Source organism: Nocardioides zhouii (genome assembly GCF_004137345.1).
In the GTDB taxonomy this organism is placed as follows: domain Bacteria; phylum Actinomycetota; class Actinomycetes; order Propionibacteriales; family Nocardioidaceae; genus Nocardioides; species Nocardioides zhouii.
The window spans coordinates 1-56,041 of record NZ_SDWV01000005.1 but is presented as its reverse complement, the minus strand read 5'-3'; the positions used below and the strand labels follow the sequence as shown (position 1 = coordinate 56,041).

The window sequence follows — 56,041 nt, the reverse complement described above, 5'->3', positions numbered from 1 at the left end:
TCAACCTCAAGCCGCGCCGCCTCGAGATCGTGTCGTGCCCGTCGTGCGGGCGCGCCCAGGTCGACGTCTACAAGCTCGCCGAGGAGGTCACTGCCGGCCTCGACGGGCTCGAGGTGCCGCTGCGCGTCGCCGTCATGGGCTGCGTCGTCAACGGCCCCGGCGAGGCCCGCGAGGCCGACCTCGGCGTCGCCTCCGGCAACGGCAAGGGCCAGATCTTCGTCAAGGGCGAGGTCATCAAGACCGTCCCCGAGTCGATGATCGTGGAGACCCTCATCGAGGAGGCCATGCGCCTCGCCGAGGGCATGGAACCGGTCGACGGCTCGGCAGCCTCCGTCTCCGTCAGCTGAGCGCCTGCTGGTGACCCACAGTCCGCGGCCCTAGGCTCCCAGCGTGCTGAGGACCCGCGAGCAGGTGCGCGTACTGGGCCCGGCCGACCGGGACGGCTTCGTGGCGCTCGCGGAGCAGGACCCGGTCGTCAACGTCTTCGCCGACTACCGCGCCCGGCTCACCAACCTCGACGAGCGGTGGCTCGGCGGCCAGGTGTGGGGCCGCTTCGAGGGCGACGAGCTCGTCGCCGGCTGCCACCTCGGCGCCAACCTCGTACCGGTGCAGTGCACCCCCGACGACGTCGGCGCGTTCGCGGACGCCGCCTTGCGCCGCCGCAACAGCGTCGGCACGATCGTCGGCCCGAGCGACGTCGTGGCCTCGCTCTGGGAGCTGATCGAGCCGCGCTGGGCCCGTCCGCGCGAGATCCGCGCGCAGCAGCCGCACCTGCAGATGGACCGGATGCCGACGACGGCTGGCGCCCCCGACGTACGCCTCACCACCCCCGCGGACCTCGCCGTGCTCTACCCGGCGTGCGTCGCGATGTACACCGAGGAGGTCGGCGTGTCGCCGGAGAGCGACGCAGGCGGCGGCGACCTCTACCGCGCGCGGATCCAGCAGCTCATCGGGCGCGGGTGGTCGATGGCCAGCTTCGACGACGCCGGGGTCGTCTTCAAGGCCGAGGTCGCCTGCGCGACGCCGTACGCCGCCCAGGTGCAGGGCGTGTGGGTCCGGCCCGACCGCCGCGGCGAGGGCCTCGCGGTCAGCGGGATGGCTGCGGTCGTGGCCCACGTCATCGGATCCGGCATGGCTCCCGTGGTCTCGCTCTACGTCAACGAGTGGAACGCGCCCGCCCGGGCGGCCTACGCGCGGGTCGGCTTCGAACAGACCGCGACCTTCGCCACGATGATGTTCTGAGGCTCGCGGACGCGCCGGAAAAGAAATCCGGAGGCACGTATCAGGATGGCGGTGCCGCCCACCTGTCATGACATGGGGACAATGGTCACCATGTCGGAGAACCGCAGAGCTGAGGGGCAGCTCGACGAGTCGCCGTGGGACAAGGCCAGTGGGGCGTTCACGGCGTGGCGTGCAGGGGACGCCACGGCCGTGGACGATCTGGTCGCCACGATGACACCGGTGCTCTGGCATGTGGTCAGGGCCTACGGACACGACCGAGAGGCGGCTGGGGATGTCATCCAGGCGACGTGGTTGGGGTTCGTGAGACTGCACCAGACCATCGAGGACCCTCAGGCGGTCGCGTCCTGGCTGATCACGTCGGCCAGGCGCGGCGCTGCCGCCCATGCCAGGACCGCACGCCGTGCGGACCCGGTGGAGGACGAGGTGCTGGCGGCCGTGCTGCCCGACGACGTGTCGGCGGAGACGGTGGCAGTGCTCGATGACGAAGCGGCACGGCTGTGGGGAGCCGTGGCGAAGGTCGACGAACGCTGCCGCAAGCTGCTGCGCGTCATCGCCTTCATGGACCGACCCGACTACCAGAGCTTGAGCCAGGACCTCGACATGCCCGTCGGGAGCATCGGACCCACGCGGGCCCGCTGCCTGGCCAAGGTGCGCACCGCCCTCGCGGAAGGAGGCCAGCGATGACGACCGACGACGACACCCGGCTCCTCGACGACCTCCGGGACATGTGGTGGCGGGCAGACCCGCCGCCTCCCGCGCTGGCCAGCGCCATGGTCGCCACCGTCGCGGCCGCCGACCTCGACGACGAGTGGGAGCTCCTTGTCCTGGTCAGCGACTCCGCCGACGGTCCGGTCGCGCAGGTCCGCGGTCTCAGCAGCTCGCGGGTGCTCTACTTCAACGCCGAGTCGGGCTGGTCGCTCGAGGCCGAGATCGACGGCGACGAGGTCCGCGGCCAGCTGCTCGATCTCGACGGTGACCCGGGGTCCGTCGTGGTGGGCCTGGAGACCCGGGACGGCACGTCCTGGACGACCGAACTCGACGAGGTCGGCTTCTTCTCGATGCGAGCCGCGGCCGCAGGTGGCGTGCGCTTCACCGTCCGCATCGGGCGCAAGGTCGCGACGAGCGGCTGGCTCGACGTCTGAGCGCCGCCGCCCCGATCAGGGGTGGTGGTGCGGGTACGGCTGGCGCAGCTCGAGGTGCGGACCGACGATCGGGTCGGAGTCGTACGCCGCACTGGCGAGGACCGCGTCCCGCGCCTCAGCTGCCGACGAACCGGTCTCGGAGATGTGGCGTGCGATGAGCCCGGCCACGACCGGCGCCGCGAACGACGTACCGCTCCACCGGGCCAGGCCCGTGCTGAACACCCGTACGTCGCCCTTGTCCGGACTCTCGTGGCACACGAAGGTGCCGTCGGGGAACGCGTTGACGTGGTTGCGGCCGAGCGCGTAGACGTCGGCGGAGACGCCGAAGTTGGAGAAGTCCGACACGCGGCCGTCGCGGTCCAGCGACCCGACGCCGACGCACCAGTCGAAGGCCGCGGGCCAGAAGGGCGCCGCCCACGAGTCGTTGCCCGCGGCGGCGACCAGCACGCAGTCGCGCTTGCGCAACCGGGTCCGGTGGAAGACCTCGAGCGCGATCGATGGCAGGTCGAGCCGCGTCCGGCACCCGGCGGACAGGTTGATCACCTGCGGGTCGTGGGTGAGCGCCTCCTCGAGCTGGCTGATCAGGTCAGACTCCAGGATCCCGCCGCCGCCCATGCCGCCGACGGCGAAGCCCTCCACGAAGACGGTGGTCGCGGGGGCCACGCAGCGCACGATCCCGGCGATGAACGTCCCGTGCCCGGCGTACGGTCGCAGGTCCGGGCCGTTGTCCTCGTCGTCGCCCGTGACGCCGTGCAGCCAAGGCGTCCGCGGGTCGTTGCCCGACGGCGGGTTCCAGCCGGTGTCGACGACCACGACACTGACGTCGCAGGATTTCTTCTTCTGCGGTGCCTGCGGCGGCCAGGGTTCGGTCAGGCCGGTCTCCTCCGGCTCGGTCGCCGGGCACGCCGTCCCTCCGCCGCCGCCACCGGGCGCGACGTGGACCCAGTGGTCCGGCGAGGCCGCGCCCAGGGGCAGCCCGGCCGCTTCGAGCAGGTCGAGCAGCTCCGGCACTGATTCTCCGCGCGGGCGCTCCGGCAGCGCGTAGCGGAGCAGCTCGCCGTCGAGGAGCTCGACGTCGATCCGCGGCTCCCCCTTGAGCACCCCGTCGTCGAGCGCACCGACGGCGCGCTCGAAGGCGGCAGCGTCGGCCGAGCGCACCAGCAGCAGGTCGGGATCGAAGAGGTAGGTGAAGTCGGCCGGCGCCTCGGTGTCCCAGGCCACCTGCCCGTCGTTGGCTGCGCGGAAGTCGCGGAGCTGGTCCGTCGTACGCCGTCGCGAGTCGTTGCCGATCTTCCAGTCGCTCATGCTCCGACGCTAGTGCCGCGGAAGGCCTCACGGAGTGGATTCGGCCCATCGGGACAGCTCGATCCGCAAGGATGGCGGCGTGGACCGGGCCGAGGCGGACGAGGTGCTGCGCACCTTGTTCACCGACCCCGGGGCGGCGCGCGCGACGGCCGAGGTCGAGCTCGTGCCCGACCCCGATCCCTACATCGCCTCGATCGGGCACCAGGTGGTCGGCATCGTGCTGCGCGACCTCGGCCACGCAGACCGGGCGTTGGCCGAGCTCAGGACCGCGCTGCGACTCGCGCGCCGCTCCGACGACGCCGAGCGGTGGCCGGACGTGATGGCCACCCTGGGGATGTCGCTGGCCCTCACCCGCCGGGTGAGCGAGGGGCTCCGGCACCTCGACCGCGCCGCCGCCGCCCTCGAAGGCGTGCCCAAGGGACGGGTCCTGGTGCGCCGCGCCGTGGTGACGGGTCACCTGATGGCCCGCTTCGAGGAGAGCGCCGCCGACCTGCGCCAGGCGCGCCGGCTCTTCGCGGGCGCGGGTGACGAGGTGTGGGAGGCACGCGCGCTCAACCTCCAGGGGCTGGCCGACGCGAAGCTCGGCTCGCTCGACTCCGCGGCCGAGGCGTTCGAGCTGTTCGGAGAGCTGTCGGTCCGCGCGGGCAGCAACCGGGACGTCGCGATCGCGCACCACAACAAGGGCTGGGTGTCCTACCTCCGCGGTGACCTGCCGCAGGCGCTCGAGGCGTACGCCGACGCGGGAGCGCAGTTCGACGCGCTGGGCATCACCGACGTCGACCTGGTCCTCGACCAGGCCACGTCCTACCTGGCGGGCGGCCTCGCCGACGACGCCCTCGCCGTCGCCGAGCAGGCCCTGGTTGCCCGGCCCTTGCTCGCCCGCGAACGCGCCGACCTCCTGGTCTCGGTGGCGGAGTCGGCGCTGGCAGCCCGGGACTGGCCTCGTGCCGCTTCGGCGGCCGACGAGGGCTCGGCGCTGATGCGCGCCCAGTCGCGGCACGCCCCCAGTCTGGAGGCCGATCTCTTTGCGATCGCCGCGCGGACCGAGCAGGGACAGCCCTCCGGGCCGCTGCTGCGCCGTGCCGAGCGGCTGGTCCTCCGGATGCGCGAGGCCTCGATGCCGCAGCTCGCCCAGGCCCTGCTGCTGGGGGCGCGGCTGGCGAGGGACGTGCATTCAGCCCGTGCAGCTGCCCTCGCCGACGAGTGGCTCGAGGAGGCGTCGGCCAGCCGCCGTGCCCGCACCCACGCCGTCCGCGCGGTGGGCTGGCTCGCGCTGGCGCAGCGCCGCGACGCCGCCGGGGACGCCGGCGGGGTGCTGCGGGCGTGCGGCCGCGGCCTCCGCGCGCTCGACGAGCACCGGGCGACCCTCGGCAGCCAGGAGCTCCGCGCGGTGATGTCGGGCCACGGAGCGGCACTCGCCGAGCTCGGCACCCGAACGGCACTGGCGTCCGGCAACAGCCGCCGCCTGCTCCAATGGTCCGAGCGCTGGCGCGCCAACGCGCTCGTCGTGCCGTCGACCGCTGTCGCGCTCGACCCGGAGACGACCGCCGACCTCGCCGCCCTGCGCGCCCAGCACCACGTCCTCGCCGGCGCACGCGCCCAGGGAGAGAGTCCCGATCAGCTGCAGGCGCGCGTCACCCGCCTCGAACAGTTGGTCCGCCGACGCCTGCTGCACGCCCGCGGCTCCGGCGAGAGCGCGTCGGCGCTCGACGTGGGTGAGCTGCTCGAGGGCCTGGCGCAGGACGACACGGTGCTGGTCGAGCTCACCGAGATCGACGGCGCCCTCCACGCGCTCGTCGTGGGCCGGGGCCGGGTCCGCCACCTGCACGTGGGAGAGGCATCGGCGGCGGCCGCGGCAGTGGACTTCGCGCTGTTCTCCCTGCGGCAGGCGGCGCGCGGGCGGCGTACGCAGCTGGACGTCGCCGGCGCGCGCCTCCAGCGGTCCCTGATGGGTGCCTCCCTCGACGGCGTGGGGGAGGCGCGTGTCGTGGTGTCCGGCACCACCGCCCTCCAGGGGGTGCCGTGGGGGTTGTTGCCTGCGCTGGCGGACCGCCCCGTGACCAGTACGCCGTCCGCGCGACTGTGGCTGCGCTCGCGGGCCGCGACGGCCGAGGGCGACCGGCGCGTCCTGCTCGTCGGCCCGGGGCTCGGCAGCGGCGGCGCCGAGGTGCCCGCGGTGGCCGCCCAGGACCCGGCCGCGCAGGTCATCGCCGGGGAGGACGCCACGGTCGCGGCCGCGCTGGCCGCGCTCGACGGCGCCACCCTGGCCCATGTCGCTGCCCACGGTCACTTCCGCGACGACAGCCCGCTCTTCTCCTCGCTCACCCTCGCTGACGGCCCGCTGCTGGTGCACGACCTCCAGCGCCTCCGGCGACCGCCGCACCGGGTCGTGCTGTCCGCCTGCGAGTCGGGTGTGATGGCGCCGGTCGGCGACCAGGAGCTGCTCGGCCTGGCCGCGGCGCTGCTGTCGATGGGCACCGCTGGGGTGGTCTCGAGCCTCGCCGAGGTGGACGACGCCGCGACCGTCGAGGTGATGGTCGCGCTGCACGCGAGCCTGCGCGCGGGCGCTGGCCTCGGCGAGGCGCTGCTCGCCGCGCGTCAGGTGGCCGCCGGCGACCCGGTGCTGGCCGCCACGGCGGCGTCGTTCACCGTGCTGGGCAGCTAGGGCGCCTGGACCTTTACGGGGTCGGTCGCGTCCTCGCACTGCGCGAGCACGCAGCGTACGGTCGCAGACCTCCGCTCCCCGTTGACGTCGAGCAGCACCGTGCCGGGCGACTCCCACTCCCACCCGCTGAACCAGTTGGTCGTCCAAGTCGCCAGCTTCGTGCCGTCGACCTCGCGCAGGTGGATCTCGCCGGGGCCGACGCCGTCGGTGAGGATGTGGAAGGTCAGCAGCTGCGTCCCGTCGGGGGAGAAGGCCGCGATCCGGTCCCGGCAGGACTTCCACACCGTCTGGCCCGGGTCACTGAGCCGCACCAGCTTCGTGCAGCCGCCGGCGTACGGATCCCTGGTGTAGATGCTGAGCAGGTCGTGCTCGATGCTGACCGATCCGGCCGCCTTCTTCACGAGGGTCCGCTGCCTGCCCGTGCTCGGCCGCCACTGCAGCACGCGCTGCCCGGCGCCGAGGACCACCCGGTCGGCCGCGACGTCGAGCAGGGTGACGTAGGGACCGGGTCCCTTCTCGCCGGTCACGGTCGCTGTGGCGACGTCGTAGGCGTAGGTGATCGTCTTGCGCCCGCCGCTGACGTACTGCTGCCAGGCGAGCGTGCTGCCGTCGGCCGACAGCACCACGGTCGACGTGTCGAGGTTGCGCAGGACGTCGGTGACGGAGCCGTCCGCTGCCACCCGTACGACGCGCCGGTTGCGGTTGCGGTCCACGTTGTTCGTGCCGACCAGCCACCCGTCGGCGACCTCCCCGATGACGCTCGCCACCGTTCCCGGGAGCTCGACGCGGCGCTCGCCGTCGACGAAGTCGCCTTCCTCGATGTGGGGGACGGCGATGTCCGCCCCGCGGGTGAGCCGGTCCGGCTGGAGCTCCACGGTCGGCGCGGCTGCCTGGGCGGGCACGGCGAGCGCGGCGGCTGCCGCGAGGGCCGTGAAGAGGGCGGTGGTGGTCGAGCGATGCATGGTGGGTGCTCCCGAGGTGGCCGGTGCGGTGCCTGTCGTGGAGGAGACGTCGTACGTCGCCACGAGGTTGCCTCCGGCTGGCGATCAACCCGTTCGCGGCGCCCGACGGCCCGCACCTATCCTTGCGCCCATGGCCCGAGTCCTCCGCATGTCGACCCTGTTCGTGCGCACCCTGCGCGACGACCCCAACGACGCCGAGGTCCCGAGCCACCGCTTGCTGGTCCGTGCCGGCTACATCCGCCGTGCCGCGCCCGGCATCTACAGCTGGCTGCCGCTCGGGCTGCGGGTGCTGCGCAAGATCGAGGCCATCATCCGCGAGGAGATGGACGACATGGGCGCCCAGGAGCTGTCGTTCCCCGCGCTGCTGCCCAAGGAGCCCTACGACGCGACGAACCGGTGGACCGACTACGGACCCAACATCTTCCGGCTCCAGGACCGCAAGGGTGGCGACTACCTCCTCGGCCCCACGCATGAGGAGATGTTCACCCTCGTGGTGAAGGACCTCTACTCCTCCTACAAGGACCTGCCGCTCTCGATCTACCAGATCCAGAACAAGTACCGCGACGAGGCCCGCCCGCGCGCCGGGCTGCTGCGCGGGCGTGAGTTCGTGATGAAGGACTCCTACTCCTTCGACATCGACGACGCCGGCCTGGCCGCGTCGTACCAGCTGCACCGCGACGCGTACATCCGGATCTTCGACCGGCTCGGCTTCGAGTACGTCATCGTCAAGGCGACGTCCGGTGCGATGGGCGGCTCGGCCAGCGAGGAGTTCCTCGCCAAGGCAGAGGTCGGCGAGGACACCTACGTCCGCTGCACCCACTGCGACTACGCCGCCAACGTCGAGGCAGTGACCGTGCGCGCGCCCGAGGCGATCGCGTACGACGACGCGCCCGCCGCGCACGCGGAGGACACGCCCGGCACCCCGACCATCGACACCCTGGTCGACCACCTCAACGCGACCTACCCGCGCGACGACCGCCCCTGGGCGGCCGGCGACACCCTCAAGAACGTGCTGGTCGTGCTCAAGCATCCCGACGGCACCCGCGAGCCGCTCGCCATCGGCGTGCCCGGCGACCGCGAGGTCGACCAGAAGCGCCTCGAGGGCCAGCTCGAGCCCATCGAGGTCGAGGCGATGGACGAGGCCGAGTTCGCGAAGCACCCCGCGCTGGTCAAGGGCTACATCGGCCCCGGGGCGCTGGGGGAGGAGTCGACGTCGGGCATCCGCTTCCTCGTCGACCCGCGCATCGTCGAGGGCACCCGCTGGGTCACCGGTGCCAACGTCCACGGCTCCCACGTCATCGACATGGTCGTGGGGCGCGACTTCACGCCCGACGGCACCATCGAGGCCGCCGACGTCCGCGACGGCGACACCTGCCCCAACTGCCTCGAGGGCTCGCTCGAGTCCGCCCGCGGCATCGAGATGGGCCACATCTTCCAGCTCGGCCGCAGCTACGCCCAGGCCCTCGGGCTCCAGGTGCTCGACGAGAACGGCAAGCTCGTGACCGTCACGATGGGCTCGTACGGCATCGGCCCGTCGCGTGCGGTCGCCGCCATCGCCGAGGGCACCCTCGACGACATCGGGCTCTGCTGGCCGCGCAACGTCGCGCCCGCCGACGTCCACGTCGTCGCGGCCGGCAAGGACGACGCGATCTTCGAGTTCGCCGAGTCGCTCGTTGCCGACCTGTCCGAGCAGGGCATCGAGGTCCTCTACGACGACCGCCGCGGCAAGGTCAGCCCCGGCGTGAAGTTCAAGGACGCCGAGCTCATCGGCGTCCCCACGATCGTCACGGTCGGCCGCGGCCTCGCCGACGGCACGATCGAGGTCCGCGACCGCCGCACCGACGAGCGCCAGGAGGTCGCCGTCGGCGACGCCGCCGCACACATCGTGTCGGCTGTCCGCGGCTGATCTTGCCTCCAGAGCCCGCCCACCCGACACCATGCAGGCAGTTCGAGGCTGAGCGCGCTCTCGTGAGCGTGGCGGGACCGGGTCGGACCTCGAACTGCCTACGTTGGTGTCGCCGTCCGCGGATAGATTCGCCCGTATGAGTGCGATCGAGGCGGTCATCTTCGACTGGGGCGGCACCCTCACGCGGTGGCACGACGTGGACTTCCACGCCGAGTCGGTGGCGCTCGCGCAGGCCGTACGCACCACGCCGTCGCCCGACGACGACCACCACGCGCACGCCGAGCGGCTCCACCGCGCCGGCGACATCGTGTGGGGGCGCAGCCGGGACCACCAGCAGAGCTCGACCATCGCGGACCTCTTCACCGAGGCCGGGCTCGACCACGACCCCGACCTGCTCCGCGCCTACTACGAGTTCTGGGAGCCGCACACGCTCACCGATCCCGAGGTCCGGCCGATGTGGGAGGAGCTGAGGTCGAGGGGGATCAAGGTCGGCGTGCTCTCGAACACCATCTGGCCGCGTGAGTGGCACGTCGGCTTCTTCGAGCGCGACGGCGTCTACGACCTCGTCGATGGCGACGTGTACTCGAGCGAGATCCCGTGGACCAAGCCCTCGCCGCGCGCTTTCGGCGCCGCGATGGACGCCGTCGGCGTGAGCGACCCCGCTGCGTGCGTCTACGTGGGGGACCGGCTCTTCGACGACGTCTGGGGTGCCCACAACGCCGGCCTCCGGGCGATCCACGTCCCGCTGAGCAGCATCCCGGCAGAGCAGGTCGGCCACACCGAGGGCGATCCCGACGCCAGCGTCACGTCCCTCGCCCGGATCCCGGACGTCGTCCGGTCCTGGGACGACGGCGCGTCGGCCGGCTGAACCGGGGTCACGCGGGAGCGGTCCTGCATCTTTGTGCGTTGCATGAACATGCAAGTCCGATGTACTTACGAATTCTCCGGATCGAATGCATGATTGTGCATGTGGTTCCGCCACCCCCACAGGAGGGGCCACACAGGGTGATGCTGACCAACCCCATCAAGACGGTCCGCGTCCTCGGCCTTTGGGAGAGATCTCGGGACTTTCCCAAAGGCTGAGGCCGCGGGCCGTTTCTCATGTACGGGGCTGACGCGGGAGAACCGGTCGAGATCCCGTCAAGGATCAGTCGAGCTCGGGGGCGCCAGGCCAGGTCTGCGCGGAGCCGCCCAGCTCGAGTTGCCACGTGGCCGACCAGGTCGCCTCCACGAGCGCCCACTCGCGTACGGCTCCGACCGACTGGGCGACCAGGGCGGTCAGCACCTCGACGCTCGACTCCTCGGTGGCCAGCGCAGCCGCCTGCACCTGGGGCGCACGCAGCAGCGGGCCGTCCACCTCGTACGCCGCCGCTGCGGCCACCGGCTCACCGCCGGCCTCCTCCACGAGCACCCGCAGCTGGTCGCGGCGCGAACGGTGGCGTCGGTAGGCGGACGCGATCGCGGCGTAGAGCTCCGGCGTCGCGGACTGCGACGTGCGGGCACCCAGCACGCCGTACGTGTAGAGGGCCGCGTGCTCGTCACCGAGGGTGACCTGCAGGGCATCCAGGACCGTCATCGGGGGGCTCCGGTCGCGAGAGACGCGGCGTGCTGCGACGTCGAGGCGGCGACGCTCGCCAGTACGCGGGCCAGGTCGCCGCTCGCGGCCCCGAGACAGCCGGCGCGCACCTCGCGGAGCAGCCGCTGCTCGGACCGCCCGACCGCCGCCAGGGCGGCCTCGGGGCGGGCAGCGATGCGCGGGGGATCGGCGATGGGCACGTCGGCCTCCGGCACCGCCCCGACCAGCACGTCGAGGTGCGCTGCGTGCGCGGTCGCGACCGGGTCCAGCCGTGGGCCGAGGGCGGGCACCGCGGCCGAGGCCGCGTCGAGCACCGCGAGCGCGCGGACCAGCGAACCCACGACCGTGGCCACCAGCTCGAAATCCTCCGGCGGTTCGGGTGTCGCCGACGAGGTACCCGACGCACGCGGCGGCGGGTCGATGTCGCAGCCGGCCAGCACGATGGGTGCGGCGAGCGCCGAGCCCAGCGTCGTACGACGTGAGAGGCGGCGTCCGGGCACGCCCGAACCATAAGCCAGCGGGGACCTGACCGGACCAGTCGGCGGCGGATGACCGGCCCGTGGCCACGGCCGCTATCGTGACCCTTTCGACAACTTCACAGGAGGTCGCAGCCCCATGAGCACCCCCCGCCAGGACGCCACCCGGGACCGCATCGAAGCGGAGCTGATCGACCCCTTGAGTGTCATGGGCTTTGACGTCGAGGCCGTCGAGGTCACCCCCGCCGGCAAGCGCCGGGTGCTGCGCGTCGCGGTCGACAAGGACGGCGGCGTGACGCTCGACGACGTCGCCGACGCGACCCGCGAGGTGTCCCGGGTGCTCGACGACTCCGACGTGATGGGCGAGATGCCCTACACGCTCGAGGTGACCTCCCGCGGCGTCGACCGACCGCTGACCCTGGCCCGCCACTGGCGCCGCAACGAGGACCGCCTCGTCAAGGCGACCCTCGCCGACGGCAGCGAGCTGACCGGGCGCATCGTCGGCTCGTCCGACGACTCGGCCACGCTCGACGTGGACGGCAGCCGGCACGAGGTGGCGTACGCCGACGTCGCCAAGGCCCTGGTGCAGGTCGAGTTCAACCGCAGGAGCACCACGAGCGACCCCAGCACGAGCGACACGACCGACGAGAAGGACGACTGATGGACATCGACCTGAGCATCCTGAGGATGCTGGAGCGCGAGAAGGAGATCTCCTTCGAGGTCCTGGCCGAGGCCATCGAGCAGGCGCTGCTCACGGCCTACCAGCGGGCCACCGAGTCGCAGCACCCCGCGCGCGTCGAGCTCGACCGCCAGAGCGGCCACGTGACGGTGTGGGCGCGCGAGGTCGACGAGGAGGGCACGGCCGGGCCGGAGTACGACGACACTCCCGCGGGCTTCGGCCGGATCGCCGCGACCACCGCCAAGCAGGTGATGCTCCAGCGGCTGCGTGACGCGGAGGACGAGATCCGCTTCGGCGAGTTCTCCGGCAAGGAGGGCGACATCATCTCCGGGGTGATCCAGCAGGGTCGCAACCCCGACGACGTGATGGTCGACCTCGGCAAGCTCGAGGCGATCCTTCCTGTCAGCGAGCGCGTGCCGGGGGAGAAGTACGTCCACGGCGAGCGGATCAAGTGCCTGGTCACCTCGGTGCGCAAGGGCATGCGCGGTCCCCAGATCACCCTGTCGCGCTCGCACCCGACGCTCGTGAAGAAGCTCTTCGCGCTCGAGGTGCCCGAGATCGCCGACGGCACCGTGGAGATCGCGGGCATCGCCCGCGAGGCCGGACACCGCACCAAGATCGCCGTCTGGACCCAGGTCGCCGGCGTCAACGCGAAGGGCGCGTGCATCGGCCCGATGGGCCAGCGGGTCCGCAACGTGATGAGCGAGCTTCACGGCGAGAAGATCGACATCGTCGACTGGGCCGAGGACCCGGCGGAGCTCGTCGCCCACGCCCTGTCGCCGGCGCGGGTGACCTCGGTGGAGATCGTCGACCTGGCCGCGCGCTCGGCCCGCGTCGTCGTACCCGACTTCCAGCTCTCCCTCGCCATCGGCAAGGAGGGCCAGAACGCCCGGCTCGCGGCGCGGCTCACCGGGTGGCGGATCGACATCCGCTCCGATGAGGCCCCTGATCCCGAATGACCCGCTGACGCTCGCGCCCGCGTGGGTGGCTCGGCTACCAGTTCGTCATGCACCGGCCCGACGCAGTAGAGTGACGAGCAGTGGCCACCACGTCTGACACCCCTGCGCCCGGACCCGTCCGGACCTGTGTGGGTTGCCGGGCCAGGGCCGCTGCGAGCGAGCTGCTGCGGGTGGTCGCAGGCTCGGACGCCGAGGGCCGACCGGCCCTGGTGCCCGATCCGGCCCACCGGGCGCCCGGTCGCGGGGCGCACCTCCACCCCACGCCGCAGTGTTGGGAGCTCGCGGTGCGACGCCGAGCTTTTCCCCGGGCACTCCGCTCGGGCGTGACGCTCGCCGACGCACCGGTGGCCGACTACCTCGCCACCCTCCGGCACGACCAGCAGGACCAGCACGACCCGTCCACATCACCTCAGCACCGACCAGAAACTGGAGCACGCAGCTCATGAGCACTCGATGAGTAACTCGCAATGAGTCTGTTCACCCACTAGCTGTTCCGTTTCCCCTCTCCTTGTGGGGTCACGGATCACAAGGAGAAGTAACGCACCGTGGCCAAGACCCGAGTCCACGAACTCGCCAAGGAGTTCGGAGTCGAGAGCAAGTTCGTTCTCGAGAAGCTCAAGGAGATGGGTGAGTTCGTCAAGTCGGCATCGTCGACCGTCGAGCCCCCCGTCGAGATGCGCTTCAAGAAGCAGTACGGCGACGAGCTGAAGGCCGCTGCGGCCTCCGCTCCCGCCGCCGACAGCGCGACCGAGGCGCCCGCCGCCAAGAAGTCCGCCCCGAAGCCCGGCCCCAAGCCGGCCGCCGTCGAGGCCGAGGCACCCGCCGAGGCCCCCGCCCCGGCCGTCGTGGAGGAGTCCGCTCCTGCCGCCCGGCCCGGCCCCCGGCCCGGCCCGAAGGCCCCCGTCGCCGAGCCCGAGGCTCCGCCGGCAGAGCCCGAGGCACCCGAGGCCCCGGCCGCCAAGGCGCCGTCCGCGCCGCGCCCGGCCGCACGCCCCGGCGCCCCGCGTCCCGGCAACAACCCGTTCGCGCCGAGCCAGGGCATGGGCTCGCGCCCGGCCCCGCGCACCGGTGGCGACGACGCCCGTCCGCCGCGCCCGCCGGGTGCTGGTGGCGGCGAAGCCCGTCCCGGCATGCCGCGCCCCAACCCGGCGATGATGCCCAAGTCCCCGGCCGCCTTCGGTGGCGGTCCCGGTGGCCGTCCCGCCCGCGGTGGCCCCGGTGGCGGCCCCGGCGGTCCCGGCCGTCCCGGGGCTCCCGCCCGCGGTGGCGCTCCGGGTCGCTCCGGTGCTCCGGGTGGCGCTCCTGGTGGTGCTCCCGGTCGTCCCGGCGGCTTCGGCCCCTCCGGTGGCGGTCGCCCCGGTGGCGGTCGTCCCGGCCAGCGTGGCCAGACCCAGGGTGCCTTCGGGCGCGCTGGCGGCCCGTCGCGTCGAGGACGCAAGTCCAAGCGCGCGCGTCGTATGGAGTTCGAGGCCATGGAGGCCCCGACGATCGGTGGCGTGCGCGTCCGCAAGGGCAACGGCGAGACCGTACGTCTCCCGCGTGGCGCTTCGCTGACCGACTTCGCCGAGCGGATCAACGTCGACGCGGCAGCTCTCGTACAGATGCTGTTCTCGCTCGGCGAGATGGTGACCTCGACCCAGTCGGTCGGTGACGAGACGTTCGAGCTGCTCGCAGAGGAGCTCAACTACGTCGTCGTGATCGTCTCGCCCGAGGACGAGGACCGCGAGCTGCTCGAGACCTTCGACCTCGAGTTCGGTGCCGATGAGGGCGACGAGTCCGACCTGGTCATCCGTCCCCCGGTCGTCACCGTCATGGGTCACGTCGACCACGGAAAGACCAAGCTGCTCGACGCGCTCCGTGACGCCAACGTCGTGGACAAGGAGGCCGGTGGCATCACCCAGCACATCGGTGCCTACCAGGTCCACACCGAGGTCGACGGCACCGACCGTCGCATCACCCTCATCGACACCCCGGGCCACGAGGCGTTCACCGCCATGCGTGCTCGTGGTGCCCAGGCCACCGACATCGCGATCCTGGTCGTCGCGGCCGACGACGGCGTCATGCCGCAGACGGTCGAGGCGCTCAACCACGCCCGGGCAGCCAACGTGCCGATCGTGGTCGCGGTCAACAAGATCGACAAGCCGGATGCCGACTCGACCAAGGTCCGCGGCCAGCTCACCGAGTACGGCCTGATCCCCGAGGAGTACGGCGGCGACGCGATGTTCGTCGACGTCTCGGCCAAGGCGGGGCTCAACCTCGACAAGCTGCTCGAGGCCGTCGTCCTCACCGCCGATGCCTCGCTCGACCTGCGGGCCAACCCGACGCAGGACGCCCAGGGCCTCGTGGTCGAGGCGCACCTCGACCGCGGTCGCGGTCCGATCGCCACGGTGCTCGTCCAGCGCGGAACGCTCCGCGTCGGCGACTCGATCGTGGCCGGTCCGGCCCACGGCCGCGTCCGCGCCATGCTCGACGAGCACGGCAAGGAGATCACCGAGGCCGACCCGTCGCGTCCCGCGATGGTGCTGGGTCTCTCGGCGGTGCCGGGTGCGGGCCAGAACTTCATCGTCGTCGAAGACGACCGGATGGCTCGCCAGATCGCCGAGAAGCGGGAGGCGCGCGAGCGCGCGGCCATGCAGGCCAAGCGTCGCGTGCGCCGCAGCCTCGAGGACTTCATGGCCTCCATGGAGAAGGGCGAGAGCCAGGAGCTCAACCTCATCCTCAAGGGCGACGTGTCCGGTTCGGTCGAGGCGCTCGAGGACGCTCTGGCCAACATCGATGTCGGCGACGAGGTCTCGCTGCGCGTCATCGACCGCGGTGTCGGTGCGATCACCGAGACCAACGTCGACCTCGCCGCCGCCTCCGACGCCATCATCATCGGCTTCAACGTCCGCCCGCAGGGCAAGGCGAGCCAGATGGCTGACAAGGAGGGTGTCGAGATCCGGCACTACTCGGTCATCTACCAGGCGATCGAGGAGATCGAGGCAGCGCTCAAGGGCATGCTCAAGCCCATCTACGAGGAGTCGACCCTCGGCCAGGCGGAGATCCGCGAGATCTTCCGCTCGTCCAAGGCCGGCAACATTGCGGGCTGCATGGTCACGTCCGGTCTCATCCGCCGCAACGCCAAGGTGCGCATCCTGCGCGACAGCGCCGTGGTGGCCGACAACCTGGACCTGTCCTCGCTCCGCCGCGAGAAGGACGACGCCTCCGAGGTCCGCGAGGGCTTCGAGTGTGGTCTGGTGCTCCGCAACTTCCAGGACATCAAGATCGGCGATGTCGTGGAGTCGTTCGAGATGCGCGAGATCCCGCGGGCCTGATCGACCGGGCACTTCGTGCCCGTCCGCGTCATCGACCGGGCGCTTCGTTCCCACTGACGGGAACGAAGCGCCCGGTCACCGTCTGTGACGGGCACGAAGTGCCCGGTCACCGGTTCTGAGAGAGTGAGCACCATGACCAACCCCCGTGTCCGCAAGATCGCCGACCGGATCCAGGTGATCGTCGCCGAGATGCTCGAGCGGCGCATCAAGGACCCGCGCCTCGGGTTCGTCACCATCACCGACGTCCGGGTCACGGGTGACTCGCAGCAGGCCTCGGTCTTCTACACGGTGCTCGGCGCCGACGAGGAGCTCGCGAACACGGCGGCAGCGCTCGAGTCGGCCAAGGGCGTGATCCGCTCCGAGGTCGCCAAGCAGCTCGGGATGCGCATCGTGCCGACCCTGACCTTCATCCCCGACGCCCTCCCCGAGAGCGCCCGCGCCCTCGACGAGGTGCTCGAGCGGGCCAGGCAGCTGGACGAGGAGGTCGCCGCACGTCGCGTGGAGGCGTACGCCGGCGAGGCCGACCCGTACAAGAAGCCCCGCGTGATCGAGGACGACGACGAGGCCGCCGACGTGCTCGACGACGGGTCCGACCTGGGCTTCGACGAGGAGCTCGACGAGACGCCCGACGAGGACGACCGCCCCTGATGGTCGACCCCGGTCTCGTGGTCGTCGACAAGTCGCCGGGCATGACGTCGCACGACGTCGTCGCCCGCGTACGTCGGCTGGCCGGCACCCGCAAGGTCGGCCACGCCGGCACCCTCGACCCGATGGCCACCGGCGTGCTCGTGCTCGGTGTCGACCGGGCCACCCGGCTGCTGGGCCACCTGATGCTCACCGAGAAGGCCTACGACGCGACCATCCGGCTCGGTGCCGTCACGACCACCGATGACGCCGAGGGCGAGGTCGTCTCGACCCACGACGTGGGTGGCGTGCGCGAGGACGACGTACGCACGGAGCTGGCGCGGTTCGTCGGCGACATCGAACAGGTGCCGACCGCCGTGTCCGCGATCAAGGTCGACGGACAGCGTGCCTATGCCCGGGTGCGGGCCGGTGAGCAGGTCGAGCTGAAGGCGCGGCCGGTGACGATCCACGAGCTGGTGGTCCACGAGGTCGACCTGCCGGAGGTCAGGATCTCCGTACGCTGCTCGTCGGGCACCTACATCCGCGCCATCGCGCGCGACCTCGGCGCCGCGCTCGGCGTGGGCGGCCACCTCAGCGCACTGCGGCGCACGGCCGTCGGCTCCTTCGACCTGTCCGTCGCGCGGACTCTCGACGAGCTCGCCGACGACTTCGCGGTGGTGCCGATCGCAGACGCTGCGCGATCGACGTTCCCGTTCATCGACCTGGCCGACGAGCAGGCCGCGGACGTGCGGTTCGGCCGCCCCCTCGACCTCGAGCTTCCGGGCGCTGGTCCGCACGCGGTGTTCGCACCCGACGGGGAATTCCTCGCCCTCTACGAGCAGAGCGGTGCGAAGGCGAAGCCGGTGGCGGTCTTCGTCTGACACGACGCGGTCTGGTCCACCCACATTTCTCGGTAGCGCCGCCGCACCCGCAGGAGGATGTTGGGGTGCGGACCGGGGGGCCGCACCCGGCGGCTGTGGTCCGAGGAGGCATCAGTGTTCGTCCCACGCATCTCAGCCCTCGCCGGCGGCCTGGTCCTGCTGGCCGGCGGGCTCACCGGAGGGACGGCGCACGCCGCCCTCGACTCCACCAGCAGCGGCATGGTGGCCGTCAGCATCACCGCGGCCCACAACGTCGTCATGCCGACGACGATCCAGCCCGGCGTGAACCAGTTCCGAGTGACGACGGAGGCCAAGAGCTCCGGCTTCCAGCTCGTGCAGCTGGCCACCGGCTACACCCTCGACGCGGCCATCGCCGACATCGACGCCGGCCTCGAGAAGGGCAAGATCCCCGCGCTCAAGCGCTTCGAGGCCAACACGACCCTCCTGGGTGGCGTCAACGTCGCGATGGGCAAGGTCGGCAAGCTGACCGTCAGCCTGCCGCCCGGCAGCTACTACGCGGCCGACATCGAACGCAACAGGCCCTCGGCGTTCACGGCCTTCACCGTCGCCGGCGCCGACACGGGCGCGACGATGCCGGACGGCCCGACCCTCCGGGCGGTCAAGAGCGCGAGCTGGGCGAAGAACCCGAAGTCCATCCCGCGGAAGGGCACGCTGACCTTTGAGAACTTCAGCAGCCAGAACCACTTCGTCGGACTGATCAAGCTCAAGCCCGGCAAGACCGTCGAGGACTTCGGCGCCTGGACCGAGGCCCAGATGAACGGCCAGAACGGCCCGCCGCCGGTCAACTTCGGCGAGTCCTTCGACGGCAACGTGGTCGGCCCCGGCCACACGGCAGCGATGAACTACCGGCTCTCGCGCGGCAACTACGTCCTGCTGTGCTTCTGGCCGGACGCGAACATGGGCGGCATGCCGCACGCGTTCATGGGCATGTATCGCGGCATCACGCTGAAGTAGCGCACGACTGCAGACCCGGCCACGCGGGGCGCGAGCCCCGCGTGGCCAGTGGTGCGTGCACGACGTCGCTGCACGGTGGGCGCACTCCGGGCACGCACCTCGCTGCGTTGTCGGACCTCGACGGGCCTAGCGGCCCGCCTTCGCTCCTCCGCCTTGCGATGCACGCACCCGGAGCACGCCCACCACCACAGGACGTCGCACACCCACCACTAGGCTGCCTCCGTGCAGATCTGGCGTGGAGTCGACGACGTGCCGGCCGACCTCGGCCGCACCGTGGTCAGCATCGGCAACTTCGACGGCGTACACCTCGGGCACGCGCACGTCCTCCGGGAGGCCCGGCAGACTGCTGACCGCCTCGGCATCGAGACGGTCGTGGCGGTGACCTTCGACCCCCACCCGATGGCGGTGCTGCGGCCCGAGCACGCGCCGCCGACCCTCACCTCGATCCAGACCCGTGCCGAGCTGCTCGAGGGTGCCGGCGTCGACTCGATCCTGGTGCTGGGCTTCGACTGGGAGATCGCCCGCTGGTCGCCCGAGGAGTTCATCGACCGGATCATCGTCAAGGCGTTGCACGCGGACGCGGTGGTCGTCGGGGCCAACTTCCGCTTCGGCGCCAAGGCCGCCGGTGAGGTGGCCACCCTCGTCGAGGCCGGCGCCACGCGGGGTTTCGAGACCGTGGGCGTGGCACTCGACGGCGGTCCGCAGGTCTGGAGCTCGACGTACGTCCGCCAGTGCCTGGCAACCGGCGACGTCGCGGGCGCGGCCGAGGCCCTCGGCCGTGCGTTCGTCGTGCGCGGCACGGTTGTCGAGGGCGACAAGCGCGGTCGCGAGCTCGGTTACCCGACGGCCAACGTCCCCATCCCGCCGGTGGACGCCGCTCCCGCCGACGGCGTGTACGCCGGCTGGCTGACCCGGCTCGACACGGGGGAGCGCTACCCCGCGGCGATCTCCGTGGGCACCAACCCGACCTTCGACGGCGAGCGCGAGCGCCGCGTCGAGTCCTACGTCCTCGACCGTGACGACCTCGAGCTCTACGGCGTACGGGTCGAGGTGGCCTTCGTCGACCGGTTGCGCGGCATGGTGAAGTTCGACGGGATCGAGGCCCTGGTCGAGACCATGCACGACGACGTACGCCGCGCGCGCGAGATCCTGGCGTGACGCACCCCGAGCCGACCAACCGCGCGGAGGCCGAGGCCTGGTTCCTCGCACACGGCCTGCCCTACTTCGTCGACCCGATCCGGGAGCAGGTGCGGCGACGCCTGGCTCGCGGTCGGTTGCTGCTCGTCCTCGGATGCGGACTGCTGCTCGCCGTCCCGAGCGGGATCGGCTCCTGGTGGCTGGTCGACCGGGCCGAGGAGTCCGGCGCCGTCTCCACGGGCATCTCCACGGCAGTCACCGTGCTGCTGGTCGTGGCGGCGGTCTATGCCGGTCGCGCGCTGCGAGTCCACCTGATCGGCGTGTGGGCGATGCGGCAGACCTTGTCCAGCCTGGGCCTGCTGTTCCCGCTCGCCACCCGGGCCCTGCCGATGCTGCTGCTCTTCGTCACGTTCCTCTTCATCAACACCGAGGTGTGGATGATCGCCTCCGCGCTCGACGGCGGGATCCTCTGGGGTGCGGTGCTGCTCTTCGCGGCGCTGGCGGCCGGCTTCCTCGTCGTCCGGCTCACCGAGGAGGTGGACCGGCTCGACGACGAGGTCGGCCGCGACGAGCTCGGTGACGACGCCGACGTCGTGGGCCTGCAGCGGACCAACCTCGTGCTGGTGCTGCTCATCACCCAGGCCTTCCAGGTGCTGCTGCTCGCCCTGGCGGTCTTCGCGTTCTTCATCGTCTTCGGCGTGGTGGCGATGGACGAGACGGTGCTGGAGACGTGGATCGAGACCGACCTCACCTATGCGGGGAAGATCCCGGTCAGCCGGGAGCTGCTCCAGGTCTCGACGTTCCTCGCGGCCTTCAGCGGCCTCTACTTCGCGGTGTACGCCGTCACCGACGAGAACTACCGCCGCGAGTTCTTCACCGAGGTGCTGGGCGAGCTCGAGCAGGCGCTGCGGGTGCGGGTCCGCTACCTCCGCGGTTCGTGACCCTGGTCCCTTCGCCGTACGACGCACGCGTGGGCGGTGAGTGAAGGGGATCCGGGCAGCTCGGATTCCCCCTCACCCACCGCCCACGCGGCGGACTCGGGACCTGGGCGCTCAGGCGTCGAGGTCCTGCTCGACGAGCGCGGCGATGGTGTCGACGGCGGCCTGGTCGTCGCCGGCCACCTCCACCGTGTCGCCGTTGCCGGCACCGAGGGTCATGATCATCAGCGACGAGCTGGCGTCGACGCCGTTGATGGTGACGTCGGAGCCGAGCTCACCGGCCTTCTCGGCGATGATCGCTGCGGGGCGGGCGTGCAGGCCGACGGCGGAGCCGACGACGACGGACTTGCTGGGCATGGTGCTCCTTCGAGTTGGTCGTGCGTGGTGTGAGGTGTGGATCAGACGGTGGCGACGTCGGCGTCGGCCTTGCTGGTGCTCTTGAGGAGCACGACCAGCGCGGTGGCGACGAGGACGCCGGCGACCAGGGCGATGAGGAAGCCGAACTTCCCGTCCACGGCGAACAGGACGAAGATCCCACCGTGCGGTGCCCGGAGGCCGACGTCGAGGCCCATCGAGAGGGCTCCCGTGACGGCGCTGCCGGCCATGATCGAGGGGATCACGCGCAGCGGGTCGGCCGCGGCGAACGGGATGGCACCCTCGGTGATGAACGAGGCGCCCATGGCCCAGGCCGCCTTGCCGTTCTCCCGCTCGGGCACCGTGAACAGGCCGGGTCGCACGACCGTGGCCAGGGCGAGCGCGAGGGGCGGCACCATGCCGGCGAGCATGACAGCCGCCATCACCTTGAGCTCCGGTGCGTCCGTCGCGGTCGCGGCGGCGCCGAGGCCGGTGGTGGCGAAGGCGTACGCGGTCTTGTTGAGCGGGCCACCCATGTCGAAGGCCATCATCAGGCCGAGGATGACGCCCAGGATGATCGCCGAGCCGCCCTGCAGGCTGTTGAGGCCGTCGCTGAGCGCCTCCATGAGGCGTCCCAGCGGCTTGCCGAGCACGACGACCATGATGAAGCCGGAGATCAGCGTCGCCAGCAGCGGGATCACCAGCACGGGCATCAGGCCGCGCATCCAGGTGGGCACCTTCCAGCGGGTGATCCAGAGGGCCACGATGCCGGCGAGGACACCGCCGACGATGCCGCCGAGGAATCCCGAGTTGAGGGTGCCGGCGATGGCGCCCATCACGAAGCCCGGCGCGATGCCGGGGCGGTCGGCGATGGCGTACGCGATGTAGCCGGCGAGTGCAGGCACCAGGAACCCGAATGCCGCGGCCCCGAGCGTGAACAGCAGCGCGCCGAGGTAGGCGAAGAAGGCGCTGCCGCCGAGGGCGTGGTCGAGGCCGAACTCGTTGACGTCGGGGAGGTTGAAGAACGTGTTGTTCACGGCGATCGCCTGGCCGTCGGTGACGATCTCGTAGCCACCGAAGAGGAAGCCGAGGGCGATCAGCAGGCCGCCGGCGGCGACGAACGGGATCATGTACGAGACGCCGGTCATCAGGACCCGGCGGGCCGTGGCACCGAAGGACTGCGAGCCGCCCGCGGACTGCGAGGCCTCGCTGGCGGTGCCCTCCACGCGCGGGGCGCTGGCCGGGTCGGCGGCGTAGCGCAGCGCCTCGGCGATCATCGCGTCGGCGTCGTCGATCGGTCGCTTCACGCCCGAGCTCACCATCGGCTTGCCGGCGAAGCGGGACCGGTCGCGCACGCCCACGTCGACGGCGAAGATCACCGCACCGGCGGCGGCGATCGTGTCGGGGGAGAGCGGTGTCGAGCCGGCCGAGCCCTGGGTCTCGACGTGGAGCTCGACGCCGGCGCGCGCGGCCGCGGCCTCGAGGGCCTCGGCGGCCATGTAGGTGTGCGCGATGCCCGTGGGGCAGGCGGTGACCGCGACGAGCGAGGCCTGGCCGCCAGCGGCGGCTGCAGGAGCCGCGGCGGCTGCTGCTGCCGCGGGTGCTGCCGGGGTGGCGGCGGTTGCGGTGCCGGGCGCGGGCTCGCCGAGCTCGTGGCTGACGATGTCGACGACCTCCTCGACCGAGCTCGCCGAGCGGAGCGCGTCGGTGAAGGCGGGCTTCACCAGCGCGCGGGCCAGCTTGGTCAGGATGGTGAGGTGGTCGGCGTCGCCGCCTGCCGGTGCAGCGATGAGGAACGCGAGGTCGGCGGGGCCGTCCTTGGCGCCGAAGTCGACCGGAGGGTCGAGGCGGGCGAAGGCGAGGGTCGGGGTCTCGACACCCGCGGTGCGGCAGTGCGGGATGGCGATGCCGCCGGGCAGGCCGGTCGACGAGGTGGACTCGCGGGCGAACGCGTCCTCGACGAGCTGGTCCCTGTTGGTCGCGCGCCCGGCGTCGTCGACGACGCCCGCGAGCGCACGGATGACGTCGTGCTTGTCCTGGCCCCAGGATGCGCCGAGGCGCACCAGGTCCGTGGTGATGAGGTCGGTCATGAGGTGTCTCCGAGTGCGGTGACGCCGACCAGCTCCGTACGGAGCTGTGAGGGCTGGGGGATGGTGGTGCCGGGCAGGCCTGCGGCGGCGCTGCCGTAGGCAACAGCCAACGCCAGGCGGTCGGGAGCCGCAAGACCCCTGATGTCACCCAGCAGGTAGCCGAAGAGGGAGGAGTCGCCCGCACCCACGGTGCTGACGACGGTGGTGGGGGGCGGCGTGGCGTGCCAGGCGCCCTCGGCGGTGACCAGCACGGCCCCGTTGCCGCCCAGGGTGGCGAGCACAGCGCCCACGCCCCGGTCGATGAGCTGACGCGCGGCTGCAGCGGTCGCGACCGGGTCGGACTCGAGCGTCTCGGGGTCGCCGCCGGTGAAGGACGCGAGCTCCTCGCCGTTGGGCTTCATCAGGTCGGGAGCCGACCCGGGGAGGCCGTCGACGAGGGCCTGGAGCGGTGCCTCGCTGGTGTCGACCGCGACCCGGCCGCCCACCTCGCGCAGCCGACGTACGAGCTCGGCGTAGAACCCGGCGGGCGCGCCCGCCGGGAGCGAGCCCGCCAGCACGGTCCAGCTCGCGGTGGAGGCGCGGACCAGCACGGCCTGGGCCATCAGCTCGAGGTGCAGCGGGAGGACCTCTGCGCCGGGCGAGTTGAGCTTGGTGGTGGTGCCGTCGGGCTCGGTGATCGTGAGGTTGACGCGTACGTCGCCGGCCGGGCGCACGGGACGGCAGTCGATGCCGGCGGTGAGCAGCTCGAGGACGAACGGGTCGTCCTTCTGGGCGGGTACGACGGCGATGCTGGGGATGCCCGCACCCACGGCCGCGCGCGAGATGTTGACCCCCTTGCCGCCACCCTGCGACGTCACCGAGGCCACCCGGTGGACCTGCCCGCGCGACAGCTCGCCGTCGAGGGCGACCGTACGGTCGATGCTGGGGTTGGGCGTCAGCGTGAGGATCATGCGATCACCACCTCGATTCCGGCTTGTTCCAGGGCGCGTCGGTCCTTGGGGTCGATTCCGCTGTCGGTCACCAGCACGTCGATGCTGTCGAGGGTGGCGAACCGGACCGCGGTCTCGACCCCGAGCTTCGTGGAGTCGGCGAGCACCACGGTCTTGCGGGCGCAGGCGATGATCGACCGCTTGCTCGCGGCCTCGTCGCTGTCGGGGGTGGTGAGGCCGTGGCCGACGGTGAGGCCGTTGGTCGCGACGAACGCGACGTCGGCGCGCAGCTCCGCGAGCGCGGCCACGGTCTCGGCGCCGACGGCTGCGTGGGTGGCCGGGCGCACCCGTCCGGGCAGCAGGTAGAGCTGGATCTGGGGCAGGCCCGCGAGGCGGGTGGCCACCGGGACCGCGTGGGTGATGACGGTGAGGCGGTGGTCGCGGGGGAGGGCCGCGGCGAAGCGCGCCGTCGTGCTGCCCGCATCGATGACGACCACCGAGTCGGGCGGCGGCAGCAGGGCGACCGCGGCGTTGGCGATCGCCTCCTTGGCCTGCGTGTTGGACTGGTCACGCTCGACGATCCCTGATTCGATGACCGTCAGGGAGCCAGCGGGCACGGCGCCACCGTGGACCCGTCGCACCACGCCCATCCGGTCGAGGGTGGACAGGTCGCGGCGGACGGTCTCGGTCGTGACCTCGAACTCCCCGGCGAGCTGGACCACCGACAGTCGCCCGCGACGGCTGATCAGCTGGGCCATCGCCTGCTGCCGCTCCTCGGCGTACATGGGTCCTCCTCTCGGCGCGATCTGTGTATGTGTTGTTTTAGTCCCGAATGTGTTGCTTGTCAACCACGCCGTGTTCTACGGTGTGTCCATGACCACACCCGCGAACCCCGCCACCGGAAGCCTCAGCGGGACCCCGGTCGTACCGGGTGTTGCCGCCGGTCCTGTCCTCCACGTCCGCGGCGAGATCTCGCCCGCCGCGATCGCCCGGTTCGGCGACGGCGGCTTCGCCGATGCCGAGTCCGCGCTGGCCGCGTACGACGACGCGGCGGCCGCGGTCGCCGAGACGTTCACCACCAAGGCCGCCTCCGCCCAGGGCGCGGCGGCCGAGGTGCTCACCGCGAGCGCCGGGCTCGCCCGTGACAAGGGACTGCGCGGCGCGGTGAACAAGAACCTGCAGGCCGGCCATGGGCCCGTCGCCGCGGTCCAGGGCGCCGTCGACCAGTTCGTCACGATCTTCACCACCATGGGCGGGCTGATGGCCGAGCGGGTCACCGACCTGCGCGACATCGAGCGGCGCGTGGTCGCCCACCTCGTCGGCGAGCCCGCGCCCGGCGTGCCGACGCCGACCGAGCCGTCGATCCTCGTGGCCGAGGACCTCGCGCCGAGCGACACCTCGGGGCTCGACCCCGCGCTGGTGACGGCGCTGGTGACCGAGCGCGGTGGCGCGACCAGCCACACCGCGATCATCGCCCGCCAGCTGGGCATCCCCTGCATCGTCGGCGCGGCCGGCATCATGGAGCTGCCCACCGGCACCTTCGTCGTCGTCGACGGCGAGACCGGCACGATCGAGCAGGGCGCCGATCCCGACGAGGCGCGCGAGCGGGTCGAGGCCAGCCGTCGCCTCCGCGAGGAGCTCGCGTCCTGGACCGGGCCTGCGGCGACCCTCGACGGCCTGCCGCTCAAGTTGCTCGCCAACGTCGCCGACGGCGCGTCCGCGGAGTCCGCGGGCGTCGAGCCGGTGCAGGGGGTCGGGCTGTTCCGCACCGAGCTGTGCTTCCTCGACCAGAAGGAGGAGCCGACGGTCGACGAGCAGGCCGACATCTACAGCGCCGTCCTCGCGCCGTACGCCGACGGCCGCTACGTCGTCGTGCGCACCCTCGACGCCGGGTCGGACAAGCCGATCGCGTTCGCGACCCACGCCGGTGAGGAGAACCCGGCGCTCGGCGTCCGCGGCCTGCGCCTCAGCTTCGACAACCCCGGCCTGATGGACCGCCAGCTCGACGGCATCGCCGCGGCTGCGGAGCGCACCGGCACCGAGACGTGGGTGATGGCGCCGATGGTGGCCACGGTCGCCGAGGCAGCCGACTTCGCCGAGAAGGTCCGCGCCCGCGGGCTCAAGCCCGGCGTGATGGTCGAGATCCCGAGCGCCGCGCTGCTCGCGCACCGGATGCTCGAGGTCGTCGACTTCCTGTCCATCGGCACCAACGACCTGACCCAGTACACGATGGCTGCCGACCGCATGGCCACCGATCTGGCCCACCTCACCGACCCCTGGCAGCCGGCCGTGCTCCAGCTGATCGCGATCACCGCCCACGCGGGCAGGGAGGCGGGCAAGCCCGTCGGGGTCTGCGGCGAGGCCGCGGCCGACCCGCTGCTGGCGACGGCGCTGATCGGGATGGGCATCTCGTCGCTCTCGATGGCCGCGCGCGCCGTACGCCCCGTCGGTGCCCAGCTCTCGCGCGTCTCGCTCGAGACCTGCGAGGCGGCCGCCGAGGCCGCCCTCGGCGCCCCCGACCCGATGGCCGCCCGTGCTGCGGTGCGCGAGGTGCTCGGCCACTGAGGCCCGCACCACCACATCCGTCCAACGTCACACCGGAGGAACCATGACATCAGCGTACGACCGCTACCGCGCGGCAGATTCCGAGCTTCCGGAGGGCGCCTGGACCTGGTACCTGCACGGCGCCGGCGAGGACAACATGGGCAAGGACGGCGCTCCCGAGCTGACCCCCGTCCCCAGACCGGATGCCGACCACATGCTGGTGCGCATCGACAGCGTGGGCCTCTGCTTCTCCGACGTGAAGATCATGCGTCAGGGCGGCAGCCACCCGAAGCTCTACGACCGCGACCTGTCGAAGGAGCCCACCCGACTGGGGCACGAGGTCAGCCTCACCGTCATCGAGGTCGGCGACCACCTCAAGGACCGCTACCACGCCGGCCAGCGGCTGGCCGTGCAGCCGGACATCTACCAGGACGGCAAGAGCACGGCGTACGGCTACACCATCCCCGGCGGGCTGATCCAGTACCACCTGATGGGCGCGGAGATGCTCGAGACGGACGACGGTGCGTGCCTGCTGCCCCTCCCCGACACCATGGGCTACGCCGAGGGCTCGACGCTGGAGCCCTGGGGGTGCGTGATGGCCGCCTACACCCAGCGTCGCCGCCTCGAGCCCAAGGCCGGCGGCACCATGTGGATCGTCGGCCGCCCCGGGGACGAGCGGGAGTACGTCTTCTCCTCCGGGCTGGACGCTCCGGCCACCATCGTGCTGACCGACGTGCCCGCCTCGGTGGCTCAGCTGGTGGAGGGCACCACGGCCGCTCGCGTCGCGATACGCGACGGCATCGGCACGGACGACTACCAGGCGCTGGTGGACGAGCTGACCGACGGTGCCGGCTTCGACGACATCGTCATGCTCGATCCGCGCTCCGCGGCGACGGCCGGTGCCGTGGCCACGCACATCGCCCGGCGAGGGACCCTCAACCTGGTGGGGGAGACTGCCCTCGACGGCCTGGTGGACACCGACGTGGGCCGGTTGCACTACGACTACACCGCCTACCTCGGCGGCCGGGGTCCGGACATCGCCGCGTCCTACGGCGAGGCGCGCAACCGCTGCGACCTGCGGTCGCAGGGAACCACCGTCTTCGTGGGTGCCGGCGGCCCGATGGGGTTGATGCACGTCCAGAGGGCCATCCAGCAGCCCGACGGCCCCCGCACGATCATTGCCACGGAGGTGAGCGACGAACGACTCACGAGCCTCGAGGACCGGCTGGCCCACCTGGCGGAGAGCAACGACTGCGAGCTGATCACCTTCAACTCCCAGACCGCTGAGGAGTCCCTCCACGACTTCGTCATGGGCACCACCGACGGCCGCGGGGCCGACGATGTGGTCGTCAGCGTCCCCATCTCGGCCGTGATGGCCGAGGCCGACACCCTGATGAACCCCGACGGCATGCTGGTCTTCTTCGCCGGTGTTCCCAACGGGACGCTGGCGCCGCTGAACCTGAGCGCGGTCTACCTCGACAACGCCCAGTACACCGGGACGTCGGGCCTGACCATCCACGACCAGCAGCAGGTCGTGGACCTGGCCAACCAGGGTGCGCTCTCCCCGGGATCCATCGTGGGTGCCGTCGGCGGCATGCGGGCGGCCAAGGACGGCCTCCAGGCCCTTGTCGACGGGAGCTACTCCGGCAAGGTCCTGATCTTCCCCCAGATCCACGACCTTCCCCTGATGGGGCTCGACGAGCTCAAGGAGACGCTGCCGGAGGTCGCCGCGAAGCTGGGACCCGGCGACACGTGGAACGACGAGGCGGAGAAGGCGTTCTTCAACAGCCAGCTGGGCGGGTAGAGGGGCCCGTGGGGGGCAAAGCCACAGATTCGGGCATGAATCGTGCCCGAATGCTTGGCAACAGGCCCGTTCGCGTGGTTTGATCCAGACATCATGTGATCGGGGTCACCTCACCCCACGCTCAACTGGAGGACACAGCATGGCGACCACAACCTCAACACCCGCGGCCAGTTCCGGTGCCCGGGTACGCGTGCAGAAGTTCGGCACGTTCCTCTCCAACATGGTCCTGCCCAACATCGCCGCGTTCATCGCGTGGGGCCTGATCACCGCGCTGTTCATCGAGAACGGCTGGCTCAACCTGGGTGGCGGGGACAACGCATGGCTCAGCCCCGACAGCTGGGTCGCCGAGTTCGGCGGCTGGGGCAACTCGGAGAGCGGCGGCATCGTCGGTGTGATGATCACCTACCTGCTGCCGCTGCTGATCGGCTACACGGGTGGCCGGATGACGTACGACAACACCATCCGCGGTGGCGTCGTCGGCGCCATCGCCACCATGGGTGCCATCGCGAGCGCCGGGGTGCCGATGTTCCTGGGCGCCATGGTCATGGGCCCGCTCGGCGGCTGGTCGATGAAGAAGCTCGACGCGCTGTGGTCGCACAAGATCCGGCCGGGGTTCGAGATGCTGGTCAACAACTACTCGGCCGGCATCTGGGGCATGGTCCTCGCCGTCGTCGGCTTCGTGGTGGCGGGTCCGTTCGTGGAGTGGTTCAGTGCCCGCGCGGGCGAGGTCATCGACTTCCTCGTCGAGAACTCCCTGCTCCCGCTGACCTCGCTGTTCATCGAGCCGGCCAAGGTCCTCTTCCTCAACAACGCGATCAACCAGGGCGTCCTGACCCCGCTGGGCCTGACCGAGGCCAGCGAGAACGGGAAGTCCGTCCTGTTCCTGCTCGAGGCCAACCCGGCCGCGGGCGCCGGCCTGCTGCTGGCGTTCATGATGTTCGGCAAGGGTGCGGCCAAGGCCTCGGCCCCGGGCGCGCTGCTCATCCACTTCGTCGGCGGGATCCACGAGATCTACTTCCCCTACGTGCTGATGAAGCCCAAGCTCATCCTCGCGATGATCGCGGGCGGCATGACGCAGATCTCGATCAACCTCCTCTTCGACTCGGGCCTCCAGGCACCGGCGGCACCGGGCTCGATCATCGCGGTGCTGATCAACACACCCGGAGGCAGCTTCGTCGGCGTCATCCTGTCGGTCATCGGCGGTGCGGCAGCGTCCTTCGCCGTCGCGGCCGTGCTCCTCAAGACCGACAAGGCGGACGACGAGGGTGACCTGGCCGGGGCCACTGCGAGCATGGAGTCGATGAAGGGCAAGAAGTCCTCGGTCGCCGGCACCCTGGCAGGCGTCGGCACGGCCACCGCGACGGCGACCCGCGAGATCCGCAACATCGTGTTCGCCTGCGATGCCGGCATGGGTTCGTCGGCCATGGGCGCCTCGGTGCTGCGCAAGAAGATCCAGGCCGCCGGTCACCCGGAGGTCACGGTGGTCAACAAGGCCATCTCCGACCTGCGCGACGACGTCGACCTGGTGGTCACCCACCAGGACCTCACCGACCGTGCCCGTGAGAAGACCCCGTCCGCCGTCCACGTGTCGGTCGACAACTTCATGGGCAGCCCCCGGTACGACGAGATCGTGGAGATGGTCGAGCAGAACAACGGTTCGACCACCACCTGACGTACGACCAGTCACCCCCCGAGAGCCCGGCCCTCCGCGGTGCGGAGGGCCGGGCCTGGTCATTTCGACCAGCGTGGGCCCATGGACCCTGTGGTCTGATGAGCCCGACCCCACCGACAGATCAGTGAGAGAAGAGGCTGCAGATGAACGACGTACTGAGCCGGGAGTCCATCGTCCTCGGCGGCCAGGCCACCGACCGTGACTCCGCCATCACCGAGGCCGGCCGCCTGCTGGTCGCCAGCGGTGCCGTCGATGAGGCGTACATCGCGGCGATGCACGAGCGCGAGACCTCGGTCTCGACCTTCATGGGCAACGGCCTGGCCATCCCGCACGGCACCAACGAGGCCAAGGCGCTGATCCGTCAGACGGCGATCTCCTTCATCCGCTACGACGAGCCCATCGACTGGAAGGGCAGCCCGGCGAAGTACGTCGTCGGGATCGCCGGCGCCGGCGACGACCACCTCACGGTGCTGCAGGCACTGGCGGGTGCCTTCACCGACGACGACAGCATCGCGGCGCTCGACGCCGCCCAGACCCCGGACGACGTGCTCGCCGTCCTCGGCGACGTCAGCACCTGAGCCACCCCGCTCCACGCACAGAGCCCCGCCGGACACCGGCGGGGGCTCTGTCGCACCTCAGCTGATCAGCGCGTCGATGTCGGCGAAGCCGGACGCGTCGCCGACGAGCACCTCGCTGCGCCGCCCGTCCACCGACAGCGGGACGTCGCCGGCGACCGTGATCCGGCGCACTTCGCGCGGCTCCTCGCCGAAGTCGGCGACGGCGTAGTGCTGGGTGGCCCGGTTGTCCCAGATCGCCACGTCGCCCTGCTGCCACGTCCAGCGGATCGTGTTCTCGAGCCGGGTCACCCGGTTCTGCAGGAGGTTGAAGAGCGTGCTCGACTCCAGCTGGTTGAGGCCGACGAACTGCTTCACGAAGTGGCCGAGCAGCAGCGCCCGCTCACCGGTCTCGGGGTGCACGCGCACCACCGGGTGGGCGGTCTCGTAGGTGGTCCGGCGGAACTCCTGGCGCCGGGCGACGGCCACCTCGTCGTCGTCGTGCGCGCCCTGCTCCCGGTCGGCGTAGTCGTAGGCGTTGGTGTGGACCGCCCACAGGTTCTCGACCAGCGCCTTGAGGGAGTCGGGCAGCCGGTCGTACGCGTCGACCGTGTTGGCCCACACCGTGTTGCCGCCGTAGGGCGGGATCGTCACGCCGCGCAGGATGCTGAAGGCCGGCACCCGGTCGACGAACGTGACGTCGGTGTGCCAGCTGTTGGCGGCCATCCCCTTGTTGGCCGTGAGCGTGTAGATCCGCTCGCTGCCCGTGTTGACCGTCGGGTGCGCGGTCGTGAGGGTGCCCAGGCGCTCGGCGAACGCGATGTGGGCCTCGTCGTCGAGGTGGCCCTGGCCGCGGAAGACCACCACCTTGTTCCGCAGGATCGCCTTGCGGATGCGCGCCACCACGGCGTCGTCGAGGTCGCCGGAGAGGCGTACGCCGTCCACGCGCGCACCGATGCGCCCGCCGATCCGGTGCACCCCGACCCCGTCGGGCGAGTCGGGGGAGTGGTCGATCGCGTGGTCCTGCTCGAGCTGGAGCGTCATGGCGTTCCCTTCGTCGTCAAATTGTCTATTGAAACGCTAGACAATGATCGCGGGGCGCCCAAGGGTCGCCACGCGCGGTTCGGGAGACCACGGCGCGAGGCACCGCCTACCGGGCGGGACACGCCGACGCGCATGTTCGTGACGCGCACTACTGCGGACTGCGTAGTAGTGTGCGGTCCATGGATCAGACCCAGCTCCTCAAGGGAGTGCTCGACCTCGCGGTGCTCGCCGTGGTCCGGGGCGAGGACGGCTACGGCTACGACATCGTGCGGCGGCTGCGCGACGGCGGGTTGGCCGATGTGGGTGACGCGTCGGTCTACGGCACGCTGCGCCGGCTGTACGCCGCCGGCGCGCTCACGTCGTACGTCGTGCCTTCCGAGAGCGGCCCGCACCGCAAGTACTACGGCATCACGCCCATCGGCCGTGACCAGCTCGCGCGGCAGCGCGACGACTGGCACGCCTTCTCCTCCATCCTCGACGGGCTCCTCGACGGTCCCGCCGCCCACACCGCCCAGGGGGCCAGCGCATGAACACCACTGCACTTCCGGTCCGGCCCGACGTCGCGGCCTTCGTGGCCCGCGTCCGCGAGTCCCTCGCCGACCTGTCCGACGACGACCGGCTCGAGCTGACCGAGGGGCTGGAGGCCGACCTCACCGACCAGGTCGCCGAGCACGGCGGGGCGGTGCTCGGCGACCCGGCCGCGTACGCCCGCGAGCTCCGGGCGGCAGCCGGGTTCGACCCGGTCGCGCGACGCCGGCTCCACGTCCCGACGGGCCGGTCCCTGGGCGAGCAGCTCGACATCGTGCGCCACCTCTGGGACGGCGCCGTCGCCCGGCCGAGGATCGCACCGCTGTGGTCGGTGCTGGTGGCGCTGCGCCCGGCCTGGTGGGTGATCCGCGGCTACGTCGCGGCGGTGCTGGCCGCGAGGCTCGTGCCGGGCTGGTACGACTATGGGCTGATCTGGCTGCCGGGCGTCCACCCGGTGCTGGCGCTGCCGATCCTCGTGGTCTGCGTCGCCGGCAGCGCCCTCGTCGGGCTCGGCCGGGTGTGGCCCGGTCCCGGGTCCCCGGGCTCGTCGTCGGTGAGCCGGGTCGTGCTCATGCTGCTCAACGTCGTGGCGATCGTCGCGCTGCCCGTCATCAACGGCCAGTTCGACCAGCAGTCGTGGAGCCGCTACAGCCAGGGCTACAACGAGGCCCAGCTGGGCAGCGACGACGAGGGGCTGGTCAGTCGTGGGGAGCAGGTCTGCAACATCGCGGCGTACGACGCCTCCGGCCAGCCGCTGGTCGGCGTGCAGCTCTTCGACCAGCGCGGCCGCCCGCTCGACGTGCAGTGCTACGGCCAGGCCGGGCGGACCGTGCCGTGGGTGCTCGGCGACGTCACGCGCTGGAACGTCTTCCCGCTGGGAGTGCGCGACCAACCGGCGCGGACCCCGGTGCGCCGCGCCGACCTCAGCGGTGCGGCCTTCCCGACCCCTGACCGCGCGACGACGCCCGAGGTGACCAACCCGCTCCTCCCGGAGCCGGTCGAGGTCGAGCCGGAGGAGGAGCCCGCGGGGACGAAGGACGATCAGAAGGACGGTCGGAAGGGCGACGTCAGCAAGCGGTGACCGCGACGGGCACGCCGTTGAGCGCCGCGTTGCCCGACACGTCGAGCCGTTCGGGGTCGGTGAGGTCGTTGATCGAGACGCCCGGGACCTCGCGGCTGCGGGTCATGAGGACGCCGTCCTTGGCGTGGCCGTAGCCGTGGGGGAGCGAGACGACGCCGGGCATCAGGTCGTCGGAGGCCACCACCTCGACCTCGACCGACCCGACACGTGAGGTCACCCTCACCAGCGTGCCGTCGGTGATCTCGCGGTCGGCGAGGTCGGCAGGGTGCATCAGGAGCTGGTGGCGCGGCCGACCCCGGGTGAGCCGCTCGGAGTTGTGCATCCACGAGTTGCAGTCCTGCTTGTGGCGCCGCCCGATGAGCAGCAGCTCGTCGCCTTCGGGAGCCGCGACCGCCGCCAGCCGGGCGACGTCCTGCACGACGAGCGCGGGAGCGAGGTCGATCCGCTTGCTCGTGGCGGGCAGGCGCTCCGGAAGCTGGCCGCCGCGGAGCGGGCCGAGGTCGATCCCGGACGGCCGGGCCCGCAGCTTCTTCATCGTGACGCCGCTCGAGCCGCGCCGCAGCAACTGGGTGATGAGGAAGGTGGGGCTCGCGGTGAGCCGCGCGCGCTGGACCAGCCGCTTCTTCAGCGGGGCCTTGCGCTCGAGCCGGGCGGTGGTGCGCAGGGTGATCTCGCGGAAGATCTGCCAGTCGTGGCGCTGGTCGGCGTCCTTCTCGAAGACGGCGGGCGTGAAGCGGGCGGTGTCGCGTACGGCGAGCAGGTGGAAGACCAGGTCGTAGTGGTCCCGCTCGAGCGCCGTCGTGGGCGGCAGGATCACGTCGGCGTGGCGCGTGGTCTCGTTGACGTAGATGTCGACGGCGGCCATGAAGTCGAGCCCGCGCAGCGCCTCGTCGAGCCGCGGTCCGTCCGGTGTCGAGAGGACGGGGTTGCCGGCGACGGTGAGCACGGCCCGGACCTGGCCCTCGCCCGGTGTCTCGATCTCCTCGCGGAGCGCCGACACAGGGAGCTCGCCCGCCGTCTCCGGCAGGCCCCGCACCCGCGAGCGCCACGCGTCGTGGTGCCCGCGCCCGATGAGGCCGGTGCCGACCGCGTCGATGGCGGGGGAGGTGAACATCGCCCCGCCGGCGCGGTCGAGGTTGCCGCTGAGGATGTTGAGGCAGTTGACCGCCCACTGGCACACCGTGCCCCACGGGCCGGCCGACACCCCGATGCGGCTGTAGACCACGCCCGCGTCGGCAGCCACCAGTTCGCGGGCCAGGCGGCGGACCTCGTCGGCGGGCAGCCCGCTCATCGCCTCGGCCCGTTCGGGGGTGAAGTCGGCCACGAGGTCGACCACCGTCGCGAGCCCGTCGACGTACGACGCCACCGCCGGGCCACCATCCGGCCGAGCCTCGGTCGTCAGGACGTGCAGCATCGCGAGCAGCACCCACGCGTCGGTGCCTGGGCGGACGAAGTGGTGCTCGTCGGCGATCTTCGCGGTCTCGGTGCGCCGCGGGTCGAGGACGACCATCCGACCGCCGCGGGCCTTCAGCTCGCGGGCGCGGTTCGGGAAGTCGGGCACCGTCATGAGCGAGCCGTTGGACGCCATCGGGTTGGCGCCGATCACCAGGAACCACGACGTGCGGTCGATGTCGGGGATCGGCAGGAAGAGCTGGTGGCCGAACATCAGGTGCGCGACGAGCTGGTGGGGGAGCTGGTCGACCGACGTGGCGGAGTAGCGGTTCCTCGTCCGGAACGACTTGAACATCGCGGTGCCGTGCGTCATCGAGCCGAGGCTGTGCGCGTTGGGGTTGCCGAGGTAGACGCCGAGCGCGTCGTCGCCGTGCTCGTTGACCGCCCGCGCGAGGTTGTCGGCCACCAGGTCGAAGGCCTCGTCCCAGCCGATCTCCTCCCAGCGCGCGTCCGCGCCGTCGCCGACACGACGTACGGGTCGCCGCAGCCGGTCCGGGTCGGCGTACACGTCGGCGATCGCCACGCCCTTGGGGCAGATGTGGCCGCGGGAGAGCGGGTCGGCCGGGTTGCCCCGCACCCCGACGACGTCGCGGCCATCGATGGTGAGCTCCAGCCCGCAGATCGCCTCGCAGAGGTTGCAGACCCCGATCCGTCGCTCGCTCATCACCAGATCGTCGCATGCCTGCCCCCTGAGGGGGGTGACAGCGCAGGGCGCAGCAGGACAGACTCTGCCCCGCCCGGTCCAGACCGAACGAGATCGAGGCAGCATCCCCCACAGAATGGAGATCGTCATGGGTTTCGGAGGGCCGATCGGCCTCATTGTCGTAGGACTGATCCTCGCGTTCGCGTTGAACGACCAAGAAGTGGGGCCTCTCAACATGTGGACGCTGGGCATCATCCTTGCCCTCGCCGGAGCACTGTGGCTGGTGCTCACGATCGTCCAGCAGAACACCAAGCGTCGGGCAACCACGACCGCCGTCACGACCGACGCCGAGGGGCGCCAGGCCAGCACGCAGCGCACCACCGAGTCGGACCCGCCGGCCCCGCCGGCCATCTGAGGCTGCACGCTCGGCTGAGCCTCGTTGCGCGGCGCGGATTGGGTTCGGAGTCCAGCGCCTCGATATGCTTCTGCGGTTGCCCGCGAGGGCGACACGCCGTGACAACGGCCGCGGATCCAGAGTGCCCCGGTGAACAGGCCCGGGCGCGCCGCGCAACGAGAACCGAAGGAGCCCCCATGTCGATTGGTACCGACGCGGAGACCAAGAAGAAGATCATCGCCGAGTACGCCGTTGTCGAGGGTGACACCGGTTCCCCCGAGGTCCAGATCGCGCTGCTCAGCCACCGCATCTCGCACCTCACGGAGCACCTCAAGACGCACAAGCACGACCACCACAGCCGTCGTGGCCTGCTGCTGCTCGTCGGCCAGCGCCGCCGGCTGCTCAACTACCTGAACAAGACCGAGATCGAGCGTTACCGCTCCATTGTCGAGCGCCTCGGCCTCCGACGCTGACTCGCTTGGGAGCGGTTCCCCTCTGGGGGAGCCGCTCCTCTCGCATCACGGCCTCGCCGCGCTAGTGTCGAGCCGGCACCACCACAACTGAACACACAACCAACAGGAGCGACCCGCACGTCCGGCTCGGTCCTCGGTAGTGGCCTTCAGATCAACGGATCTGCGGGCCTCGATCGAAGACCGGCCCCCGCGGGGCTTCGAAGCCCCTCACCATCTCGGGAGAGTGTGGCGCCGCGGATCGCTCCGCGAAGAGAAAGCAGGATCCTGCTTCCATGAGTGAACCCATCATCTCCGCCGTCGAGACCGTTCTCGACAACGGCAAGTTCGGCAAGCGCACGATCAAGTTCGAGACCGGCCTCCTGGCCCGTCAGGCCGCCGGCTCGGTCACGGCGTACCTCGACGACGAGACCATGCTGCTCTCGGCGACGACCGCGGGCAAGACGCCCAAGGACCACTTCGACTTCTTCCCCCTGACGATCGACGTCGAGGAGCGGATGTACGCAGTGGGCCAGATCCCCGGCTCCTTCTTCCGCTCCGAGGGTCGCCCGGGCGAGGACGCGATCCTCACCTGCCGCCTCATCGACCGGCCGCTGCGCCCGACCTTCAAGAAGGGTCTGCGCAACGAGGTCCAGGTCGTCATCACCGTCATGGCGCTCGACCCCGACCAGCCGTACGACGTGCTCGCGATCAACGCCGCGTCGCTGTCCACCCAGCTCTCCGGCCTGCCGTTCTCCGGCCCCGTCGGTGGCGTCCGCGTGGCCCTCATCGAGGGCCAGTGGGTCGCGTTCCCGAGCCACTCGCAGCTCGAGTCGGCCGTGTTCGACATGGTCGTCGCCGGCCGCGTCACCGAGTCCGGTGACGTCGCCATCATGATGGTCGAGGCCGAGGCCCCCGAGGACACCATCGCGCTCGTGCAGAACGGTGCCCAGGCGCCCACCGAGGAGGTCGTGGCCAGTGGCCTCGACGCCGCGAAGCCCTTCATCAAGCAGCTCGTCGAGGCGCAGGCCCAGCTCGCTGCCGAGTCCGCCAAGCCGGTCCAGGACTTCCCGGTCTTCCTCGACTACGAGGACGACGTGTACGCCGCCGTCGAGTCGGCCGCCAAGGACGACACCGCCGCCGCGCTGACGATCGCCGACAAGCAGGAGCGCGAGCTCAAGGTCGACGAGATCAAGGCCGCGCTGCTCGAGAAGCTGTCGGGTCAGTTCGAGGGTCGCGAGAAGGAGATCGGCGCTGCGTTCCGCTCGCTGAACAAGTCCGTGATGCGCCAGCGCGTGCTGCGCGACAAGATCCGCATGGACGGCCGCGGCCTGGCCGACATCCGCCCGCTGCACGCCGAGGTCAACGTGATCCCGCGCGTCCACGGCTCGGCGCTGTTCGAGCGTGGCGAGACCCAGATCCTGGGCGTCACCACCCTCAACATGCTCAAGCTGGAGCAGCAGCTCGACACGCTGTCGCCGGAGAAGCACCGCCGCTACATGCACAAGTACGTCTTCCCGCCGTTCTCCACCGGTGAGACCGGCCGCGTGGGCTCGCCCAAGCGTCGCGAGGTCGGCCACGGTGCGCTCGCGCGCCGCGCCCTCCTGCCGGTGCTGCCGTCGCGTGAGGAGTTCCCCTACGCGATCCGCCAGCTCTCCGAGGCCATGGGCTCCAACGGCTCCACCTCGATGGGCTCGGTCTGCGCCTCGACCCTGTCGCTGCTGCAGGCCGGTGTGCCCCTCAAGGCCTCCGTCGCCGGCATCGCGATGGGACTCATCTCCGACGAGGTCGACGGCGAGACGCAGTACGTCGCGCTGACCGACATCCTCGGCGCCGAGGACGCGTTCGGCGACATGGACTTCAAGGTCGCCGGCACGCGCGAGTTCGTCACCGCCCTCCAGCTCGACACCAAGCTCGACGGCATCCCCGCCGAGGTGCTGGCCGCCGCGCTGACCCAGGCCCGCGACGCGCGCCTGGCGATCCTCGACGTGATGGCCGAGGCGATCGATGCTCCTGAGGAGATGTCGATCCACGCGCCGCGCATCATCACCGTCCGCGTGCCGGTCGACAAGATCGGCGAGGTGATCGGGCCCAAGGGCAAGGTCATCAACCAGATCCAGGACGACACGGGCGCGACGCTGTCCATCGAGGACGACGGCACGGTCTACATCGGTGCGACCAACGGCGAGGCGGCCGAGGCTGCCAAGGCCGCGGTCAACGCGATCGCCAACCCGACGATGCCCGAGGTCGGCGAGCGCTACCTCGGCACCGTCGTGAAGACCACCAACTTCGGTGCCTTCGTCTCGCTCATGCCCGGCAAGGACGGCCTGCTGCACATCAGCAAGCTGCGTGCCCTCGCCGGCGGCAAGCGCGTCGAGGCCGTCGAGGACGTGCTGTCGGTGGGCCAGAAGGTCCAGGTCTCGATCGCCGAGATCGACGACCGCGGCAAGCTCTCGCTGGTCCCCGTCGTCGACGAGGCGGAGGGTGACTCCGACGAGTCGGCCGACGCCGAGGTCGCCGAGTCCGAGTGACCTGACCCGTTCCACCACCACGACCGGCCGGCGGCCTCCGCCGGCCGGTCGTGGCGTTCCACCCCTTGTTCCACCCCCTTTGCATCACCTGGAAGGACCCCCGTGCAGAAGAACGGCACCACCCGCACCCTCCACACCGTCAAGGACGTCGACGGGTCGGTGACCTCGCGCGTCCGGCGTACGGTCCTGCCCAGCGGCCTGCGGGTCGTCACCGAGCAGATGGTGGGCACCCGCTCGGCCAGCATCGGTGTGTGGGTCAACGTCGGGTCCCGCGACGAGACCCCGGCGCTGCACGGCTGCTCGCACTTCCTCGAGCACCTGCTCTTCAAGGGCACCCCCGAGCGCACCGCGATGGAGATCTCGGTCGCGCTCGACGCGGTGGGTGGCGAGTTCAACGCCTTCACCACCAAGGAGTACACGGTCTTCCACGCCCGGGTCCTCGACGAGGACCTCGGAACGGCCGTCGACGTGCTCGGTGACATGGTGACCGCCTCCACCATCACCGCGGCCGACGTCGAGGCCGAGCGTGACGTGATCCTCGACGAGATCGCGATGCACGACGACGACCCCGACGACGTCGTGCACAACCTCTTCGCCCACCAGGCGTGGGGTGACAGCCCGCTCGGCCGCCCGATCGCGGGCACCGACGCCTCCATCACTGCGATGACGCGCGCCCAGGTCCACCGCTTCTACCGCCGCCACTACACGCCCGGCAACATGGTCGTCTCCGTGGCCGGCAACATCGACCACGCCGACGTCGTGCGCCAGGTCAAGCAGGCCTTCGGCCGCCAGGGCTTCCTCGCGGGTGAGGCGACGCCGACCGCGCCCGCGCAGTCCGAGCGTGCCCGCAAGGTGCACCCCGGTGAGGCGCGCACGGTGCGCCCGCAGGAGCAGGTCAACCTCGTGCTCGGCGTCAAGGGCATGACCCGCACCGACCCCCGCCGCTACGCCCTCGGCGTGCTCAACACCGCCCTCGGCGGCGGCACCTCGTCGCGGATGTTCCAGGAGGTGCGCGAGCACCGCGGCCTGGCCTACTCCGTGTACTCCTTCGCCAGCCACCACGCCGACGCCGGCGTGGTCGGGGTGTCGGTGGGCTGCCTGCCCGGCAAGTACGACGCCGTGCTGGAGACGGTGCGCGGCGAGCTCGCCAAGGTGGCCGCGGAGGGCATCACAGAGGAAGAGCTCCAGCGGGGCAAGGGCCAGCTCAAGGGCGGCCTGCTCCTCGGGCTCGAGGACTCCGCCTCACGCATGTCGCGCCTCGGCAAGGCGGAGCTGGTCTACGACGAGCTCCTCACCATCGACGAGGTGGTCGGCCGGATCGAGGCGGTCACCCTCGACGACGTCGCCACCCTCGCGCGCGACCTCTTCACCCAGCCCGAGATGCTCGCGGTCGTCGGCCCCGCCAAGTAGCTAGCGCTTGGCGATGATCCCGATGACCGGGGGAGCCTTCTGCTCCACGACGCTGACCCGGAAGCCGCCGCGCAGGAGGTTCTCGGAGGCCTTCTTCACGATGTTGGGCACCAGCTCGGGGCGGGCGGCGTCGTAGAAGAGGTAGACCGCGCCACCGGGCACCACCCGCTCGTGGAGCAGGGCGATCTCGTCCTCGCAGGGACGCACCCAGAAGAGGTTCACGTTGAACGCGAAGACCTTGTTGAGCCGCTTGACCGGCACCCGCAGCGTGGCGAGGTCGATCTGGCGTACGACGAGCCGGCCGGCGTCCACGTACTTCTGGTTGCGCCGCTTGGTGCGGTCCACACCCGACTCGGACCGGTCGATCGCGAACAGCTTCCCGGTCTCCAGGTAGCCGCAGATCGCCTCGGCTCCGGCGCCCGGGCCACAGCCGATCTCGAGGACCTGGTCGGAGGGCTGGACCTCCATGAGGTCGACGGCCCACTTGATGCGCGGCGGGATGGTCGAGGACGGCATGGTCCACAGCCTGCCAGACACGCGTGCGCGAGTCAGCCACCGCCACCCGTCGGTCGTCCGCACCACTAGATTGGCCGCGTGAGCACGCCTGAGTCGACACCCCCGGAGACCGCCGACCACGCACCGATCAGGGTCGGGGTGCTGGGCGCCCGCGGCAAGGTCGGGGTCGAGGTCTGCCGTGCCGTCGAGGCGGCACCCGACACCGAGCTGGTCGCATCGGTCGACGCGGGCGACGACATCGAGGAGCTGGCCCGGGCCGGTGCCCAGGTCGTCGTCGACTTCACCCATCCCGACGTGGTGATGGACAACCTGCGCTTCTGCATCGAGCACGGCATCCACGCGGTGGTCGGCACGACGGGCTTCGACCAGGCCCGGCTCGACCAGCTCGACGAGTGGCTCACCGGTGCGCCCGGCGTCGGTGTGCTCATCGCCCCCAACTTCTCCATCGGCGCGATCCTGATGATGCGGTTCGCGGCGCAGGCAGCACCGTTCTTCGAGTCGGTCGAGGTCATCGAGCTGCACCACCCCGACAAGGCCGACGCCCCCTCCGGCACGGCCCGCCGTACGGCCGAGCTGATCGCCGCCGCGCGCCGCGAGGCCGGCAGCGCACCCATGCCCGACGCCACCTCGTCGGGCCTCGACGGTGCGCGCGGCGCCGACGTCGACGGCGTACGCGTCCACGGCCTGCGGGTGCGCGGACTGGTGGCCCACCAGGAGGTCATCCTGGGCGCGGCGGGGGAGACCCTGACCATCCGGCACGACTCGCTGGACCGCGTGTCCTTCACCCCCGGCGTGCTCGTCGGGGTCCGCACAATCTTTACTCGGCCAGGCGTCACCGTGGGGCTAGAGTCGCTGCTCGACCTCGACTGACGCTCGGGAACCATGACTTCCGGCCGGGGGAGCATCGCTCGGGTCACTCCAGCCGCGCGCCACTCGGGGGCGCGGTGCACCTCTCTCCGGAAGGCACCACCATGCGCAGAACAGCAGGACTCGCCGTGCTCGCAGTCGCAGCCGCCACCGCGGCCGCACTGCCGCTGACCACGGCCACGAGCGCCCAAGGTGCGTCGTCATCCGACGTCACCGGCAGCGCTCTTGTGGCGCTGCGGCGCCACCCGGGAGCGGCCCGCTCGACCGAGGGCCAGTCCTTCGTGCCCGGCACGACGGTCGTCGACCCCGACGGCAGCAGCCACGTGCGCTTCGAGCGCACCCTCGACGGCCTCCGGGTGCTCGGCGGCGACCTCGTCGTCCACCAGGACGGAGGCGACGGCTGGGCCGGCGTCAGCCATACCCTCGATGCCCCGCTGACGCTCGGCACCGACGCGGCCGTCGCGAGGACCGCGGCGCAGCGCACCGTCCTGGCGCGCAACGCCCGCTCGCAAGCCGTACGCGGCGACGACCGCGCCTCCGCGAGCGAGCTCGTCGTGGACGCGACCGGCGCCACGCCGCGCCTGGCGTGGGAGGTCGTCACGGAGGGCACCCAGGCTGACGGCACGCCGTCGCGGCTGGCGACGTACGTCGACGCCCGCACCGGCATGGTGATCCGCAGCGAGCAGCAGATCGTCAACGTCGACGGCACCGGCCAGACCCTCTACAGCGGCACCGTGCCGCTCAGCGTGACGAAGTCGGGCACGACCTACCAGCTGCGCAACGACGGGATCCGCGGCAACACCTACACCTCCGACATGAAGAACAAGTCCGGCGGCAACGCCACTCTCATCACCAGCGCGACCACCGTGTTCGGCAGCGGTCTCAACAGCAACCGGGCCACGGCCGGCGCCGACGCGCAGTACGGCTCGAACGCGACGTGGGACTACTTCCAGATCACGCATGGCCGCAACGGGATCTTCAACACCGGTGCGGGTTCGTACAACCGGGTCCACTACGGCAAGAACTACGTCAACGCGTTCTGGGACGGCTCGAAGATGACCTACGGCGACGGTGACGGGGTGAACTTCGGCCCGCTCGTGTCGCTCGACGTGGCCGGTCACGAGATGTCGCACGGTGTCACCGAGAACTCCGCCGGCCTGACGTACTCGGGTGAGTCCGGTGGCCTCAACGAGGCCACGAGCGACATCTTCGGCACGATGGTCGAGTTCTACGCGGCGAACGCCAACGACCCGGCCGACTACCTGATCGGCGAGGAGTTCGACATCAAGAACCACGTCGGGTTCCGTCGCATGGACAACCCGATCGCGGACGGCAGCTCGCCGAACTGCTACAGCACCAACACCAAGAACCTCGACGTGCACTACTCCTCGGGTGTGGGCAACCACTTCTTCTACCTGCTCGCCGAGGGCTCGGGTGCGAAGACGATCGGCGGGGTGGCCCACAACTCGCCGACCTGCAACGCCTCGACGGTCACCGGCATCGGCCGCGACGCCGCGGGCAAGATCTGGTACCGCGCGCTGACCGTCTACATGACGTCCAGCACGAACTACGCCGGTGCTCGTACTGCCACCCTCAACGCCGCGCGTGACCTCTACGGTGCCGGCTCGGTGCAGCAGAACACCGTCGCCGCCGCCTGGAGCGCGGTCTCGGTCAACTGACCCCGCCAGATCGTCGTACGCCGTCATCCCGCCTGCTGCACGGCAGGGGTGGCGGCGTACGACTTCGCCCGCGTCAGACGAGACGGGCGAGGGCCGCCACGACCGCCGCCCCCACGACCACGACCAGGAACGGTGCCCGCAGGAGCAGCGCGACCACGGCGAAGCCCAGCCCGAGGACGCGCGCGTCCACGGTGAGCGCTGCGCCGTTGGAGAACACCTGCACCGCGACCAGTGCCGCGAGCAGCGCCACGGGGATCAGGTCGGCCACGCGCTCGACCGTCGGGTGGCTGAGGACCCGCTCAGGCAGGGAGAGACCGGCCAGCTTGAGCACGTAGCAGCCGGCGCACGCCAGCAGGATCGCGGTCCACATCAGGCGTGACCGCCTGCCACGTCGTCGACGCCGGGGATCTCGGTCGGGTCGTCCCGCTTCGAGAGCACCCCGACCAGGACGGCGACGCCGCCGGCGGCGAGCACGGGTACGCCGGGTGCGGTGACGGGCACCATCGAGAGCGCCACCGCCGCCCCGAGCACGCCGACGAGGATGTTGCGGCGGTCCCGGAGCCGCGGCCACAGCAGCGCCAGGAAGGCCGCGCCCACGGCCGCATCGAGGCCGTACGTCCGCGGGTCGCCGACGGCCTCGCCGGCGAACGCTCCGATGGCGGTCGCCGCGTTCCACAGCACGAAGACGGCGATCCCGGTCGTGGCGAAGCCGAGGCGGGCGGCCTCGGTGGAGCCGCGCGTGACTCCCATGGCAGTGGACTCGTCGATGAGGATGTGGGCCGCACCGGCCCGCCGCCAGCCGCGCCACTGCAGCAGGGGTGCCATCCGCAGCCCGTAGAGGGCGTTGCGCGTGCCGAGCAGCAACGCGGTGGCTGCGCCCGACAGCGGCGCTCCGCCGGCGGCCACCACACCGACCAGCGCGAACTGGCTGGCGCCGGTGAACATCAGTAGCGACAGCACGCACGTCTGGGCGACGGTGAGGCCCGACGCGACCGAGACGGCGCCGAACCCGATGCCGTACGCCCCCGTGGCCACGCCGACGGCGATGCCGTCGCGGATGATCCCGGAGCGCTCAGCAGGGCTGAGAACACCGTCGGTCACGAGCCGAGGCTAGAGGATGCGCCTCCGCGCCCGGGAGGGGCGGGTCTGCCGCTGGTGGAAGTCGTGGACGAGGACGAACGCCGCGGCCACACCGGCCGCGGTGCCGGCCAGCAGTCCCACGCGGAGGTTGAGCGGGATCTCCGGCATGACGCCGAACCAGAACCCGATCCCGACGCAGACGACGAGTGCTGCGAGGACGAGGACGAAGCGGTGGAGCGTGGGAAGCGGACCGAGCATGACGAACCCCCGTGCGTTGCCGGCGAGGTAGCCGGAACATCCATAGTGACGCGCGTCACAGGAAATACAAGCCACCCAGGGGTGGACTGGCGCGTCGCGGCCGGCGGGGTGCGGGCGCGGTCAGCCGATGGCCGTGTGGAGCCGGACCTGGCGCACCGTCGTCGCGCCGGTGCCGTCGAGGTCGAGCTCGCGGTGCGCGGTGTCGGGCGCCCACCCGGCGTCGGTGAGGAATGTACGCAGGGCGTCGTCGCCGGCGTTGACCCACGTCACCGCGCGCGTGAACCGATCGGCGGCGAGGGTGTCGACCGCCGCCTGCAGGAGCCGGGAGCCGTGGCCCTTGGCCCGCTCGTCGGGGTCGAGGGTGACCTCGGCGAGCTCGCCGTCGGCGACGGGATCGCAGTCGGGGTCGACTGCCGGTGAGGTCAGGGCGAAGCCCACGACGCGGTTGCGCTCGAGGGCGACGAGCACCCGGTGCCGGGCGTCGGCGGGCTTGACGAGCGCCTGGCGCCACTGGGCCGCGACACCGTCGACGTCAGTGGGCAGCAGCTCGGCCGGCAGCAGCCCGGCGTAGAGCGCGGGCCAGGCGCGGACCTGGACTCCGGCGATCGAGGCAGCGTCGTCGGCCCAGGCGATGCGGACCGAGACGTCGGCGGTCGGGCCACCGTGGCTGTGGCTCATCGATAGGTCTCGGGCAGCTTCTCGCCGATCTTGACCTGGGGCTTGGGCAGTCGGAGGAACTTCATCTGCAGCGAGCGGAGGGCGGCGTAGAAGGTGATGCCCTTGGTGGACTCGCCCGGGAAGCGGCGTGCCACCTCGCGACGCAGCCGGAACCGGAGCATCAGGATGTCGACCGCGATCACCAGGATCGTGCTGAAGAGCACCGTGTTGCCCAGCCGGATCAGGCGATCGCTGCCCGAGTAGCCCAGGACCATCGAGAGCACCAGCAGCGGGACCATCAGCTCGATGAACGAGAACCGCGAGTCGACGTAGTCGCGGATGAAGCGGCGGACCGGGCCACGGTCGCGGGCCGGCAGGTAGCGCTCGTCGCCGGTCTTCATGGCCTGCCGCATCTTCTGCGAGGTCTCGCCGCGTGCGGCGCGCTGGGCGGCCGCCTGCTCCTTGCGCGTGCGGGGCACCTTGGCGCGCGCCCGGGCGGCCGCCTCGGCCTCCTTGCGGCTGGGCGTGGGTCGACCCTTGCCGCCGACCTTCTCGGGGGCGGTCGGGGTGGTTGGCTCGGAGCTGGAACGACGGAACACGCGTGCTGCCTTCAGGTGGATCGACATGGGGGCCGGATGCTGCGGCCCAGCCTATCGTCGCCGCCCCCGGGTCCCGCCGTCGGCGGATGCCCTACCTCCGGCTTGGGTTTGGATCTAGGGTGAGAGTGACGACCGAGCCATGACCGAGAGAGGGTTTCCACCCCGATGAGTCTCATGAAGCGCATCAGCCTGATCTTCCGCTCCAAGGCCAACAAGGCCCTGGACAAGGCGGAGGATCCCCGCGAGACGCTGGACTACAGCTACCAGCGACAGCTCGAGCTGCTCTCGAAGGTACGCCGAGGAGTGGCCGACGTGGCCACCAGCCGCAAGCGCGTCGAGCTCCAGGTCAACCAGATCGAGCAGCAGGCGGCCAAGCTCCAGGGCCAGGCCGAGAAGGCGATCGCCGCCGGCCGCGAGGACCTGGCGCGCGAGGCCCTGACCCGCAAGTCCGGGCTCGGCTCGCAGATCACCAGCCTCAAGGAGCAGCAGGCGACCCTCCAGGGCGAGGAGGAGAAGCTGGTCCTCGCCCAGCAGCGCCTGCAGGCGAAGGTCGAGGCCTTCCGCACCCGCAAGGAGACCATCAAGGCGACGTACACCGCCGCCGAGGCGCAGACGCGCATCGGAGAGGCAATGTCGGGCATCGGCGAGGAGATGGGCGACGTCGGTCTCGCGATCCAGCGCGCCGAGGACAAGACGGCGCAGATGCAGGCCCGCGGGCAGGCCATCGACGAGCTGATCGCCTCGGGCGCCCTCGACGACGCCTCGCAGATGAACGCCGGCGACGACATCACGCGCGAGCTCGACGCCCTCAGCTCCGGCTCCGACGTCGAGGCCGAGCTGGCCAGGCTCAAGGCCGGCAACGCCCCGCCGGCGGCCATCGAGGCCTCGGACGGCGACATCCTGCAGGAGACCCCCGAGGAGCAGGCGGTCCGGCGCGAGACCAGCGAGGGCGGCCCGGCATGATCGTCCGGATCCTCGGCGAGGGGCAGTACGACCTCGACGACCACGCCCTCGACGCCCTCAACGGCCTGGACAACCAGATCGAGAGCGCCATCGAGTCCGGTGACGAGGCGATGTTCCGCACCGCGCTCCAGGGCCTGCTGGCCGCGGTCCGCACCAGCGGCACGCACCACGACCTCGACTCCCTCGACGAGTCCGACCTGATCCTCCCGCCGCCCGACGCGACGATCGACGAGGTCCGCGAGCTCCTGGGCGACGACGGTCTGATCCCGGGTTGAGGCCGACCGGCTCCTGATGGCCACCTCCCGCTTCATCAAGGACACCGGGCTCACCGCCCGGATGACCCTCACCATGTTCCTGCTCGGCGCGCTCTTCGTCGGCCTGGTCGTCGTCGTGATCGGCTTCGTCGGCAGGAGCGCCGCCCCGGTCGTGGCGATCATCGCGATCGGCATCGCGTTCTGGCAGTGGTGGAGCTCGGACAAGGTCGCCATGCGGGCGATGCGCGCCCGCGAGGTGACGCCGGAGGAGGCGCCCGAGCTGCACGGCATGATCGACCGGCTGTGCGCGCTGGCCGACATGCCCAAGCCCCGGGTGGGCATCGCCGACATGTCCCTCCCCAACGCCTTTGCGACGGGGCGCTCGCCGGACCGGGCCGTGGTGTGCGTGACGACCGGCATCCTGCAGACCCTCGATGCCGAGGAGCTGGAGGCCGTCCTGGCCCACGAGCTGAGCCACGTCGCCCACCGCGACGTGCTGGTGATGACGGTCGCCTCGTCGGCCGGCATCGCCGCGGGCCTGCTCATGAGGTTCGCCCAGTTCGGCGGGATGGGGCGCTCACGCAACAACAGCGCCCTGCCGGCCGTGCTCGTCGCCCTCGTCGCCAGCCTCGTCGTGTACGCCGTCAGCTTCCTGCTGCTGCGCCTGCTCTCGCGCTACCGCGAGCTCAGCGCCGACCGGGCCGGGGCGTACCTGACGCTCAAGCCGGCTGCCCTGGCCTCCGCGCTGCAGAAGATCAGCGGTGAGGCCGCGGCGATCCCCCAGCGCGACCTGCGCTCCGCCAGCGCCGCCAGCGCGCTCTGCATCGTCCCCGCCCTGAGCGGAGGCGTGAGCGGACTGATGGCGACCCACCCGCCCCTGCAGCAGCGCCTCGAGCAGCTGGCCCGGATCCAGGCCGAGCTCAGCCGGCCGACCGGCTGAGGGCGAGGGCACATGGGACTGTGGGAGACGATGCGCGCGCGGACGACACCGAAGCGCAACGACCTCGACGCCCTGTTCCTCGTGCCGAGCGCCGCGATCACGCTGCAGACGGCCCAGGGGTTCCTGCCGACCGGGTCCGGCTCGGTCTGCTACCGCTCGGCGACCGGGGCGGCGTTCGCCCAGACCCAGGCCGACGTGCTCGCCCTGCTCGACGGTGATGCCGACTCGCCGTACGTGACCGTCACGACGGACGACTTCGGCTTCACCTGGCTCGTGGTCGCGGGCGATCCCGCCGACCCGTCAGGTCTCTGCACCGACCTGCACGCCGTCAACACGACGCTCGAGGTCAACGGCTTCGCAGGCGGGTTGCTCTGCTCGATGGTGCCGTTCGTCAACGCCGCCGGCCAGCGCTTCGGCCTGACCTACCTCTACAAGCAGGGCACCTTCTACGCGTTCGCGCCCACCGGCGAGCAGTCCCGCGACAACCTGCTGGAGCTGTCGGTGCGCGACCTCCTCGCGCCCGAGCTGCCGATGGAGCCCGATCTCCAGCGCTGGCTGGCGATCTGGAAGGCGCCGGGACTGTGAACGCCACCGACCGGGACGACCGGCAGCGCGAGCTCGTCCTGGCGACGTACGGCGTCCTCTCCGGGCCGCCGCGCCGCGAGCTGGGGGCACTGGTCGACCTCGCTGCGCAGGTGGCCGGCGTGCCCTTCGCGGCGGTCAACCTGTTCAGCTCGCGGTTCCAGCACCAGGTCGCGACGTTCGGCTTCGACGGCGAGGACTCCCCGCTGGAGGACTCGATGTGCCGGCTGGTGGTCGACTCCGAGCGGGCGATCATGGTCGAGGACGCCGCCCGCGACGACCGGTTCGCCGACAATCCCTGGACGACCGGGCAGATCGCCAAGGTCAAGTACTACGGCTCGCACCCGCTGCGCACACCCGCCGGACTCGTCATCGGCACGCTCTGCGTCTTCGACAACGACACCCACCGGGTGACCCCCGAGGCGGCGAGGGGCCTGTCCCTGCTGGCCGACCGGGTGGTCGACGTGCTCGAGCTGGAGCTGGCCTCGCGCCGCCTCGGCGAGGCCAACGTCCGGCTGACCACTGCCAACGACCGGCTCGAGCACTTCGCGGGCCAGGTCAGCCACGACCTCAAGAATCCCCTCACGTCGGTGTCGCTCTCCCTCGAGGCGCTCGAGCTCGACGTCACCGACCCCTACCACCTCGACACGGTGGCCCGGGCCCGTCGCGGGGTGGACCGGATGAACGGCATGATCAGCGACCTGCTGGCCTTCGCGTCGCAGGGGGTCGCTCCCGGCGACGACCCGGTCGACCTCGCCGTCGAGCTCGGTTCCGCGCTCGACGACCTGGCGGGGCGCCTCGCGACCCGGTCGGTGGCCGTCGGTGACCTGCCCGTCGTCCGCGGCGACGCCGCCCAGCTGCGCTCGGTGCTGATGAACCTCGTCGACAACGCGGTGAAGTTCACCGACGACGGAGCGGACCCCGAGATCGAGGTGGGCTCGCGGGTCGTGGCCGGACGGCAGCGGATCGAGGTGCGCGACCGTGGTCGCGGCGTCCCGGCCGACCGGCGCGAGCGGATCTTCGCGCCACTGGCCCGCCTCGACAAGACGGTCGAGGGCGTGGGCATCGGGCTCGCCACGTGCCGGAGGATCGTCGAGGCGCACGGCGGGACGATGGGCGTCGAGGAGCGAGACGGAGGCGGCTCGGTCTTCTGGTTCGAGCTGCCGGTCGCCGACGACGTGCTGGGATAGCCGGCTACGGCAGCCGGGCCTGCTTCATCTGGCGCGAGGCGTAGACGTTGCCGATCACGGTGCCGCCGAGCCATGCGGTGAGCCGCGCTGCCTCGGCGTCGAGCGACTCCTGCCCGGCACGACCGACGTCCTCGAGCAGCGAGAGGCGTACGACGCCCTCGTTGTCCTGCACCCAGCAGCCCACGACGCGACCGCCCCACCACGCCGTCGTGCCCGCGTTGCCGTTGGTGTCGAACAGGCAGGGGACGTGGGCGGGGTCGAGGTAGAAGTCGCGGCCCTTCCAGCCCATGACCGTGGTGTCGAGCGTCGGGAGCAGCGCGGCCCAGGGCTCGACGGGTGCGGTCTCCTCGGTGTCCTGCGGGTGGAGCCAGGCAGTGGCTCCGTCGTCGAGCTCCACCTCGACGGCCTCGACGTCCACGAGGGCGCGGGTGACGGCCGTCTTGGTCGATCCGAGCCACCACTGCAGGTCGGCGGCGGTGCCGGGGCCGAAGGTGAGCAGCCAGCGGCGTACGAGCTCGGCATAGCCTGCAGCCTCGTCGAGAGGCTCCTCGACGACGCCCAACCAGTCCTCGGCCGTGGTCCAGGTGGGCTTGTTCAGTCGCCAGTGTCCAGAGTTGCGGCCGCGCACCGCGGCGCCCTCGAGCCCGAGGTGGGTCAGCACCCACGGTGCCACTGGCGTCGGCCGGTCGTAGGCCTTGTCCGTGGTGCCGCCGATCATCCCGGCCAGCTCCGGCACCTCGGCCCGGAGCTGGGCGGTCGTCGCCGGCCCGGCGGCGAGACGGGCGAGCGTCGCCTGTCGAGCCGCGTCGAGCCAGGCCTCGCCGTCGGAGGCGATGCCGGCGCCCTCGATGGCCTTGGCGATCCGCTTGCGCTCCGCCGTCGCGACCCGCGCGGACGCGCTGCCCCAGGCAGCAGGCAGCAGGTCGCGAGGGAAGACGAACAGCGTGCGCCGCATGGCGAGCTGCTTGACCACCTCGCGTGAGTCGTAGAGCGCGGTGTCGACGTCGCCGGGCGTGAGTCCCTCGGCGCGCGCGGCGACGGCGAGGTGCACGGTGGCCGCCTCGGTGGCGTGCAGGACGGTCATCGCCCGCGTCACCGACTCGACGGCACCGAGCCGGTGGGCGGGCGCCAGCGCATGGCGTACGCCGATCCGTCGACGGCGCTCGGCGTCGCTGACCCTGCGCAGTGCCGTCATCGCCGCGGGTCAGTCGCGGTGGGACTTGCCGGGCAGGTCGAGCATCCGCTGCAGCGCGACGAGTGCGTCGGCCTCGGTCTCCGGGTCGACGGTGATCTGGTTGACCACCTGCCCAGCGACGAGGTTCTCCAGCGCCCACACCAGGTGCGGAAGGTCGATCCGGTTCATCGTCGAGCAGTAGCAGACGTTGCGGTTGAGGAAGACGATCGTCTTGTCGGGGTGGTTGTCGGCGAGCCTCTTGACCAGGTTGAGCTCGGTGCCGATGGCCCAGACGGTGCCGGGCTCGGCGGCCTCGATCGTCTTGATGATGAACTCGGTCGAGCCGACCAGGTCGGCCTTGAGCACGACCTCGTGCGGGCACTCGGGGTGGACGAGGATGTTGATGCCGGGGTGCTTCGCCCGGAGCTCGTCGACGACGTCCTCGGTGAAGCGGCCGTGCACCGAGCAGTGCCCCTTCCACAGGATCATCCGCGCGTGCGCGAGCTCGTCGGCCGTGAGGCCGCCGCTCGGGAGGTGGGGGTCCCACACGACGCACTCGTCGAGGCCGATGCCCATCTGCAGGACTGCGGTGTTGCGCCCCAGGTGCTGGTCGGGGAGGAAGAGGATCTTGGCCTCGCCGGCGGGCTTCTGGGCGAACGCCCAGTCGAGCGCGACGTCGGCGTTGGAGGACGTACACACGACGCCGCCGTTGCGTCCGCAGAACGCCTTGATGTCGGCGCTGGAGTTCATGTACGTCACCGGCACGACGCTGTCCTGGATGCCGGCGTCGCCCATCGCGTCCCAGGCGTCCTCGACCTGGCGCAACCGGGCCATGTCGGCCATCGAGCAGCCGGCCGCGAGGTCGGGCAGCACGACCTGCTGGGACGGCGCGGTGAGGATGTCGGCGGACTCGGCCATGAAGTGCACGCCGCAGAAGACGATGAACTCGGCGTCCGGGCGGCCAGCTGCGTCGCGGGCGAGCTTGAAGGAGTCGCCGGTGACGTCGGCGAACTGGATGACCTCGTCGCGCTGGTAGTGGTGGCCCAGCACGAACAGCCGGTCGCCGAGGGCGGCCTTCGCCGCACGGGCGCGCTCGACCAGGTCGGGGTCGGACGCCGCCGGCAGGTCGCCCGGGCACTCGACGCCACGTTCGGCGTCGAGGTCGCGGCCCTTGCCGAGGGGGAGGAGCGGCAGGTCGACGAGGCTCATACCTCTCATCCTAGGAGGGGGCGCCGACTCGGAGCGCCGCGTGGGAGTGTGTGGCCATGTCACGACGTGGTGAGGTGCTCGCCCTGGTCCAGGCGGGCGGCCAGGGCTCCCGCATGGACGTCCTCACCCGCGAGCAGGCGAAGCCCGCGCTGCCCTACGGCGGGGTGCACCGCCTGATCGACTTCGCGCTCTCCGGACTGGTGCACGCCGATCTCGCGGATGTGTGGGTGTCGCTGGAGTACCAGGTGACGTCCCTGGACGACTACCTCTCCGGCGGCCGCCCGTGGAGCCTGGACCGCAACCGAGGCGGCTTCCGCCGGATCGTGCCGCAGACCGGGACCGGTCCTGCGACCGAGAGCGGGTTCGCGTTCGGCAACGGCGACCTGCTGCTGCGGATGTCGGCCGACATCGAGGCGTTCGGCGCGCCCACGCTCGTGGTCTGCAGCGCCGACCACGTCTTCAACATGGACCTCGGCCCCGTCGTCGAGGAGCACGTCACCTCCGGGCGTGCGGCGACCGTGCTCACCAGCGAGGTGAGCAAGAAGGACGCCTCCGACAACGTCGTGGTGGTCGCGGGCAAGGGCGGCACGGTCACCGCCATCGAGCACAAGCCGTCGCGGCCGTCCGTCGGCACGGTGGCGACCGAGATCTTCGTCTACGACACGGAGGTCCTGCTCGCGGCGCTGCACGACCTGCGGCGCGAGCTGGCCGGGGAGCAGGATGACCCGGACGACGCGGCCGACGGCGACAGCGGCATCGGCGACTTCGGCGAGCACCTCCTGCCGCGCCTGGTCGAGGGCGGCAAGGTCGCCGCCGTGCCGCTCACCGGCTACTGGCGCGACGTCGGCCAGCCCGGCCTCTACCTGCAGTCGCACCGCGACCTCCTGGTCGGCAAGGTGGACGTCTTCGACCACCCCGGCCGCCCCGTCATCTCGCACTGGCCGGACCGACCCGCCGCCCGCGTACGCGCTGCTGGAGAGTGCCGCGACTCGATGCTGTCCCCGGGGGCCGACGTCTCCGGGCTCGTGGTCGGCAGCGTGCTCGGCCCGGGCGTCGTCGTCGAGAAGGGCGCTGAGGTGCACGACAGCGTCGTGATGGAGGACTGCGTCATCCGGGCGGGTGCCGTGGTGCGGACGTCCGTGCTGGACGAGCGCTGCGAGGTCGCGTCCCGTGCCCGGGTGGGCGCGGAGCCGACGCGGCGGCTGGCGCACGACGACGACCTCGTGCTGGTCGGCCGCGACTCGCGGGTCGCCGGTCTGGTCGCGGCGGGCGCGCGCCTGGAGCCGGGGTCCAGTCTCTAGTTCGTGCTCCTAGAGGAACGTGCTGTGCGGGATGTACGGCGCCGGGGGCTTGAGGTGCCGCGTGGCGAGGAAGTTGCGCGAGTGGATCTCGAGCCGGGCGGCGGTCGCGACGTCCAGCGCCCACTGGTTCGCCGTGCTCACACGAGGGATCTCGACCGGGGTGTCCGGGTCGGTGGCGGCCAGCGACTCCCACAGCAGCGAGGCCGCCGTACGCCTGCTCTCGGCCGCGAGGCACTGCACGCCGCCGGTCCGCGAGACGTACGCGTATCCCTGGCCGGCCGGGTGGTCGATGACGATGAGCCGGAACTGCTCGGCGAGGAGCGCGTGGTCGGGTCCGTGGGCGGCGCCGCGCGTACGCCGGTCGAGGCTGTCGCAGAGGTCGCGGTCGGCCGCGGTGCCCTCGCGGACGTACGGCACGGCCGGGAGCACGGCCCGGGAGACCGATCCCCACAGCACCATCTGCGGGTGCAGGTCGAAGCCGGCCCTGCGATAGCGGTGCAGCGCCCCCTGGTCCTGGCTGGCGATGAACATGCCGCGGAGGCAGCCGTCGCCGTAGCGGGTCGCCGCGTCGAGGAGCAGGGTCCCGAGCCCGCGGCCCTGCGCCTCCGGCGCTACGGCGAACGAGCAGAGGATCCACATCAGCTCACGCCGCAGCGAGGTGGCGAGGCCGACGACGACACCGTCCTCCTCCGCGACCCAGCACCCGCCGGGATCGGTGGTGAGCTTGTGGCGCGACTTGGCCAGCCAGTCGGCGCGGCCGGCCTCGGACCGCGGCGCCGGATCGGGCCAGGACCGCTGGAAGGTGGCGCGATCGACCTCGTAGTACGCGGCGCGCGTGATGGCCTCGCACGCCGCGAGGTCCTCGACCCGCATCGGCCGGACGAGCAGGGTCACGACACGTGGACGGCGTACCGGCGGAGCAGGTCGGCCCAGTGGGTGTACTTCTCGCGGACCTCCTCGGTGCCCGGCACCCAGTTGCTGTGCACCAGCCGGACGAGTGTGCCGCCGGCCTCGGCCTCGGTGAAGCGGACGTCGAGGACGGTCGCCTCGTCCTCGGGGTGTCCGAGCCAGAACTCCTGGGTGTAGCGGCCGATCGGGTCCCACTCCATCACGCGGCCCCAGACGTACTGCTCGTCCTCGTGCACCATCGCCACCGGCCCGTTGGGATCGATCGCGATGCCGCTGAAGGTGGCGGCGTCCGGGGTGAGCATGGGGTCCCACCACTCGCCCATCTGGGCGGTGAAGCCGACGAAGGCCTCGGTGACGGTCACGGGCACCGTGACCTCGGCGACGATGGGGTCAAGGCTCATGCAGTCAGCATGCCCGACGGTGTCACTGCAAGGATGCCAACATGCGCGTTCTCATCGCTCCGGACAAGTTCGCGGGAACCCTCACGGCCGTCGAGGCGGCCGAGGCCATCGCGGCTGGCTGGCGGCGCCGGTCGCCCGACGACGAGCTCGACCTCGCGCCCATGGCCGACGGCGGCCCCGGCTTCGTCGACGTGCTCCACGCCGCGCTCGGTGGCGACCTCGCGGCGGTGACGGTGTCGGGTCCGCACGGTGCGCCGGTGCCCGCCGTGGTGCTGCGCGTGGGCGAGACGGCGTACGTCGAGAGCGCGCAGGCCGCCGGCCTGCACCTGGTCGACGGGGACCCGGAGACCGCATCGAGCCGTGGCGTCGGTGAGCTGCTGCTCGCGGCCGTGGACGGTGGCGCGCGGACCGTGGTGGTGGGGCTCGGCGGGACGGGCACCAACGACGGTGGCGCCGGCGTCCTGGCCGCGCTGGGGGCGCTCTCCGACGGCGTGCTCGACGGCGGCCCGTCCGCCCTGGCGTCCGTGACCACGGTCGACCTCGGACCGGCGCGCGAGCGCCTGGCCGGCATCACCCTGGTCGCGGCGAGCGACGTCGACAGCCCGCTGACCGGCCTCTTCGGCGCCACCAAGACCTTCGGGCCGCAGAAGGGGATCGGCGAGGAGCGGATCGCCGAGGTCGACGGCTGGCTCGAGGCCTTCGCCGTCGCCACCGACCGGCGTACGTCGCTGGAGAAGGGCGCCGGCGCCGCGGGCGGCATCGGCTACGCACTCCTCGTCCTCGGGGCCACCCGCGAGCCGGGCATCGACCTGGTCACCTCGGCGGTCTCGCTCGCGGAGCGGGCCCGGCGCGCTGACCTCGTGGTGACGGGCGAGGGCTCCTTCGACTTCTCCAGCCGCGCCGGCAAGGTGCCCTACGGCGTCGCGGCCGTCGCGTCGGAGGCGCTGCGACCGTGCATCGCCCTGGCCGGGCGCGTGCTGGTCGGCTCGCGGGAGATGCGGGCCCTCGGGATCGAGTCGGCGTACTCCCTCGTGGACATGGTGGGGGAGGAGCGGGCGCTCGGCGCGCCCGCAGAGGCCCTCGCCGACCTCGCCCAGCGTGTCGCCCGGACGTGGTCGCGCTGAGGTGGTCGCGCTGAGGTGGTCGCGCTGAGGTGGTCGCGCTGAGGTGGTCGCGCTGAGGTGGTCGCGCTGAGGTGGTCG

55 protein-coding genes (1 of these 55 cut by a window edge) are annotated in these 56,041 nt (G+C 71.5%); 35 read left to right on the top strand and 20 right to left on the bottom strand.

From position 1 onward, the window contains the following. The 4 genes from ispG to EUA94_RS06275 form a co-directional block, all read left to right on the top strand. Window positions 1-347: the 3' portion of a flavodoxin-dependent (E)-4-hydroxy-3-methylbut-2-enyl-diphosphate synthase gene (gene ispG / locus EUA94_RS06290; protein WP_129425817.1), read on the top strand. Its footprint begins 805 nt before the window's first position; 347 of the gene's 1,152 nt are visible here — the last part of the coding sequence; its start codon lies off the left edge, out of view; its stop codon occupies window positions 345-347. A 43-nt stretch (window positions 348-390) separates the two neighbouring features. Next, window positions 391-1,242: a GNAT family N-acetyltransferase gene (locus EUA94_RS06285; RefSeq protein ID WP_129425815.1), complete on the top strand. Its 852-nt coding sequence runs from the start codon at window positions 391-393 to the stop codon at window positions 1,240-1,242. A 90-nt stretch (window positions 1,243-1,332) separates the two neighbouring features. Next, entirely contained in the window at window positions 1,333-1,926 is a 594-nt protein-coding gene (locus tag EUA94_RS06280; RefSeq protein ID WP_207210431.1) for an RNA polymerase sigma factor, read from the top strand. After that, the gene (locus tag EUA94_RS06275) at window positions 1,923-2,384 is read left to right on the top strand and encodes a hypothetical protein (protein WP_129425811.1); all 462 of its coding nucleotides are present in this window, start codon (window positions 1,923-1,925) and stop codon (window positions 2,382-2,384) included. The genes EUA94_RS06280 and EUA94_RS06275 overlap by 4 nt, the downstream gene beginning before the upstream one ends. Window positions 2,385-2,399: 15 nt before the next feature. On the opposite strand, the gene EUA94_RS06270 is transcribed toward EUA94_RS06275, so the two are convergent. Continuing rightward, window positions 2,400-3,689, bottom strand: coding sequence for a S8 family peptidase (locus EUA94_RS06270; protein WP_129425809.1), 1,290 nt, complete (start codon window positions 3,687-3,689; stop codon window positions 2,400-2,402). A 79-nt stretch (window positions 3,690-3,768) separates the two neighbouring features. Between EUA94_RS06270 and EUA94_RS06265 the strand changes: the two genes are divergently transcribed. Continuing rightward, a complete protein-coding gene (locus EUA94_RS06265) occupies window positions 3,769-6,354 on the top strand; it encodes a CHAT domain-containing protein (protein ID WP_129425807.1) in 2,586 nt (861 codons plus the stop codon). Here the strand turns inward: EUA94_RS06265 and EUA94_RS06260 are convergent. Further along, window positions 6,351-7,316 carry a hypothetical protein gene (locus tag EUA94_RS06260; RefSeq protein WP_165356819.1) on the bottom strand — a complete coding sequence of 322 codons (966 nt, stop codon included), beginning with the start codon at window positions 7,314-7,316 and terminating at the stop codon, window positions 6,351-6,353. The genes EUA94_RS06265 and EUA94_RS06260 overlap by 4 nt on opposite strands. Window positions 7,317-7,446: 130 nt before the next feature. Between EUA94_RS06260 and EUA94_RS06255 the strand changes: the two genes are divergently transcribed. Further along, window positions 7,447-9,222: a proline--tRNA ligase gene (locus EUA94_RS06255; protein WP_242494706.1), complete on the top strand. Its 1,776-nt coding sequence runs from the start codon at window positions 7,447-7,449 to the stop codon at window positions 9,220-9,222. A 136-nt stretch (window positions 9,223-9,358) separates the two neighbouring features. Then, window positions 9,359-10,090 carry an HAD family hydrolase gene (locus EUA94_RS06250; protein WP_129425803.1) on the top strand — a complete coding sequence of 244 codons (732 nt, stop codon included), beginning with the start codon at window positions 9,359-9,361 and terminating at the stop codon, window positions 10,088-10,090. Window positions 10,091-10,369: 279 nt separating this feature from the next. Here EUA94_RS06250 and EUA94_RS06245 read toward each other — a convergent pair whose 3' ends face one another. Both EUA94_RS06245 and EUA94_RS06240 read right to left on the bottom strand, forming a co-directional pair. Next, window positions 10,370-10,798: a DUF4439 domain-containing protein gene (locus tag EUA94_RS06245; protein ID WP_129425801.1), complete on the bottom strand. Its 429-nt coding sequence runs from the start codon at window positions 10,796-10,798 to the stop codon at window positions 10,370-10,372. Next, window positions 10,795-11,298 (bottom strand): hypothetical protein, encoded by a 504-nt coding sequence (locus EUA94_RS06240; protein WP_129425799.1) that lies wholly within the window; start codon window positions 11,296-11,298, stop codon window positions 10,795-10,797. The genes EUA94_RS06245 and EUA94_RS06240 overlap by 4 nt, the downstream gene beginning before the upstream one ends. 115 nt (window positions 11,299-11,413) lie before the next feature. Here EUA94_RS06240 and rimP point away from each other — a divergent pair, with 115 nt between their 5' ends. The 9 genes from rimP (at window position 11,414) to EUA94_RS06195 (ending at window position 20,784) form a co-directional block, all read left to right on the top strand. Continuing rightward, on the top strand, window positions 11,414-11,935 hold the full coding sequence (rimP, locus tag EUA94_RS06235) for a ribosome maturation factor RimP (protein WP_129425797.1): 522 nt from the start codon (window positions 11,414-11,416) through the stop codon (window positions 11,933-11,935). Beyond that, window positions 11,935-12,912: a transcription termination factor NusA gene (gene nusA / locus EUA94_RS06230; protein ID WP_129425795.1), complete on the top strand. Its 978-nt coding sequence runs from the start codon at window positions 11,935-11,937 to the stop codon at window positions 12,910-12,912. Before rimP ends, nusA begins: the two co-directional genes overlap by 1 nt. Before the next feature lie 80 nt (window positions 12,913-12,992). Next, window positions 12,993-13,358, top strand: coding sequence for a YlxR family protein (locus EUA94_RS06225; protein ID WP_129425793.1), 366 nt, complete (start codon window positions 12,993-12,995; stop codon window positions 13,356-13,358). Window positions 13,359-13,457: 99 nt separating this feature from the next. Next, window positions 13,458-16,226 (top strand): translation initiation factor IF-2, encoded by a 2,769-nt coding sequence (gene infB, locus EUA94_RS06220; protein WP_129425791.1) that lies wholly within the window; start codon window positions 13,458-13,460, stop codon window positions 16,224-16,226. Window positions 16,227-16,358: 132 nt separating this feature from the next. Next, on the top strand, window positions 16,359-16,874 hold the full coding sequence (gene rbfA, locus EUA94_RS06215; RefSeq protein WP_129425789.1) for a 30S ribosome-binding factor RbfA: 516 nt from the start codon (window positions 16,359-16,361) through the stop codon (window positions 16,872-16,874). Next, window positions 16,874-17,731: a tRNA pseudouridine(55) synthase TruB gene (gene truB, locus EUA94_RS06210; RefSeq protein ID WP_129425787.1), complete on the top strand. Its 858-nt coding sequence runs from the start codon at window positions 16,874-16,876 to the stop codon at window positions 17,729-17,731. The genes rbfA and truB overlap by 1 nt, the downstream gene beginning before the upstream one ends. Before the next feature lie 114 nt (window positions 17,732-17,845). After that, window positions 17,846-18,706, top strand: coding sequence for a hypothetical protein (locus tag EUA94_RS06205; protein ID WP_129425785.1), 861 nt, complete (start codon window positions 17,846-17,848; stop codon window positions 18,704-18,706). A 222-nt stretch (window positions 18,707-18,928) separates the two neighbouring features. Further along, entirely contained in the window at window positions 18,929-19,864 is a 936-nt protein-coding gene (locus EUA94_RS06200; RefSeq protein ID WP_129425783.1) for a bifunctional riboflavin kinase/FAD synthetase, read from the top strand. Continuing rightward, the gene (locus EUA94_RS06195; RefSeq protein WP_129425781.1) at window positions 19,861-20,784 is read left to right on the top strand and encodes a hypothetical protein; all 924 of its coding nucleotides are present in this window, start codon (window positions 19,861-19,863) and stop codon (window positions 20,782-20,784) included. Before EUA94_RS06200 ends, EUA94_RS06195 begins: the two co-directional genes overlap by 4 nt. 111 nt (window positions 20,785-20,895) lie before the next feature. On the opposite strand, the gene EUA94_RS06190 is transcribed toward EUA94_RS06195, so the two are convergent. Genes EUA94_RS06190 through EUA94_RS06175 form a run of 4 tightly spaced genes read right to left on the bottom strand, consistent with a single transcriptional unit; the run spans window position 20,896 to window position 24,939 of the window. After that, window positions 20,896-21,138 carry an HPr family phosphocarrier protein gene (locus tag EUA94_RS06190; protein WP_129425779.1) on the bottom strand — a complete coding sequence of 81 codons (243 nt, stop codon included), beginning with the start codon at window positions 21,136-21,138 and terminating at the stop codon, window positions 20,896-20,898. Between the two features lie 41 nt (window positions 21,139-21,179). Further along, entirely contained in the window at window positions 21,180-23,225 is a 2,046-nt protein-coding gene (locus EUA94_RS06185) for a PTS fructose transporter subunit IIABC (protein WP_129425777.1), read from the bottom strand. Next, window positions 23,222-24,175 (bottom strand): 1-phosphofructokinase family hexose kinase, encoded by a 954-nt coding sequence (locus EUA94_RS06180; RefSeq protein ID WP_129425775.1) that lies wholly within the window; start codon window positions 24,173-24,175, stop codon window positions 23,222-23,224. The genes EUA94_RS06185 and EUA94_RS06180 overlap by 4 nt, the downstream gene beginning before the upstream one ends. After that, the gene (locus EUA94_RS06175; RefSeq protein WP_129425773.1) at window positions 24,172-24,939 is read right to left on the bottom strand and encodes a DeoR/GlpR family DNA-binding transcription regulator; all 768 of its coding nucleotides are present in this window, start codon (window positions 24,937-24,939) and stop codon (window positions 24,172-24,174) included. The genes EUA94_RS06180 and EUA94_RS06175 overlap by 4 nt, the downstream gene beginning before the upstream one ends. Before the next feature lie 88 nt (window positions 24,940-25,027). Between EUA94_RS06175 and ptsP the strand changes: the two genes are divergently transcribed. From ptsP to EUA94_RS06155, 4 genes are all read left to right on the top strand, one after another. Next, on the top strand, window positions 25,028-26,719 hold the full coding sequence (gene ptsP, locus EUA94_RS06170; protein ID WP_129425771.1) for a phosphoenolpyruvate--protein phosphotransferase: 1,692 nt from the start codon (window positions 25,028-25,030) through the stop codon (window positions 26,717-26,719). A gap of 43 nt (window positions 26,720-26,762) precedes the next feature. Further along, window positions 26,763-28,502 (top strand): alcohol dehydrogenase catalytic domain-containing protein, encoded by a 1,740-nt coding sequence (locus EUA94_RS06165; protein ID WP_129425769.1) that lies wholly within the window; start codon window positions 26,763-26,765, stop codon window positions 28,500-28,502. A 139-nt stretch (window positions 28,503-28,641) separates the two neighbouring features. Beyond that, complete coding sequence (locus EUA94_RS06160; protein WP_129425767.1) at window positions 28,642-30,174, top strand: PTS mannitol transporter subunit IIBC; 1,533 nt, start codon at window positions 28,642-28,644, stop codon at window positions 30,172-30,174. Between the two features lie 143 nt (window positions 30,175-30,317). Continuing rightward, a complete protein-coding gene (locus EUA94_RS06155; protein ID WP_129425765.1) occupies window positions 30,318-30,752 on the top strand; it encodes a PTS mannitol transporter subunit IIA in 435 nt (144 codons plus the stop codon). A 57-nt stretch (window positions 30,753-30,809) separates the two neighbouring features. On the opposite strand, the gene EUA94_RS06150 is transcribed toward EUA94_RS06155, so the two are convergent. Beyond that, complete coding sequence (locus tag EUA94_RS06150; protein WP_129425763.1) at window positions 30,810-31,772, bottom strand: TauD/TfdA dioxygenase family protein; 963 nt, start codon at window positions 31,770-31,772, stop codon at window positions 30,810-30,812. 179 nt (window positions 31,773-31,951) lie between these two features. On the opposite strand from EUA94_RS06150, the gene EUA94_RS06145 reads away from it, so the two are divergent. Both EUA94_RS06145 and EUA94_RS06140 read left to right on the top strand, forming a co-directional pair. Continuing rightward, a complete protein-coding gene (locus EUA94_RS06145) occupies window positions 31,952-32,302 on the top strand; it encodes a PadR family transcriptional regulator (protein WP_129425761.1) in 351 nt (116 codons plus the stop codon). Then, complete coding sequence (locus EUA94_RS06140; RefSeq protein WP_129425759.1) at window positions 32,299-33,381, top strand: DUF1700 domain-containing protein; 1,083 nt, start codon at window positions 32,299-32,301, stop codon at window positions 33,379-33,381. The genes EUA94_RS06145 and EUA94_RS06140 overlap by 4 nt, the downstream gene beginning before the upstream one ends. On the opposite strand, the gene EUA94_RS06135 is transcribed toward EUA94_RS06140, so the two are convergent. Next, window positions 33,368-35,497, bottom strand: a complete 2,130-nt coding sequence (locus EUA94_RS06135) for a molybdopterin-dependent oxidoreductase (RefSeq protein WP_129425757.1) — start codon at window positions 35,495-35,497, stop codon at window positions 33,368-33,370. The two genes, EUA94_RS06140 and EUA94_RS06135, sit on opposite strands and share 14 nt — an antisense overlap. Before the next feature lie 127 nt (window positions 35,498-35,624). On the opposite strand from EUA94_RS06135, the gene EUA94_RS06130 reads away from it, so the two are divergent. The 4 genes from EUA94_RS06130 to EUA94_RS06115 all read left to right on the top strand — a co-directional run bounded on the left by EUA94_RS06130 (window position 35,625) and on the right by EUA94_RS06115 (window position 40,260). Beyond that, on the top strand, window positions 35,625-35,891 hold the full coding sequence (locus EUA94_RS06130) for a DUF6458 family protein (protein WP_129425755.1): 267 nt from the start codon (window positions 35,625-35,627) through the stop codon (window positions 35,889-35,891). 176 nt (window positions 35,892-36,067) lie between these two features. Further along, on the top strand, window positions 36,068-36,343 hold the full coding sequence (rpsO, locus tag EUA94_RS06125; protein WP_129425753.1) for a 30S ribosomal protein S15: 276 nt from the start codon (window positions 36,068-36,070) through the stop codon (window positions 36,341-36,343). 272 nt (window positions 36,344-36,615) lie between these two features. Next, window positions 36,616-38,850, top strand: coding sequence for a polyribonucleotide nucleotidyltransferase (locus tag EUA94_RS06120; RefSeq protein WP_129425751.1), 2,235 nt, complete (start codon window positions 36,616-36,618; stop codon window positions 38,848-38,850). 102 nt (window positions 38,851-38,952) lie between these two features. Next, complete coding sequence (locus tag EUA94_RS06115) at window positions 38,953-40,260, top strand: M16 family metallopeptidase (RefSeq protein WP_129425749.1); 1,308 nt, start codon at window positions 38,953-38,955, stop codon at window positions 40,258-40,260. On the opposite strand, the gene EUA94_RS06110 is transcribed toward EUA94_RS06115, so the two are convergent. Further along, a complete protein-coding gene (locus tag EUA94_RS06110; protein WP_129425747.1) occupies window positions 40,261-40,776 on the bottom strand; it encodes a class I SAM-dependent methyltransferase in 516 nt (171 codons plus the stop codon). 126 nt (window positions 40,777-40,902) lie between these two features. On the opposite strand from EUA94_RS06110, the gene dapB reads away from it, so the two are divergent. Then, a complete protein-coding gene (gene dapB / locus EUA94_RS06105) occupies window positions 40,903-41,646 on the top strand; it encodes a 4-hydroxy-tetrahydrodipicolinate reductase (RefSeq protein WP_129426158.1) in 744 nt (247 codons plus the stop codon). Window positions 41,647-41,771: 125 nt separating this feature from the next. Further along, window positions 41,772-43,322: a M4 family metallopeptidase gene (locus EUA94_RS06100; protein WP_242494705.1), complete on the top strand. Its 1,551-nt coding sequence runs from the start codon at window positions 41,772-41,774 to the stop codon at window positions 43,320-43,322. A gap of 73 nt (window positions 43,323-43,395) precedes the next feature. On the opposite strand, the gene EUA94_RS06095 is transcribed toward EUA94_RS06100, so the two are convergent. From EUA94_RS06095 to EUA94_RS06075, 5 genes are all read right to left on the bottom strand, one after another. Further along, window positions 43,396-43,692, bottom strand: a complete 297-nt coding sequence (locus EUA94_RS06095; protein ID WP_129425744.1) for an AzlD domain-containing protein — start codon at window positions 43,690-43,692, stop codon at window positions 43,396-43,398. Further along, entirely contained in the window at window positions 43,692-44,423 is a 732-nt protein-coding gene (locus tag EUA94_RS06090; RefSeq protein WP_129425742.1) for an AzlC family ABC transporter permease, read from the bottom strand. The genes EUA94_RS06095 and EUA94_RS06090 overlap by 1 nt, the downstream gene beginning before the upstream one ends. Before the next feature lie 9 nt (window positions 44,424-44,432). Further along, entirely contained in the window at window positions 44,433-44,660 is a 228-nt protein-coding gene (locus tag EUA94_RS06085) for a hypothetical protein (protein ID WP_129425740.1), read from the bottom strand. A 120-nt stretch (window positions 44,661-44,780) separates the two neighbouring features. Then, window positions 44,781-45,338, bottom strand: a complete 558-nt coding sequence (locus tag EUA94_RS06080; RefSeq protein WP_129425738.1) for a GNAT family N-acetyltransferase — start codon at window positions 45,336-45,338, stop codon at window positions 44,781-44,783. Further along, complete coding sequence (locus EUA94_RS06075) at window positions 45,335-45,943, bottom strand: DUF3043 domain-containing protein (RefSeq protein WP_242494704.1); 609 nt, start codon at window positions 45,941-45,943, stop codon at window positions 45,335-45,337. The genes EUA94_RS06080 and EUA94_RS06075 overlap by 4 nt, the downstream gene beginning before the upstream one ends. Before the next feature lie 138 nt (window positions 45,944-46,081). Between EUA94_RS06075 and EUA94_RS06070 the strand changes: the two genes are divergently transcribed. The 5 genes from EUA94_RS06070 to EUA94_RS06050 are packed head-to-tail and all read left to right on the top strand — an operon-like array spanning window position 46,082 to window position 49,845. Continuing rightward, window positions 46,082-46,879, top strand: coding sequence for a PspA/IM30 family protein (locus tag EUA94_RS06070; RefSeq protein ID WP_207210430.1), 798 nt, complete (start codon window positions 46,082-46,084; stop codon window positions 46,877-46,879). Further along, a complete protein-coding gene (pspAA, locus tag EUA94_RS06065) occupies window positions 46,876-47,154 on the top strand; it encodes a PspA-associated protein PspAA (protein WP_129425736.1) in 279 nt (92 codons plus the stop codon). The genes EUA94_RS06070 and pspAA overlap by 4 nt, the downstream gene beginning before the upstream one ends. 16 nt (window positions 47,155-47,170) lie before the next feature. Further along, on the top strand, window positions 47,171-48,073 hold the full coding sequence (gene htpX / locus EUA94_RS06060) for a zinc metalloprotease HtpX (protein ID WP_129425734.1): 903 nt from the start codon (window positions 47,171-47,173) through the stop codon (window positions 48,071-48,073). A gap of 12 nt (window positions 48,074-48,085) precedes the next feature. Continuing rightward, on the top strand, window positions 48,086-48,658 hold the full coding sequence (gene pspAB / locus EUA94_RS06055) for a PspA-associated protein PspAB (protein ID WP_129425732.1): 573 nt from the start codon (window positions 48,086-48,088) through the stop codon (window positions 48,656-48,658). Next, window positions 48,655-49,845, top strand: a complete 1,191-nt coding sequence (locus EUA94_RS06050) for a sensor histidine kinase (protein WP_129425730.1) — start codon at window positions 48,655-48,657, stop codon at window positions 49,843-49,845. Before pspAB ends, EUA94_RS06050 begins: the two co-directional genes overlap by 4 nt. Before the next feature lie 4 nt (window positions 49,846-49,849). Here the strand turns inward: EUA94_RS06050 and EUA94_RS06045 are convergent, their stop codons facing one another. Both EUA94_RS06045 and nadA read right to left on the bottom strand, forming a co-directional pair. Next, window positions 49,850-51,040: a winged helix DNA-binding domain-containing protein gene (locus tag EUA94_RS06045; protein ID WP_242494703.1), complete on the bottom strand. Its 1,191-nt coding sequence runs from the start codon at window positions 51,038-51,040 to the stop codon at window positions 49,850-49,852. 9 nt (window positions 51,041-51,049) lie between these two features. Continuing rightward, on the bottom strand, window positions 51,050-52,228 hold the full coding sequence (gene nadA, locus EUA94_RS06040; RefSeq protein ID WP_129425728.1) for a quinolinate synthase NadA: 1,179 nt from the start codon (window positions 52,226-52,228) through the stop codon (window positions 51,050-51,052). 56 nt (window positions 52,229-52,284) lie between these two features. Here nadA and EUA94_RS06035 point away from each other — a divergent pair, with 56 nt between their 5' ends. Continuing rightward, on the top strand, window positions 52,285-53,529 hold the full coding sequence (locus EUA94_RS06035) for a glucose-1-phosphate adenylyltransferase family protein (RefSeq protein WP_129425726.1): 1,245 nt from the start codon (window positions 52,285-52,287) through the stop codon (window positions 53,527-53,529). Window positions 53,530-53,538: 9 nt separating this feature from the next. Here EUA94_RS06035 and EUA94_RS06030 read toward each other — a convergent pair whose 3' ends face one another. Beyond that, window positions 53,539-54,423 carry a GNAT family N-acetyltransferase gene (locus EUA94_RS06030; protein WP_207210429.1) on the bottom strand — a complete coding sequence of 295 codons (885 nt, stop codon included), beginning with the start codon at window positions 54,421-54,423 and terminating at the stop codon, window positions 53,539-53,541. Further along, a complete protein-coding gene (locus EUA94_RS06025) occupies window positions 54,420-54,839 on the bottom strand; it encodes an SRPBCC family protein (RefSeq protein ID WP_129425724.1) in 420 nt (139 codons plus the stop codon). Before EUA94_RS06025 ends, EUA94_RS06030 begins: the two co-directional genes overlap by 4 nt. A 41-nt stretch (window positions 54,840-54,880) precedes the next feature. On the opposite strand from EUA94_RS06025, the gene EUA94_RS06020 reads away from it, so the two are divergent. Then, window positions 54,881-55,963 carry a glycerate kinase family protein gene (locus EUA94_RS06020; protein ID WP_129425722.1) on the top strand — a complete coding sequence of 361 codons (1,083 nt, stop codon included), beginning with the start codon at window positions 54,881-54,883 and terminating at the stop codon, window positions 55,961-55,963. The last annotated feature ends 78 nt before the right edge of the window (window positions 55,964-56,041 follow it).

Bases quoted from the DNA above. Each gene is read 5' to 3' on its own strand.
- EUA94_RS06280 (WP_207210431.1), top strand. From the start codon at position 1,333: ATGTCGGAGAACCGCAGAGCTGAGGGGCAGCTCGACGAGTCGCCGTGG.
- EUA94_RS06275 (WP_129425811.1), top strand. From the start codon at position 1,923: ATGACGACCGACGACGACACCCGGCTCCTCGACGACCTCCGGGACATG.
- EUA94_RS06270 (WP_129425809.1), bottom strand. From the start codon at position 3,689: ATGAGCGACTGGAAGATCGGCAACGACTCGCGACGGCGTACGACGGAC.
- EUA94_RS06260 (WP_165356819.1), bottom strand. From the start codon at position 7,316: ATGCATCGCTCGACCACCACCGCCCTCTTCACGGCCCTCGCGGCAGCC.
- EUA94_RS06255 (WP_242494706.1), top strand. From the start codon at position 7,447: ATGGCCCGAGTCCTCCGCATGTCGACCCTGTTCGTGCGCACCCTGCGC.
- EUA94_RS06250 (WP_129425803.1), top strand. From the start codon at position 9,359: ATGAGTGCGATCGAGGCGGTCATCTTCGACTGGGGCGGCACCCTCACG.
- EUA94_RS06245 (WP_129425801.1), bottom strand. From the start codon at position 10,798: ATGACGGTCCTGGATGCCCTGCAGGTCACCCTCGGTGACGAGCACGCG.
- rimP (WP_129425797.1), top strand. From the start codon at position 11,414: ATGAGCACCCCCCGCCAGGACGCCACCCGGGACCGCATCGAAGCGGAG.
- nusA (WP_129425795.1), top strand. From the start codon at position 11,935: ATGGACATCGACCTGAGCATCCTGAGGATGCTGGAGCGCGAGAAGGAG.
- rbfA (WP_129425789.1), top strand. From the start codon at position 16,359: ATGACCAACCCCCGTGTCCGCAAGATCGCCGACCGGATCCAGGTGATC.
- truB (WP_129425787.1), top strand. From the start codon at position 16,874: ATGGTCGACCCCGGTCTCGTGGTCGTCGACAAGTCGCCGGGCATGACG.
- EUA94_RS06190 (WP_129425779.1), bottom strand. From the start codon at position 21,138: ATGCCCAGCAAGTCCGTCGTCGTCGGCTCCGCCGTCGGCCTGCACGCC.
- EUA94_RS06185 (WP_129425777.1), bottom strand. From the start codon at position 23,225: ATGACCGACCTCATCACCACGGACCTGGTGCGCCTCGGCGCATCCTGG.
- EUA94_RS06180 (WP_129425775.1), bottom strand. From the start codon at position 24,175: ATGATCCTCACGCTGACGCCCAACCCCAGCATCGACCGTACGGTCGCC.
- EUA94_RS06175 (WP_129425773.1), bottom strand. From the start codon at position 24,939: ATGTACGCCGAGGAGCGGCAGCAGGCGATGGCCCAGCTGATCAGCCGT.
- ptsP (WP_129425771.1), top strand. From the start codon at position 25,028: ATGACCACACCCGCGAACCCCGCCACCGGAAGCCTCAGCGGGACCCCG.
- EUA94_RS06165 (WP_129425769.1), top strand. From the start codon at position 26,763: ATGACATCAGCGTACGACCGCTACCGCGCGGCAGATTCCGAGCTTCCG.
- EUA94_RS06160 (WP_129425767.1), top strand. From the start codon at position 28,642: ATGGCGACCACAACCTCAACACCCGCGGCCAGTTCCGGTGCCCGGGTA.
- EUA94_RS06155 (WP_129425765.1), top strand. From the start codon at position 30,318: ATGAACGACGTACTGAGCCGGGAGTCCATCGTCCTCGGCGGCCAGGCC.
- EUA94_RS06150 (WP_129425763.1), bottom strand. From the start codon at position 31,772: ATGACGCTCCAGCTCGAGCAGGACCACGCGATCGACCACTCCCCCGAC.
- EUA94_RS06145 (WP_129425761.1), top strand. From the start codon at position 31,952: ATGGATCAGACCCAGCTCCTCAAGGGAGTGCTCGACCTCGCGGTGCTC.
- EUA94_RS06140 (WP_129425759.1), top strand. From the start codon at position 32,299: ATGAACACCACTGCACTTCCGGTCCGGCCCGACGTCGCGGCCTTCGTG.
- EUA94_RS06135 (WP_129425757.1), bottom strand. From the start codon at position 35,497: ATGAGCGAGCGACGGATCGGGGTCTGCAACCTCTGCGAGGCGATCTGC.
- EUA94_RS06130 (WP_129425755.1), top strand. From the start codon at position 35,625: ATGGGTTTCGGAGGGCCGATCGGCCTCATTGTCGTAGGACTGATCCTC.
- rpsO (WP_129425753.1), top strand. From the start codon at position 36,068: ATGTCGATTGGTACCGACGCGGAGACCAAGAAGAAGATCATCGCCGAG.
- EUA94_RS06120 (WP_129425751.1), top strand. From the start codon at position 36,616: ATGAGTGAACCCATCATCTCCGCCGTCGAGACCGTTCTCGACAACGGC.
- EUA94_RS06110 (WP_129425747.1), bottom strand. From the start codon at position 40,776: ATGCCGTCCTCGACCATCCCGCCGCGCATCAAGTGGGCCGTCGACCTC.
- EUA94_RS06095 (WP_129425744.1), bottom strand. From the start codon at position 43,692: ATGTGGACCGCGATCCTGCTGGCGTGCGCCGGCTGCTACGTGCTCAAG.
- EUA94_RS06085 (WP_129425740.1), bottom strand. From the start codon at position 44,660: ATGCTCGGTCCGCTTCCCACGCTCCACCGCTTCGTCCTCGTCCTCGCA.
- EUA94_RS06080 (WP_129425738.1), bottom strand. From the start codon at position 45,338: ATGAGCCACAGCCACGGTGGCCCGACCGCCGACGTCTCGGTCCGCATC.
- EUA94_RS06075 (WP_242494704.1), bottom strand. From the start codon at position 45,943: ATGTCGATCCACCTGAAGGCAGCACGCGTGTTCCGTCGTTCCAGCTCC.
- EUA94_RS06070 (WP_207210430.1), top strand. From the start codon at position 46,082: ATGAGTCTCATGAAGCGCATCAGCCTGATCTTCCGCTCCAAGGCCAAC.
- pspAA (WP_129425736.1), top strand. From the start codon at position 46,876: ATGATCGTCCGGATCCTCGGCGAGGGGCAGTACGACCTCGACGACCAC.
- htpX (WP_129425734.1), top strand. From the start codon at position 47,171: ATGGCCACCTCCCGCTTCATCAAGGACACCGGGCTCACCGCCCGGATG.
- pspAB (WP_129425732.1), top strand. From the start codon at position 48,086: ATGGGACTGTGGGAGACGATGCGCGCGCGGACGACACCGAAGCGCAAC.
- EUA94_RS06045 (WP_242494703.1), bottom strand. From the start codon at position 51,040: ATGACGGCACTGCGCAGGGTCAGCGACGCCGAGCGCCGTCGACGGATC.
- nadA (WP_129425728.1), bottom strand. From the start codon at position 52,228: ATGAGCCTCGTCGACCTGCCGCTCCTCCCCCTCGGCAAGGGCCGCGAC.
- EUA94_RS06035 (WP_129425726.1), top strand. From the start codon at position 52,285: ATGTCACGACGTGGTGAGGTGCTCGCCCTGGTCCAGGCGGGCGGCCAG.
- EUA94_RS06025 (WP_129425724.1), bottom strand. From the start codon at position 54,839: ATGAGCCTTGACCCCATCGTCGCCGAGGTCACGGTGCCCGTGACCGTC.
- EUA94_RS06020 (WP_129425722.1), top strand. From the start codon at position 54,881: ATGCGCGTTCTCATCGCTCCGGACAAGTTCGCGGGAACCCTCACGGCC.